We start from the raw sequence: 55,879 nt of genomic DNA on the forward strand, positions 1-55,879 counted from the left end.
TCTCCAGCCCGTCCGACCGTCTCTCCGATCCGTCAGCACCGCCTCAGCAGCGCCGGTGAAGGGGGTTCTAAGGTTTACCCCACAAAGCCGCAAGTGGAAAATTGCATATAGCGCGTTTTTTTTGCAATTCAGTTTTTTATAATTCAATAACAATAACTTACATTACATCCATCTAGATGATTTCACACCTATTTACGATTATTGAATGAAGTACCAAGCAATCGCCACACCGCAGCACCCAAGTTCACCCTATATATAGTGAGATTTACTACTCCACCCACAACGCTGAAACGAGTCGGCCTTCCTGTTTTGAATCACGCCAGACCCAGAATCAGAGATTCGACACTCAGCTTTGAGTAAAATGCCCGGCAACAATGGCCAGAGGCTTGCGCAATCCAACTGAATGCGGTCAGGTCGACCGAAAAGGAACGCCTTAGATTTTCACGTCATGATATCGTCAGACTCATACCCCTTTCCAAGAATTCAACCCGTCGGCTTTGACGGTCTGCTTGTTTCATTTGCGGATACCATGGCGGAGTCATCAAACCGTGCGGCGCTGGCTTTTAGAAATGCTTTGGACCTGGCCCAATGGCACGGCGTTATTGAAACGTCCGCTTCGCTAGCCTCGGCCTATGTCCGCTTTGATCCCGACCAACTCCCTCACGCGGAAATCCGATCCCGTGTTTCCGAGTTACTTGGGCAGCAAAACTGGTTTGACGCCCCGATGCCCTCGGGCCGCAAATATTGGCGCGTCCCCACTGTCTATGGAGGGGACCTCGCGCCGCAACTGAACGAAGCGGCTGCCGCAACCGGGCTGACGCCGGATGAAGCAGTTCGACGGCTCAGCGACTCGCGCGTGCGTGTTTTGACGATCGGATTTGCGCCCGGGCAACCTTACCTTGGGCCTCTGGGGCCCGAGTTCAATATACCACGTCTGCAAGAGCTGACCCCTATGGTGCCCGAAGGGGCGTTAGTTCTGGCCATCTCACAGTTTGTGCTGTTCTCGGGGCCGACGCCAACCGGCTGGCGGCATGTTGGGCAAACCGCGTTTCGCTGCTTTCGGCCCGAGACCCCAAACAGTTTTGCCCTGACGCCCGGTGATGAGATGCAGTTCTATTCTGTTACTCAGGAGGACCTGGAAAATATTCGCGCGAACGACTTTGATGGTTCAGGCGGTGCGACGTATCAGGAAATCGGGTCATGAGCCTTTCCGTTCTGCGCATAGGGCCTGCTTGTACAGTGCAGGATCTGGGGCGTACCGGTTACTTGGATCAGGGTCTGTCCCGCTCGGGGGCTGCAGACATACTGGCCTTGCACGAAGGGGCCGCCTTGCTGGGCCAAGCGCCTGCATTGGCGGCTTTGGAAATGGCAGGCTTGGGCGGTGAATTCGAAGCGACCGAACGCACACGCATTGCGCTGACCGGCGCGCCGATGCAGGCGAGCGTCGACGGAAACCCAGTCATTTGGAATGCGTCGCATGAATTAGATGCGGGACAGCGATTGACCATCGGCGCGGCAATATATGGGACCTATGGGTACTTGCATATCGGCGGCGGAATTGACGGCGACATGTTCCTTGGCTCTCGGTCTGCCCACCTAACGGCCAAGATCGGGCGGAATGTACAAGCTGGTGACCGCTTGTCTGCCGGGGCCGGTTCAGGCGCTGTCGGGTTGAAACTGCAGCCGGACGACCGATTTTCAGGCGGGGTACTGCGGGTCGTCGCCAGCTTTCAAACCCCTTTGTTTGACCAAGATACTCTGGACCGGTTTGCCAATACGCAGTTCCAACGCGGTGGCCGGGCCAACCGAATGGGAATGCAGCTTGGAAGCGCCGGAGAAGGCTTTGCCGCCAAGGGTCAACTCAATATCCTGTCGGAGGTTATCACACCCGGCGACATCCAGATGACTGGCACCGGAAATCCGTTCATCCTGCTGCCGGAGTGCCAGACCACCGGAGGGTATCCGCGCATTGCAACCGTCCTTCCGTGCGATCTGCCGCGCGCGGCGCAAACGCCCGCTGGCGGACAGCTGAGGTTCCAGTTCGTCACCATGGATGAAGCCGTCGCCCTGCACGCGTCTTTCCAAGGCGATCTGTCGCGCCTGCCTACTCAGGTTGAACCTCTGATCCGCGACCCACATGACATCCCTGACCTGTTGTCTTACCAATTGGTCGGCGGAATGATCTCTGCCACAGACTAAGGAGTTTTGCCGATGCCCAGCGTTGATCTGAATGCAGATATGGGAGAGAGCTTTGGCCCGTGGAACATGGGTGATGATGCAAGCCTGCTCAAAATCATCACCTCGGCCAACATCGCTTGCGGCTTTCACGCCGGTGATCCGGACGTAATGGCACAGACGATGATACAGGCGGCAGAAAACAACGTTGGTATTGGCGCGCATCCGGGGTTTCCCGACCTTCAGGGATTTGGCCGCCGCAACATGAAAATCCCACATGACAGCCTGCGCAATCTGGTCCGGTATCAGTTGGGTGCAGCCATAGGGGTTGCCAAGGCCGTTGGCACCAAGGTCCGGCACCTCAAGCTGCACGGTGCACTGGCCAATATGTGTTCGGTTGACATCGACATGGCGCGGGCTTGCTATCAGGGTGCCCTGGATGTGGACCCGGACGTTATCATCATGGTTTTGGCCGTGACCAAACAGGAAGACGCCGTGCGCGAACTGAATTGCAAATGGGTCGGAGAGATTTTTGCAGACCGCGCCTATAACGACGACGGAACTCTGGTCGACCGCGGCAAACCCGGCGCGGTCATCCATGACCCCGAACTGGCCGGTCCGCGCATAGTGAATATGGTTCAGGAAGGGGCCATCATTACCGAATCCGGCAAACGACTGGAAACGTCGATCGACACCATCTGTCTGCATGGCGACGGGCCAACTGCTGTGCAGATTGCCCGCTCGGTTCGGGAAAACCTGATTGCGGGCGGCGTTGACGTGACAAAATTCATCCGTTGATCAGGTTGGCGTAACTCGGCCACCCCATGTCGTGACTGTTGCCCGGTACGGCCCCAGGCCCTAGCATGTGCGTAACTGTATGATCTGAGTACCACAAATTCCGGGAACGATCCGCGCCGATCGAGCGGCGCAACGGCAAGGAGCGCGCTTAATGTCTTTTGATTTGATGTCTTACGAACCCCGCGGCGACAAGAAGAACTCGGACTTCTTCAACGAATATCTGCCTATGATTTACGAGCGCCGCTCAAGCTCGGGTATCGCAGATCAGGTCGGGTCGATGCGGGCCATTGTATTTCAGGTGGAACCGGATGCGCTGTTCGACACGCTGGTCGAACTCTACGTGATGACCCCCTATCGCCACACGGCCAGTTATCTTGGGCGAACGCACAAGTTTTCGGTTCTGCATTCTCATGCAGATTACCCCGCGCTAATCGTCATGGCTCCTCTCAGCCCGACATTCGAGGACTTCATTCCCCGTATCAACCGCATGTACCCGTTGGCCCGCAGCACGCCCCAGACCCGGTATGTCGGCGAGGTATTCGCGGCCTCCGACCTGAAGACGCTGACCAAAACGCTGGAAGATCAAAACATAAGATTTGAATATAGTGGCGATACCGAGAACCCGTTTTACACGCTGGACGGTTTCCGTTTCACGACGCCATCGGATTTCACCTGCAATCGGGTCGGCTATTCCACTCTGGATTTCAACGACACGGACAGCCTTGGCCTGGGGGACCGTGTCTTGCTCAGCGACGCGGAACAAACCCGCCTGGATCAGGCAGCCGGTTTTGGGTCAGACAGCAAGATTGCACCTCTGATGTTGGGGATCGACCACCTTGCCACGCGGGTATTGGCCGGAGAGCGTGAGGATGCGATCCTCGAGTTTCTCACGATGGTACCTTACTATTTCTGGGGTGCGTACAACATCTTTGACATGAATTCGTCCACCAATGTGAACCGCAATCCGAATGTCGACGATGACAAGAAATCACCTGCCAAGGTATTCACGGCGAACAACACGCCCTCATTCGTGAATTCCTTTGCCAAGTTACCGATGCCCACCGAAGACTTCGTGCGCAACTTTGGCCGCCGCCTGCACCATATGGCCGTCGAGATACAGGATGGAGACCACGGCGCTGGTGAAAAGAACGTCGATTTCGTCGTGAACACCCTCAAGGACAAGGGCGTGCCTTTCCTGGCGCATGTAGTTGGCGAATGCAAAGACGACCCAAACCTGAAACAGATTTTCTCAAAACACTCCAAGCACACTCTGCTGATCACCGAGTATATTGAGCGCTGCCATCACTATGACGGCTTCTTCACTAAGGATAACGTCGCCGCGCTGACTGCCGCCGCCGGTCAGGATGAACAATATCAGCACGGCCACGTCTTCGACTAAGAAAAAGGGCTGCGAGTGTTTTCGCAGCCCATGTTCAGTCTGAAGATTGCATGTCGGGTCTTATGACGGCCCAATCATGAAACACGTCACGTTCCGTGCCTGAAGCCTGCGACAGGCCAAATCAGCCTGTTCGCGGGTCATGCCCTGAAACGTCGCATCAAAGCCGCGCGCGCTTTGGTTCACTTTGCGCAGCGTTCCTTCCAGAGTGGTCATTTCCGAAAGGGCTGTTTTCAACAGCACCTTTTCAGCCTCATATCGTGTTGTGTAGCGCCCGACATTCACACCCCAGAGGTGCCCACCCGAGGTGGACAAGCGCGTGACGATCTCCTGCTCGGGCTCGGGCTGTTCGATCGGGCCTGTGGAAGCAAGGACAAGATCTTCGGGACGGGCCGCCGGGCGGGTCGTATCCTCGGACGGGGTATGCATATCTGCGGCGGCAATGGCTGCCGCAATCCCGTTCTGAATGCGCGTGCCGTTCTTCGCCGCGGTCGCCGCGACCGTACCGGCCACCTGAACGGCGGCCCCCGGTCCGGGGCGCAGTACCGGTCGTAAACTGGTGGTCGGCGCGCCGACCAACCGCGCCACTTGTACATTCAGACCCGCATTTCCTGCATATACAGGACGCGACGGTTTGCGAATGGGTGCGCGCGACGGTGCGCGGCGGAAACCCATGTCCAGCAGTTCTGCCACTTTGGCATTTCGCGACGCGCCGGATTTACCGCCGAATACCGTGGCAATGATCCGTTCGTCTTTGCGTTTTGCCGAGGCGACAAGGTTAAAGCCTGCTGCCCGCGTGTATCCGGTCTTGATCCCATCTGCTCCCCGATAAGCGGCCAGTAACCGACGGTTCGTGTTCGGCACCGTCTTGATCCCGGCATGGGTCGATTGACGCGAAAACAGGTTATAATACTGCGGGTAATCATACAGCAGATGCCGGCCCAGTGTGGTCATGTCTCGCGCGGTCGACAGATGACCCGATTCCGTCAATCCATGAGCGTTCTTGAATGTCGTGCGGCTCATGCCCATGGCTTTGGCAGTCCGGGTCATGCGGCGGGCAAATGCTGCCTCGGACCCGCTGATGGCGATGCCAATTGCCGTGGCCGCGTCATTAGCCGATTTCACGGCAGCGGCGCGGATCAGATACCGGAACGCGATCGTCTGACCTGTGCGAAGACCCAGTTTCGAGGGGGGTTCGGACGACGCTTTCTTGGTGATGCGAACTGGGGTGTCCAGCTCGATCTCACCGTTTCGCACGGCCTCAAACGCGATATAGAGCGTCATCATCTTGGTCAGCGATGCGGGGTGAAGCCGGGTGTCGGCGTTGCGCGAATGAAGCACCTCACCAGTGCGCGCGTCGATCACCATGGCCGCATAGGGCGCCGCCAATGACTGGAGTGGTGCAAAAGCAAGCAACCACACGAATGCTATAAGAATAAAGCCCATCCGGGCCGGAACTGTCCGCCGAATCTGCACGATCTTTGCCTCTGTCTACCTCGCGCTGCCGGGTTTTCCCGGTCAGCAAATCAATTATTTTATTATTCTTCAGGCTAACACAGAGACCCCATGAAATAAACCGTAAGCTGACAAATTCGTCGCTTTGTCGGCCACGATAGAAACACCATATGTTGCCCCACCTGGGCCCCAAACCACTAAATCCGGGACACCCAAGAATACAGCCCTTGTAATCGCTCTGTTTTTCCCGAACTGAGACCTATCGGCAACATCATCCAAGTGCCTGAACAAACCCTGTCAGCTCTCCCAGGTGTTGCAACTCTTTGAAGCGCGGATTGCCCGATGGTGTTTCTGCCTTTTCGATCTCCCAGACCAGTCCATGCGGAACATATACACCCCAACACCCTGCCTGAATCGGGGCGACCACGTCTGAGCGCATCGAGTTCCCTACCATCATCGCCCGCTTGGGCCCCTCGCAATATCTGTGGAAAATCTCTCGGTAGGTCTCCGGGGTTTTCTCCGAGACAATCTCGACTTCATCGAACAACTCACCCAACCCTGACTGGGCAAGCTTACGTTCCTGATCAATCAGATCACCCTTGGTGATCAACACGACCTTATGTGTCGCGGCCACGCCCTCGATCGCTTCGCGGGCATGGGGAAGCAACTCAATCGGATGGGCCAGCATGTCCTGCCCTGCTTCGATCAACTGCCGAATGACTGACGCGGGAACGCGGTCTTCGGTTACTTCGATGGCGGTTTCGATCATCGACAGGGTGAAGCCCTTGATTCCGTATCCATAGTGTCGAATGTTGCGCTTTTCAGCTTCCAGCAAACGCTCCAGCAGATGATCGCGCTCGGCGTGATCGGCAAGCAATTCCGCAAAATGGCTCTGCGTCAGTTGGAAGAACCGCTCATTATGCCACAATGTGTCATCCGCATCGAACCCGATTGTGGTCAGCTTATTTTCCATTGCAAATGCGTCCTGCTGGCTCTTTTCTCTGACCCCTTAGACGTTATATAACCGCACAGATAAACCGAAGCCTGAATCGGACAGCCGTGTGATGCTTATTGACCAATGGATGATGTCTGACAATTCCGACGACGATTCTGACTCGTCGGTTCTGGTCCAGACACGCCCCAAGACCAAGCGCCCGCCGCTGTATAAAGTCCTGCTTCTGAACGATGACTACACCCCGATGGAGTTCGTCGTTCATGTGCTTGAACGGTTCTTTGGAATGACACACGCCGAAGCGTTCGAAATCATGCTGACCGTCCACAAAAAGGGCGTTGCCGTGGTAGGTGTATTCAGTCACGAGATTGCGGAAACCAAAGTCGGGCAGGTTATGGATTTTGCCCGTCGGCACCAGCATCCTCTGCAATGCACCATGGAACGCGAAGAGTAACGCCAGCGGCGGCTCTAATCGGATTTGCCCATGTCCCCTCGCCTTGATCTTGCCCTGCAAAGCGGCCTTGTTCTGTCTCAACCGCTGACAGTCATCGGGCCGACACCGGCAAATGATCTGTCATCTTTGTCGCGCGACACGCAGGTCGTTCAGCCCTTCAAACCGTTCCACGACCATTTTGCAGACCAGGGGTTTGCCGTAACGCCGCAGTCTCAGGACCCGTGTCAGGATGCGATCGTGATCCTGCCTCGCGCCAAGGCATTGGCCCGCAGCCATGTGCAGCAAGCCTCCGCACGCGCAAGCGGGGTGATCGTTGTGGACGGCGCCAAAACCGATGGCGTGGACAGTCTGCTGAAAGAGATCCGCAAGCGCACAGATGTTGAGGGGCCAATTTCCAAGGCGCATGGTAAAATCTTCTGGTTCCGCGCTGCGCCTGATGCGTTTGACGACTGGGCCGCGCCACAAACCCAAATGGCGGACGGATATCAAACCGCTCCCGGCGTTTTTTCGGCAGATGGAGTCGATCCGGCGTCAACGCTGCTTGTGAATACGCTGCCGGACAAGATCGGAGCGCGGGTTGCTGATCTGGGGGCGGGTTGGGGATTTCTCTCAGCGTCGCTGATCCAAAAGGCGGGTTTGCGCCATCTGCACCTGGTCGAAGCCGACAATATCGCCCTGACCTGTGCGCAGGCCAATATCACCGATGAACGCGCGCTTTTCCACTGGGCCGATGCTGTAAAGTGGAAGGCGCCCGACGCGCTGGACACCGTCGTCATGAATCCGCCCTTCCACACGTCACGCAGCGCCGAGCCGGAATTGGGCCAAGGATTCATCAAGTCCGCCGCCCGCAATCTGGCCAAACATGGGGACCTGTGGATGGTCGCCAACCGCCACCTGCCATACGAAGCAACTTTGACTGAAAGTTTTGCGCGCGTTGAAGAAGTGTCCGGCGACGCACGTTTCAAAGTGTTCCATGCCTCTCGCCCTCGAAGGTGATCCCGGTTAACCTCCGCCTCAACTCAGGAGATTTGCATGTCCTTTTCCATCGCTGGCAAAACAGCAATCGTGACCGGCAGCGCCAACGGTGTCGGTTTGGCCATCGGTCGTCACTTTGCGGATGCGGGTGCCAATGTCATGTTTGCCGATATGGACGAAAAGCGTCTGGCCGATGAACTGGGCGAACAGGCCGATGACAGCAACATTCGCTTCTTTGCGGGTGATCTGCGGGAAAAGCTAACGATCGCCAATCTGCTTTCGGCCACCATAGACGCGTTTGATCAGGTGGATATTCTAATCAACGGGGCACGGCAGGTGATTCCTTCCGACCCTCTGGATACTGACGATGACTCGGTGCGGACTCTTCTGAACCAGAATCTGATGCCCGCTTTGCGGCTTAGTCAGGTTGTCGCCAAACGGATGATTAAACAGGCGGGTGACAACGAAAACCCCGCAGGGTCGATCATCAACCTGTCGTCGATTGCCGCCCGACGCACGCATCCGGATTTGATGGCCTATTCGGTTTCAACCGCCGCGCTGGATCAGATGACCCGGTCCCTGGCCGTGGCGCTGGCCCCGAGCCGCATCCGCGTCAACTCGATCGCACTGGGATCGGTGATGAGTGCTTCACTGCAATCCACACTGAAAGAGAACCGGGATTTCCGGGATGACATCGAAAAACACACTCCTCTGTCCCGTATCGCAGCCCCGACCGAGCTGACGGAGACTGCTCAGTTCCTTGCCTCGGACGCCGCCGGTTTCATCACCGGCCAAATTCTGACCATTGACGGTGGCCGCACCCTGCTGGACCCCGTCGCAGCCCCGGCGCACTAATCCAATGTTCGAAAAAGAAAAATCAACGGCCTCAGCCTGGTTCCGACACCTGCGTGATGACATCGTCGCGGCGTTTGAAGCGCTGGAAGACAGCCACGACACCGACCCGCTCTCGGACGCCGAACCGGGTAGGTTTGAGGTCAAGGAAACGAAACGCCAAGCTGACGACGGCACGGATGCAGGTGGCGGCTTGATGTCCGTCATGCGCGGAGGCCGTGTGTTTGAAAAGGTCGGCGTCAACATCTCGACCGTTTACGGCACACTGGGTGAACGCGCACAACAGGCCATGGCCGCCCGCAAAGGCATTCCCGGCATGACGGAAGACCCGCGGTTTTGGGCTTCGGGCATCTCATTGGTCGCGCATATGCAGAACCCGCATGTGCCGGCTGTCCACATGAACACGCGTATGTTCTGGACACCGCATGCTTGGTGGTTCGGCGGTGGGTCCGACCTGAACCCCTGCATCGAGTATGATGAAGACACGGCCCATTTTCACGCCACCCAAAAGGCCCATCTGGACCCGCATGGGCCAGGGCACTATCCACGGCTTAAAGACTGGGCAGATGAGTATTTCTATATCCCGCACCGCAAACGCGCCCGTGGCGTCGGAGGCATCTTCATGGATGACTACTGCACCGGCGACTGGTCAGCGGATTTCTCGCTGACGCAGGATATCGGCAAAGCGTTCCTCCCCGCTTTCCTGCCACTGGTCGAAAAGCGCCGGGTTCAGGAATTTGACGCGGCAGACAAGGACGCCCAGCTTGTGCACCGTGGCCTCTATGCGGAATATAACCTTGTATATGACCGTGGCACCAAGTTCGGGCTGGAAACCGGCCATGACCCCGATGCCGTTCTCATGAGCTTGCCGCCGCTGGCGAAATGGGTCTGATCAGCGATCAGAACCCAAAATCCATGAAGTTGTCATAACAATACCCCTGCGCGGATCCGGCGGACATGTTTTCACCGACGCGCTTGACCGTGACCGAGTAACCCGGAGTGGTATCGACCCCGTCGGGCGGGGTCAGCGAGAATTGCACGGTCCTCGTCTGCTTCTCGTAGGCCCGGGTGATGTAGATGCGCTGGGGGGCCTTGGTTCTGAGGGTGCGAATGGCAAAGTCGCCAATACCACACCAATACGCAACCGGCGCCGAAGAACCGGTAGTGGAAACCTGGTAAATACCGTTCTTCATGGGTGTAACCGTGGTTCTGAATGCCGGATACGCGCCGATCCCGAAACCGACTGCCTGCGCGAGTCCCGGCAGGGCAATCAACAAAGTCAAAAATGGCAGCTTCCAATTTCGCATAACAAAAATCCCGTGAAAAACCTGACCAGAACCATAGCAAACAAAGAGACCGAGTAAAGAATCCCGATCACAACGCAAGAAGGGCCGGTGGCCTAATAATTGCCCAGACGCCCGCCTACATCCTGCGGGGCCAGCGCGACAGTTTTGATCACCGCATAACAAACCCGACCGGGCTCCAGCCCCAAGGATGTGACCGAGCGGCGGGTAATCCTTGCCAGAACCGACCCAGCCTTGGTTTTTATGGAAACAATTGCGCCCGGCCCCTCACCTGCCCGGATCGTCTCAACCGTACCCTCAAGCATGTTCAAAGCAGAAAGCCCCTCGGGGCGTTTGCTGGACAGGATGACCTCTTGGGCCGGGATGCGGATACGCAGACTGGCTCCGATCTGATGAGGGATAAGCGGTAGAAACAGACTGGTGCCACCTGCATCCAGTTCGGTCAGCCCGTCTTCATGGTGCTTGGCCACGCGGACTTGCAGCACCGCACCGACGGATCTGACACCTGCTGGCGCAACCGACGGGTCGGCCAACACCTCGGACGCGGGACCATGGCGTACGGCTTTGCCGTCTTGCAAAGCCACCACCGAAGTGGCGAGGCGCGCGACCTCGGCCGCCGAATGTGTGACATAAAGGATCGGTACGGACACTTCATCGCGAAGCCGCTCGAAATACGGAAGAATTTCAGACTTGCGCGCATCGTCCAGCGCGGCCAAAGGCTCATCTGCCAGGATCAGACGCGGGCTGGCCAGCAATGCGCGGCCAATCGCAACACGTTGCTTTTCACCGCCCGAAAGACCCGCTGGTCTGCGATCCAGAAGATGCCCGACCCCCAGCATTTCGATTACCTTCTCCGGGCTTTCCCTGCGGGCCCTTCTGGGCGCAAACCATCGCCCGAAGAATAGGTTCTGACGAACTGTGAGATGCGGAAACAGGCGCCCTTCCTGAAAGATATAGCCAAGCCGTCGTTTATGCGGCGGCAGCCACAGGCCACGCTCGGTGTCGAACAACTCCCAATCATCGATCGCGACGCGACCTGCCGACGGGCGCAACAAACCCGCGACCGCATTTACCACCGTGGTTTTACCCGCCCCGGATCGCCCGAATAACACCGTCACCCCGGGCGGGGCCTCAAAGCTAATGTCCAGTCTGATGTCTGGCAGATCGTGTTGCAGGCGTACAGAAAGACTCATGATCCGGCCACCCGTGCAGCGACCCGACGCCCTATGAATTCTGACAACAGCAAAGCGCCCATCGCGATCACGATCGAGATCACGACCAACCTTGTCGCGGCAGCTTCACCCCCCGGCACTTGCAGGAATGCGTAAACGGCCGAGGGCAGGGTCTGGGTCTGACCCGGAATGTTCGAGACGAACGTGATGGTCGCCCCGAATTCCCCCATCGCTTTGGCAAAGGCCAGTATCGCCCCGGCGATCACGCCCGGCAGGATCATCGGCAACGTTACTGTAGCAAAAACCAGCGGGCGCGACGCACCCAGTGTAGCCCCTGCCTGTTCAAGTTTGGGGTCCACAGCCTCGATCGACAGCCGGATCGCCCGGACCATTAACGGAAACGCCATGATCCCAGCGGCCAGCGCTGCTCCGGTCCAGCGAAAGGCCAAAACGATACCGAATTCCGCCAACAGCCTGCCCAAAGGCCCCTGAATGCCAAATGTAATGAGTAACAGATACCCTGTGACGACTGGCGGCAGGATCAATGGCAGATGCACCAGCCCGTTCAGAACCTGCCGACCTGGAAACCGCCAGCGGGCCAAGGCATAGGCAACAAAGATGCCAAAAGGCAGGGTGACCAGCGTGGCCCAGAAGGACACACGCAAGGATAGCTTCAGCGCCTCAAGCTCTTCCGGCCCTAGCCATCCCATGCGTTATCCACCCGGCAGGGCAAACCCCTGCTCTGCAAACACAAGGCGCGCCGCTCCCGAGTTGAGATGGGCAAGAAAAGCTTTGGCCCCGGCGGATGGTGGCAAGATCGCTGCCGCAGGGTAAATGATCGGCGGATGCAGGTCCGGCGAAAAGGTCGCAACAACTTGGACACGATCTTCGACCGCGGCGTCGGACCGATATACAATTCCCAAAGGCGCCGCCCCGGTTGCAACCAGCGCAAGCGCGGCTCGGACATTGTCTGTTTGCGCGACCTGATTTTGAACGCGGCTCCATTGACCCAGGCTTTGCAGCGCCGCTTTGCCATAGATCCCAGCGGGCACAGCATCCACCAGCGCCATAGCCAGATGCCCCCCATCCAGTGCGGCCTGCAGATCGACATCCGGCCTCATTTCGCCGATTGTGGTTGCGTCACCACCAGCAATCAGGACAAGCCCGTTCCCCAAGAGATCGACACGAGAGGCTTCATCTATCAATCCCTGTTCCTGCAGGACATCCATCCAGTCCGCGTTGGCGGAAATGAATATATCCGCAGGGGCACCAAGCTGTATCTGCCGGGCCAAAACGGACGATGCTGCGTACGAGATGGTAACCTCCTGTCCGGATTGCTGTTCAAACGCGGGCGCGATCTCATCCAGCGCGGTTTTGAGGCTGGCGGCGGCAAATACCAATACGCCTTCCGCTTCCGCCCGCAGCGGACCCTGCAGCGACCCCACTAGAACGAGGGCCGCAATCAATACGCGGCGGGCACGTGACAGGAGCATTTCCTTTTCGTTGGCATCGTTTCAGTCCCTTCGGGGATATCTGAGGCAACCGGGGGCACGCAAGCGCCTTTGCGGAACGCAGCCGCATATCAGGCAGATATTGAAAGAAAAATGCACAGCATCGCCATTTCCGTCAGTTGGATTGCGACCAATGTCGCAAACGATATTGATCCAGACCCTTCACAGATGGATGCTGCAATCAACTCAGGAACAGGACGTCCACCATGCTGCACACTTCACCCGGTCTGATCGACGCCATTCGTTCACGCTTTGCCCATGTCGATGCCTGCCCCTTTCAAGGCCCCCGCATTTTTTTCGAGAACGCAGGTGGGGCTCTTACTCTGAACTCGGTCGTTGAAACCTCGGCCAAATTCGCCGCAATCCCTGACAATCAGGGACGAGTCAACATAGCCAGCCATGCGCTTGTGGGCATCATCAACACCGCCAAGGCCGATTTGTCAGTATTCATGAACGCCTCGACAGGGCAATTCTTTGTCGGTGAAAGCGGAACTGAGTTGTTGTTCCGAATGATCCGAACGGCCTGTGTCAACGCACCCAAGGGCAGCAAAGTGATCGGCAGCTCGATCGAACACCCCGCAAGCCGTAGCGCCGCACGACGCTGGGCCGCGATTGCGGGGTTGGACTACGTCAACGTGCAGCATGATGACGAAACGGGTTTGGTCACAGCCGAAGATTACCGCGCAGCCCTGACGCCGGATGTGCGCGTCGCAACGATCGTTCACGCGTCGCCCGTTACCGGCATGGGCATGGACGTCGCGGCCATCGCGCGGGCTATACGTGACATCTCACCCGACTGTTTCATCATCGTCGATGGCATTCAACACGCGGCGCATGGGCAGTTGGACATCGACAGCTACCGCGTCGATGGCTATGCGATTTCGCCTTACAAAGTGTTTTCTCGCCACGGCTACGGAATTGCATGGATTTCAGACCGTTTGACCGCCCTGCCCCATGATCAATTGATCGACGCCCCATCAGAGGGGTGGGAGTTCGGCACCCGCGACACCGGGTCTTACGCAACGATGTCCGATGTTGTGGCCTATTTTGATTGGCTGGGGACTCAGGTCTCGGAAGAATCAGATCGACGCACCCGGATTGAGGCTGCGGGTCGCGCCATTCACGCCTATGAAACCCACCTGACCGACGCGATGATCAACGGCACCGGCAACCTGCCCGGCCTGCGAGACATGGATCAGATCACGATTCTGGCTGGTGCGGACAACCCTGCGCGGGAAGGGCTGGTCTCAATCGTTGTGCGCGACACACCCTCCGCCCAAGTCGTGACGCGACTGAATCAGGAAGGTATCCGTACCCACATCAGAAAGGCCGATCACTATAGCGGCAATGTACTGACACCACTGGGCTTAAGCGACTGTATCCGCATCTCGCTCTGCCACTACAATACCGAACAGGAAGTGGCGCAGTTGCTGACCGTTTTGAACGAGATGGCGGACTGATCCGAAATCTGAGAAAGAAATTGTGCAAGACCCTCTTGCACCCGCGCGCTGGCTTGGCTACATGCACCGTCACGGGTGATTAGCTCAGTTGGTAGAGCGCTTCGTTTACACCGAAGATGTCGGGAGTTCGAGTCTCTCATCACCCACCATCCTTTCCCCACAATGTATCAAGGTCTTACGCGACTAGCACCTTTTGCTGGACTGCGAATGAAACTGTGCCCGCTGCACCTCCGCTGCACTTAAACGGAAAAGGTGTCTCCAACACAGGAGATATGGGCCATGGCAACAATCGTAAAAAGGCCTAGCGGAAAGTGGCAGGCGACAGTGCGGAAGGACGGACAATCCCGATCCAAGTCTTTTCTAAAGCGTTCTGATGCGACGAAGTGGGCGCGAGAGACCGAGTTGAGCGCGGACAGAGGATTGCTAACTCCAACCCTCGGTGCGAGCACGTCCGAGATGAACCTTGGTGAGGTGCTGCGCAAGTACCGGGATAACGTCACGAGCGAGAAACGGTGCGCGGACAATGAAAGTTATGCAATCAACGGGTTCCTGCGCAAGTGCTCCAAGTTAGCCAGCAGGAAGGTCAGCAAGCTGCGATCCTCAGATTTTGTCCACTATCGTGACCAGCGCGTTAAATCCATGAAGGCGGCGACTGTGGTGAGGGAACTAGGTTGGTTGCAACACGCCCTTGATGTCGCCTGTGAGGATTGGGGGCAGAACCTGCCACAGGGGAACCCGGTCAAGCTCGTTCGGCGACCCAAGATCGACAACCGCCGCGAGAGACGATTGCAACAAGGAGAATGGCAGGCTTTGTTGGAAGCCGTGAACCAAGCTCGGTCTCCATTGATGCAGCCGTTGCTGAAGCTGGCTTTGGCGACCGGGATGCGACGCGGGGAATTGCTGTCAATGCAATGGAAGCACGTCGACCTTGAGCGTCGGACAGTTTTCTTGCCTAAAACCAAAAACGGTTGCGCACGTACAGTGCCTCTCAGCCCAAATGCAGTTGCCGTGTTGATGGAACTGCCATGCGGTGACGACCGGTGTTTGCCCCTGTCTGGTAACTCTGTGCGATTAGCCTTTGAACGTCTAAGGCAACGGGCGGGCGTGGTTGACCTTACATTTCATGACATTCGGCACGAGGCGGTGTCGCGCTTTGTGGAAAGTGGGCTTTCGCTAGCACAGGTGCAAATGATCAGCGGGCATCGGGATTTGCGGATGTTGATGCGTTACACCCACCTGCAGACCGATGACATCGTGGCAAAGCTGGCATCCGCAGAACTTACTTAGATCGCCTTGATACGTTGCAGGGTGGTCGTAGTCTCCAGATATGCAGGCTTGTACCACCCTAAGCCCTATCTAGCGAAAAAATTGCCCTTCGGCGTCTTAACTGTCCGGTGGTTGACCTAACGTCCGTCGCATATTTGGCAATGACAGCAGTCATTCCTCTAATGAACTCGCAGACGTTTTCTCCCTCAATTAAGCGAAACCCCTCCGTCTATAGAGAAAACTGGTTTCGATTGGTCCGTGCTGAACGGGTAGCTTTAACGTCGTGAACTTCCTTCAGTCCAGTGCGAGTGGAGCAATCGGTCGCTAAGCATCTATAAATAACAACAAAATAAAGCCGACCTGTAAGCAAAGGTACTGAAAAGAGGGAACTAAAAGCCCTTCTATTCAGCCATTGCGAGTTCGCCAGGATTCTCTCCGCGTCGCCCCAATCGGGCAAATTCATCCGCTTGGCGTCCGCTAGAGCACTATTCCCAAAATGGGTCCAATGGACCAAACACAGGAGACGTTCATGTCCCAAATTCGTATCGTCGACATGCCATGTGGCTACGGCAAATCAACACAGATCAACCGCAGCTTCAAAAAACAGGAAAAGTACATCGCCGTTGTCCCTTACCTGAGTGAGGTGGAGAGGTTCATCAAAGGTGCCCGAACAGGTTCCGATTTCACCCTCACGCAGCCTGTTAGCAACGGAGGGAACAAAAGCGATCACTGCGAGAAGTTGATCCGGGCTGGGAAATCAATCGCTTGTACGCACGCACTGTTCTACCGGCTTGGAACTCTGGCAACCCAAAGCACAGGAATTGCGAGATGTATTGATTTCACCAAAGGTAACAAACCGAAAATTGAAGTCGATCACTTAATTGATGGATACAATCTCATCATCGACGAGGTCGTAAACCCCTTCGAGGTGGAACAGACAGTCCGAAAGGTTGACTTTGACACAGCTTACCTAGGCCTTGGCATGGCAAAAGAGGAGCCTGACGGGCGTATTGTTCCGACAGAAATGTGGGATGAGCTATACCACAAAGGGAACAAGACATTTGACCGATCACTCTATGACAAGGCCAAATCGGGCGCACTGTATCGCATAAGCGAGAAGCTGTTCGTCCTCTCCATTCCCAAAGAACTCTTGCTCAAGCCCAAATCTGTGACAATTTACACGTACCTTTCGGAAGGATCGGTGCTGCTGCAATATCTGCAAAAACTGCAGAAAGACCACCCCGGCTCCTTCACTTTGGACGTGCAGCGTCTGGACAAGGAAGTCGAGGCGGCATGGCGAGAAGATGTTGCTAACGCGCTGACGGTTCTACCCATACTGGAACTAGAGAACCAAAAGTGGTCACATTGCGCCCAACTAAACACGATCAAAACGCACCAGCAGTGCTCCTCGATTGGACACAAGCTACGCAAGTTCAAGGCAAGAGAACTGCATGGCGTAGACCCCAAAACGGTCATGCTGACGTGTGCACGTCGCCTGTGAATTGATACGAATAACTCGCGCGAAGCCCCGCCATGCGGTTGGGCTGCCAGTTGGGAAAGTCTTACGCGATTGGCACTTATTTCTGCGCTGCGCAAAAACGGAAAAGATGCCTTCAACACAGGAGGCACGGGCCGGTCCCTTACCCTCTGAGGCAATAAGGGTCGCAGCTTAATTCCCACCGCAAATTGCCAGCCCACGGGATTTATTTGGCGATCTGTGATAGAGTGTCGTCCAGTTTATGGGTACCAGGATGTTACAATGTTTGAATACGGAATAGCGACGGACACTTTTACGGGCTCGGGTTCACGAAGTGGCGGCAGTAGCACAAACCTGTCTTATTGGGTCGGATATTTCGAACAAAACCCCGAAATATTAATTGCCTCGATTGTCGGAATTTTGCTGATCGCAAGGTACATTTTGGCCCGATAATATATGCTCGGCACAACAGACGGACATACGCAGGCTGACCGTTTTCAGTGGCTTTTCAGAGGGTGCTAAAAATGGCGATTCCGGAAGGACTCGAACCCTCAACCTGCTGATGGGCTAACAGCGCGCCATCTGGCCGTAACTTATTGATACTGTTTACTAAACAAGCCACCGAGAATCGCAGGATTCCACGGATGTTCCACGATTAGCCCCCGTTTTGGGCGTTATGGTCCTGCCAGCTTTGAAGCGGCGGCTGCCCGTTTGGGCTTCCAGCGCTGCCGGTCCAGCATGCGCGCATAGCTTTCCATGCGGATGAATGTGGCGCGGCCTATTTTGACGGCCTCCAGTTCATCACGTGCCAGTAGGTCATAGACAGTTGAGGGAGGGATTCCGGTTGACGCGCTGAACTTTGCCAGCTTCATCAGGTCGGGTTCGATGGCATCGAATTCGACGGAATCGCCCTGCGTTTGGTCGGGCTGTTGTTCCATGTCTTACTCCAAGTTTTCCGCCGACAAACGCCGACGGTCGCTATTCGGTGTAGACATGGAAACCTCCGCTGTGCTGGCTTTGCCGCAATGCCCGGACTTTGCCGCAAAGATGACTTTGCGGCAGGGCTGGCTTTGCGGTGTCGCTATTGCAGGCATCGGGGGGCGCAATAACGAAAACCCCCCGATTTCGGGAGGTTTATGGGAGGTTTTTTAGGGGTTTCTAGAAATTTACCGTTTTATTACAAAGCGATGGGAGGTTGGGAGGTATTTTTTCACTTATATGTATATGGGAGACGATCTAGCGGTTGTATCGCCTCCCCCTCAGTTCGCTTCACTTCGGTTTGCCCTTCGGTTTGTGCGCGGACATGTTGGCCTCCGTCATGAACTTATTCGCCGTTGGCCGTGTTATGCTGCGCAGATCATCGTTCGCCTCCGCTAAGGCCCGGTACTGATCAAACGCTGCTTCCTGCGCTTCGTTGTGATCCATGCCATCTGCAACGGCTTTCCAGTAGAACAGGGTCATCAGCCGCTGCCACTCCTTCGCCTTCTGCTGGTTGGCTGCACCTGCCCGAACTGCGAATTCCTCCCGCAGTTCCTCCTTCATCCGCTCCTTATCAACCCACTTCCGCAACTCCCGGATATCGTCGGCGTCATATTTCACGCCATCGGCGGTGTAGTAGAAATCTTCGCCACTCCAAATTTCATAGACTTCGGATTCGGGGCACTGATCGACAATCTGGGCGGCCTCCTGCCATGTTTCGCAGTTTGTCCGGGTGATCGGGGTGCGTGTCATGATGATATGGGGCACCTGCGGGGCAACGTGATCGTATACCGTCTTAGCGATCCTCCGCCCATCCTGCAGCAGATAGTGATCCTCAACCCCATCCAGACCCTGAACCAGTTCCCCGTCATCGCAGGCGGCTTTCAGGTCCAGAAATTCATCCTCAGTCCTAACAGCGGGTGTTTCGATATTCATGCCCAACCCTCCGAAATATGCGTGATGTTGTCGGCAGTCAGGCTGTCCAGATGATCTGCCCATAGTTGCGAATACCGCAGGGCCACATCATCCAGCGTTTCCCCGGCTGAATACAGGGCATCAACTCCGCCCTTCACGTGGTTAAGGAGACGGTCGCGAATATCTTCGTTTCCGCCTGCCTGCTTCACAAACGCTGCCCCTGCCCGGCGCAATCCATGCGAACCGAACCGCTCACTTACTTCAGGGTGTTCCGTCCGCTGCTGCCTCCAGAACTTTTGCACCAGACTTTCTAAGATTGGTTTGCGGGGGTCGGTTGCCGATGGGAACACATAGGGCGAACCCTTCCGCTCCTGTGCCAGTTCCCGCAGCAGTGCCAGTGCCTGCCGGGACAACATCACCGTATGCGGATGCCGGTTTTTCGACTTCGCTTCGGGAATTGTCCACGTGCCAGCTTCCAGATCGAGATCGGCCCACTCAATCTGGCAGGCTTCGTTGATGCGGGTAAACGTCAAAGCCTGCAGCCGCAGCACCTTCCGTGCCGTTGAATCCGTCACGCTTTCATCGGCAGAAGCCCCTGCCGTGATAGTGCAGAAAGTCCGCAGTTCTGCCAGCTTAGGGGAGTGGCGCTTTGCTTTGTATCCCGGCTTCTGCGTCATCGTCACCGGGTTCGCCGTTCCTGCTGGCAACCATGACTGCCGGTTGATGGGCTGGCCTTCGGCGGCCTCCTTCGTCAGCGGAACAGCCAGTGCATAGTTATAAACCTTCGACAACACGGCCCGAAGCATCTGACTCCGCCGCATCGTTTTGCCCCGCTTCTGCAGGTCACGTTCCAGCCCCTGCAGGATTGAGTCGATGGTTTCCTTCGTGATCTCATGGGCCGGGATATCGCCATAGGGTTCGACAAAATACGTCAGCAGAAGGGTTTGATCTTCCTTCCACGAGCGTTTGAAGGGTTTGGCGTATTCCTCCAGATAGCGATCAACCATCTGGGCAACGCTCATAGTCGCCACGGGCATCGCTGCTGGCATCGCAGGGATTTTGCCCTGATGCCGCTGTTCCCTCAGGTCAGAACAGATCGAACGAATATCGCCCAGCGCAATCGCCGGATAACCACCGATGCGGATTTCCTTCTGCTGGTCAGTGACAGGGTGACGGAAGCGGAAATACGCAACAACGCCATCCTTACCGCAGCGATAAAGCAGGCCAGTGTGATCAGGGTCGGTCAGTTTGTCGCCGCCCTTCATCGCATCCAGCGTTTTGTTGTTAACGGCAGTGGGACGGGATTCGCCTGTCTCGAATACTTCGATTGCATGCAGGATCGCTTTGCGGCGATCCCCCCGCACCCCGGTTGCCAGTGCTTCCTGAAGATACTTCAAAGCCAGATCAGCTTTGGTTAAGTTTGGTTCGGTCATCGTTTTACTCCACTGTTTACGATGGCTATCGCCGGGGGCGGAGTTCCCACACTCCTCCCCGGCACCTTCCCCATATAGCACCGGATGCGGAAATATTCCACGGATGTTCCACGGATTCACTAACCACCCCCGTTCCTCCCCGTTTATCGGCGGAAGTCTGGAAGGCCGAGTTTGTCAGCGGGTGCAAACGGGAAAGCGAAGGAAATAAGGGGGTTATGTAGTTTTTTCGGGGGTTTGTGATTGGCGATCCCGGAAGGACTCGAACCCTCAACCTGCTGATTAGAAGTCAGCTGCTCTATCCAGTTGAGCTACGGGACCGCTGCGCCCTTCTTGCGGTTTTTATGACCGGGGTTCAAGAGCCAAGCGCATGAAGGCGCTGTTCGGATCCTCTTTGTAGCCAAAGATTGGCCCGCAATAGGAATAACCCAACGACTCATAGAGTTTTCGCGCCGCGTCATATTCAGGAAGAATGTCTGCTCCGGTCTCCAGAACCAACGCAGTCACGCCCTCGGCCCGAGCGATTTCTGCCAAACGGGTCATCATAATGCGCGCCAGTCCCCGCCCCCGTGCCTCTGCCAGGACATGAACAGATTTGACTTCGGCCGTCCCATCCGGAAGCTCCTTTAACGCACCGCAGCCTACGGCCTGACCCCCGTCAAACATCGCCCAAAACCGAATTCCCGGCCCTGCCAGCCCTTCGGCATCCATCGTGTGATTGCTTTCAGCAGGACCTGCTGTTTCACTGTGGGCAAAATGAGCCTGAACCACCGGACGCAGCGCCGGTGAAGTCGGGTCGGACAGCCGAATGTCGATCACTCAGTGTGTCCAGGGAGTGCGCCGGTCGGTGGCAAAATTCTCACCATAGCCGCGCGAGCGCAGGTTTGCTTTACGCTTGTGCGGCTCGCTGACCTGCGCGTCGATGCCGTTATCCTTGGCATAGTCCAACGCCTCTTCTTTGGTGTCGAACTTCAAACGCACCTGTGTCTGCGTGTCACTGGATGACGTCCAACCCATCAGCGGATCAACCTCACGCGCGGATGCCGGAGCGTACTCCAGTACCCACTTGCGGGTCTTGGCCATTCCCGAAGTCATTGCATTCCTTGCAGGCTGGTAAATCCGTGCGCGCATGTCGCCTCTCCGTACTCGCTTGGCTGAGGACGTTTATGCGTCAGAGCGCGCTCCGGGACAAGGTGGCAATTGTCGCGCCCATTCCCCTGCCTCTGATGACAACTATTGTCATCAGATTGGGCTAGAAAGAGCTGAGGTGCAGACGGAAAAAACGCAACGCTTTGCCCAGAGCGCAACCGGGACATCACCGCCGAAACACTCAGCCCAGCCTCAAGCCGCGTAATGAGACTAGAATCTGGATCAGGTCTTGCAGTTGGACAAAATAAGAACAAATGTAAGGACCTGATCCGGAGCCCGCCCATGCCTTATGCCCATTCCGACAAGACCCAACTGACCGCCGAAGACGTCCGCGCGCGCCTGAAACTGGAAGGCGGCAAACAGTTCGTTATGCACACTGAATTCAATGCGGCAGGGGACCAACCCACAGCCATCAAAGAGCTGGCGGGCGGCGTTATGGACGGCGAGCGCGATCAGGTTCTGCTGGGCGCGACCGGAACGGGCAAGACCTTCACCATGGCCAAGGTGATCGAGGAAACCCAGCGCCCCGCCATCATCCTGGCGCCCAACAAGACGCTGGCCGCTCAGCTATATGGGGAATTCAAGGGATTCTTCCCGGAAAACTCGGTCGAGTATTTCGTCAGTTACTATGATTACTACCAGCCCGAGGCCTACGTGCCGCGCAGCGACACCTATATCGAGAAAGAATCGCAGATCAACGAACAGATCGACCGGATGCGCCACTCGGCCACCCGCGCGCTGCTGGAACGCGATGACGTTATCATCGTGGCCTCGGTTTCTTGTATCTACGGCATCGGTTCAGTCGAGACCTATGGGGCAATGACGCAGGATCTGAAAGTCGGCCACGAGTATGACCAGCGTCAGGTGATGGCCGACTTGGTCGCCCAGCAATACCGCCGCAATGACCAGGCGTTTCAGCGTGGGTCCTTTCGGGTACGAGGCGACTCGCTAGAGATTTGGCCTGCTCATCTTGAGGACCGTGCGTGGAAACTGTCGTTCTTCGGCGAGGAATTGGAACAGATCACCGAGTTTGATCCCCTGACCGGCGAACGCGCTGCAACGATGGAACAGGTGCGGGTCTATGCAAGCTCGCACTACGTGACGCCGAAACCAACGATGCAACAGGCGATCATCGGCATCAAAAAGGAACTCCGCATCCGGCTGGACCAACTGGTGGGCGAAGGCAAATTGCTCGAAGCTCAACGTCTGGAACAGCGCACCAATTTCGACCTGGAAATGCTCGAAGCCACCGGCGTCTGCAACGGGATCGAGAACTATTCGCGCTACCTGACCGGTCGCGCGCCGGGCGAGCCGCCCCCGACCCTATTCGAATTCATCCCCGACAACGCCATCGTCTTCGCCGACGAATCCCACGTCTCGGTCCCGCAGATCGGTGGCATGTACCGGGGCGACTATCGCCGCAAATTCACACTGGCCGAACACGGATTCCGCCTGCCGTCCTGCATGGACAACCGACCCCTCAAGTTCGAGGAGTGGGACGCCATGCGCCCGCAATCCGTCTTCGTCTCGGCCACTCCGGCGAAATGGGAGATCGAGCAAACCGGCGGCGTCTTCACCGAACAGGTGATCCGCCCCACCGGCCTTCTGGATCCAGAGGTTGAAATCCGCCCGGTCTCGATGCAGGTGGACGACCTGCTGGACGAGGTGCGCAAAGTGGCCGCCAACGGGTTCCGCACGCTGGTCACAACACTGACCAAACGCATGGCCGAGGATCTGACCGAATATCTGCACGAACAGGGCATCAAAGTCCGCTACATGCACTCGGATATCGACACACTGGAACGCATCGAAATCCTGCGCGACCTGCGTCTGGGGGCGTTCGACGTGTTGGTCGGCATCAACCTGCTGCGCGAGGGCTTGGACATTCCCGAATGCGGGCTGGTCGCCATTCTGGATGCGGATAAAGAGGGCTTCCTGCGTTCGGAAACATCCCTGATCCAGACCATCGGCCGCGCCGCGCGAAACGCCGATGGCCGCGTCATCATGTATGCCGACAAGATCACCGGTTCGATGGAGCGCGCGCTGGAGGAAACCAACCGCCGCCGCGCCAAACAGCTCGCCTATAATCAGGAACACGGCATCACCCCCGAGACGGTGAAGAAAAACGTCGAGGATGTTTTGGCCGGGCTTTATGACGGCGACGTGGACATGAACCGCGTCACCGCCACCATCGACAAACCGATGCACGGCGCCAACCTCGAGGCCCATCTGGACGGGTTGCGTGAGCAAATGCGCAAAGCCGCCGAGAACCTGGAATTCGAAGAGGCCGCCAATATCCGGGATGAGATCAAACGTCTGGAGGCGGTCGATCTGGCCGTCGCCGACGACCCCATGGCGCGGCAGTGGGCGGTCGAGAAAGCGTCCGAGGATGCGGTGAAATCGCGTGGTCGGTCAACGGCTGGACGTCCGGGGCAACGCGGTGGGAATGTGAAGCGACGGAAGCGTTAGACTGTTGGCGACGCTTACAAAGTTGCAGCACATGGCGTTGTTTGCTTCAGCCGCCTTGCCTAACCGCATTCCGTGGCTAGGTTCAAAGTATGCGAGCCATTCTGATATCACTGATCCTTAGCACGCCTGCCTATGCGTGGGATGCAACAGTTGGTCCAATTTGCACGCTTTCGCACGAGACCGGCGCGGCGAAAATATTTCTCACATACGATCCATCGAAACCACTTTATTCAATCACCGTGACCCAAACGAACTCTGTTTGGAAACAGGCCCCTTGGTTCGCAATGCGTTTTGAAGGCTCGTCCCCGATCGAGATTGCTACATCGCGCCATGTTCTATCCGACGGCGCAACTTCTTTGACCGTCACGAATACGGGTTTCGGAAACGTGCTTGATGGGTTGGAGTACAACCGCATAGCCTACGCATTCACGCAGGATCATGTGGCCACATTCTCGCTGGACGGCGCTGCTGACCCCGTGCGGGTTTTTCGTGAATGTGCTGGAGCGCACCTATCTTAAAGCGTCCGGAACGCAACCATTCCTGACATAGTTCTCATTGCGTTTTCACAGCAATATGAATTAAGAGAGTAAGCCTCGAACGGTCTGAACCCGAGCGAGTGTTCCTCGCTCAGGTCAGTGTTCAGCCCTTATCCCAGTGGGCAACCACATCATACCCAACAGGCGTTGGCGGGCCTTCCATGAATTCGGCGAATTGGCCCCACAGCTCTGCCACTTTCGGGGCATTCGCGTTCGAGGTCGCCTCGCTCTCGACCACGGAGATCACATAGCCCGAGCCGTCTTCATTCATCACATTCGTAAAGCTATGCATGCCGGGCATGCCCATGATTTCTGACTTCAACGCGTTCATTTTCGCCGTCGCGGCCTCGCGTGTGCCTGGCTTCATTTTGAATTGAGTAATACGTGCAAACATGACTTTCCTCCCTCGTCTGGCGAAATTGCCGTAGGGCGCGACCAAAACGATCCCGCCGCGCGCAAGGTAGCATGGCGGCGTCAAATCCCGTATTGATACTTGTGGATTCAGAGTGTTTTCAACCGCGCGCCGTACCCGAGTATGCAGCCTAACACTCCAAGGTTGCAGCCCAGCGCGTAGAGCCGACATGTTGCAGGACTGCCGCGCAGCTTAAACCCCCAACTCCGCCCGCGCCTTCTTGGTCAGTTTCGTCACCACAAGATCATAAGAGGTCACGATATGCTCGCACAGGGAGGCATCGCTCATCCCGCGTGCCTCGTAGACCTGAAGCCACTTCATCCCGCGCGAGGCCAGATAGGGCGCGGGGCGGATGCCGGGTTGATCACTTAGCACCTCAAAGGCCAGATCGGTGGCTTTGAAAGTAAAGGCGTCGCGCCCCTCGTTCCAGCCACAGATCGCAAACACCTTGCCGCCCACTTTCCACACATCCGCATTGCCCCATTGCACAACATGGGTGGTCGCCGTGAGGCCCGCGCAAAAAGCGTTGAAGTCGTCTCGTGTCATGTCAGAACCTTAGGGCCGAAGGAATTTTGCATTTCCAACCGCGCGACCAGCGGGGTCCGGTTGTGCTGTCTGCGGGTCCTGGGGCGGTGCCGCCTGCAATTGCGGGTCACATGCAATTCCGTCGCCATCGGGGTCATTGCGCCGGTGATAGCCCGGCAACCCTTCAAAGAACGGTCCGGGTATGATGGCTTCGGCCACTGGGCAACCAGCCATAGCGATGAGGTGAAACAGGGCTTCCTCCCGGCCGAATTCAGAGGTCCGCGTATAAACGGTTACCGCGATTGCCGCAGTCGTCACCGGCAGCATCAAAATCATGATCGCAATGCGCACGGGCGACAACGCGCGTCGTCGCACGGTATCGGCGCGCATGCGACGGGCCGGTGTATTCGGGTCTGTAAACAACTGTCGCGGGTGGGGGTCACGGGGCGGCATAGCTTATGATACATCGAATTTGCGGCGAATCCGAGGCCCCCTCGCCGATACTTCAAATTAGGTGGATTCGTTCTGTAGCACGTCATACCAAGTTCCCGCGGCCATAGATGTCGCAAAACCTGACGCACCCTGCCAAAGGCGCAAGAATTGACATGTCGAACACCGATCCATTCCGCCCTGTTGACGAAACGGCCCGTCAGTTGGCCCGCGATCTTATTGCCAGAGCAACCTATGGCGCTCTGGCGGTTTTGCGGCCAGATATGCCGGCTCCGTCAGTGTCGCGTATCGCTATTGCCGCAGACGAAGACGGAACGCCGTTTACCCTGATCTCGACACTGGCGGATCATACCCGTGCGTTGCAGGCCAACCCCGTTTGCGCAGTTTTACTGGGTGCACCGGGACCAACCGGAGACCCTTTGACCCATCCGCGGCTTACGCTGCACGCAAATGCGGTATTTGTTGCGCGTGGTACGGATGAACATGATCGCCTGCGCGCGCATTACCTAAAGCTGCGGCCCAAGTCGAAGCTCTATGTTGATTTTACCGATTTCGGCTTTGTGCGGTTTCGCATTTCAGACGGTCTGCTGAACGGCGGGTTCGGCAAGGCTTGGCGCCTTGCCCCATCGGACATATTGCCCGATCACCGCACCACGTGAACCGCGCAGGCCGCGTGGCGTACAACGTGGTTCGCCGTTGAACCAAGTAGCAAGTCCTGCATTCCTGGTCGGTGGGAGGCCATGATTATCAGATCGGGCTTATGCTCTTCGGCCCAGTCAAGAATGGTCCGCCCTGAATGCCCTTCGACCAATACACCATTGGCATTTGGCAGCTTCGCGGCCAGATCGTCCAATTCCGACTGCAGGGCCTTTCGTGCCTCGGCCAAATATTCGGGCGGCATGTATGAGATCGCATAACTGGGAATATGCTCGACCACATGCAGCAGGGTCACCTGCGCATCCGGCGTCGCCAGCACCTCGGCCAGTTTCAGGGGGCCGGATATATCCCGTTCTGCATCAAACGAAATCGGGACAAGAATATTGTGATACATGGTGCGCACCTCCGTTCAATTTACGATAAAGATGCGTCGCAACAGAACGTGCTGCTTTGATTTAAGTCACGATCCGCCAAATGTTTCGGCGACATCATACATAACCGGCTCAAAGCTTCTGCACAATTCGTTGATCTTCCGGTTGCGCTCCCGCATTTCCGGGGTGCGCAGCATGGCCAGAAAATCCTCGCGACGCGCCCATTGCGAGTAATTGGCGATTCTGGTCTGCGCGTCATTCACATGCAAACCCGCAGCAACAAAACCAGGTTGTTTCGAGATGAAATCCGCATAGGCGTCGGTCAAAGCCTCCAGCAGATCGTGACAGGTACCCGGGGTCATTTCAAAAGTGGTAATGACAGTCTGGACGCTTGCGTTCTTTGCAATCTTCGGCATCTGGATTCTCCCTTTTCCAATTGAACTTAACATAGGTTTCGGAAAGATCGCGGGTTTCCTTTGGCTTTTGCCCAAAGCTGCAATCATTGAAAATCAATACATCCTAACGATCCGTTAACAATGCTAACGGATGCTGCGCGAATGTGGCGGTTTGTTTCCCTTCTTCTGCTTATGTTGTCGGCTTCCCCCGCGTTGCCCGGCCCGTGGCTTCGCAAGAAGGACAGTGCCTTTACCGCCGCATCTGTCACGGCTTTCAAAGATGGGGACTATGGTTATGACTATAAGTCCGCGCTGTACGCTGAGTGGGGGTACAAAGATAACCTCACCCTTGGATTCGACTTTGAGGAAAACCGAGACCTTTACGGCCACGCAACCGTATTTGCGCGCCTGCCCTTGGCCAGCTTGGGCGAAAAGGGAAGGTTCGCGGCGGAATTTGGCGTGGGCGTGCACCACCGCCATAAGGGGGCGTGGGCATTGTACAAGGCAACTTTGTCCTACGGCAAAGGCTTTCAGACCGGCTGGGGCAATGGGTGGGTCGCGGTCGATACCACGTTGGAATACCGAACCCACAATGCCCTGATCCGAAAACTAGATCTGACTGCAGGCCTTAAATCGCGACGCTGGGTTGACCCCTTGCTGCAGGTCGAAACCGCATATCGTTCCGGCGACGACCTATATTGGCGGGTGCGTCCGTCGGTCATGGTCCGCAATCCTGACAGTTCCACAACGTGGGTGCTGGGATTTGAACGCAATGATGCCCGTGATAACACAGGCATCAAGGTTGCGATCTGGGGAGAGTTCTGAGTGCACTGCGAACCACATGTGGAATTGCGGTTCAGTACTCCATGCGCACTATTGCCGACACTTGGCCTCGGACACCTTGCGCCCATCGCAGTTGGATTTGGTCCCCGTCAGAGCCCTGCTCCAAGTTGACATACGGTGTCGTGTAGACCGTCGACCCGAACGTGTTCTTCAGTTGCCCAATAATTGTAACGGCATCGCACCCGCGCGCCCGGCCACCAAAAGGCAGACGCCCTTGGGTTCCAATCGTCCAGACCTGCGAGGTCGAGCTTTTTGAGTATCGAAGCCGCAAAGGGTTTTCGACTTTTGCCGAAACGCCGTGGAACGTGTTGTCCTGAAACTTGACGTTAAGATGGGCATTTCGGTTCAGATCGGCAAAGGTCGTGTCCACTTGCTCCGCCCGGTTGATATTGCCGTTGGTCGAGCGGAACTTGTTGCCTGTCACTACGACGCCGTTCAGAAAATGACCCGAACCATGGGGGCGAATAACGATTGGACTAAACCACGGGGCGACGTGGCTGGAATAAAAGATATTGTCCGTGATGGTCATGGCGCTGAAAGAGAACCCACCACTGTAGACCGGATTGGCGTCCCTTTCATTCGTCCATTGGACAAAGCAGTTGTCGACGTAATTCTCGGAAATTGTCGAGCTGTTATAAGTGCCGATCATCACGAGGCCAGCCGTGCGGACGCCCTGCGGAATACTGTCGCCCTGAAAGAAATGGTTTCCCAGAACAAGGTTGTTCGTACCCGCAAGAACTGCAAAGTGCAAAAAACGTACCGCCCGATTGTGGCGCAGCTTGATGTCGTTTGCTGTCGCGTTCAACGCGATGGATTTGCGGTCCGAAACATTGAAGGATTCCTCGGATGACAGGAATTGGCAATTGTCGATCAGCATGCCCTGACACCCGGTTCCGATAGACGTGATCCCACGGTCCTTTGGACGGCTGATAAAGCAATTGGTGATGGCGAATGTGCTGCCAGACGGCGCAAGGCGAATTGCACTGCAACGACCGTTGCACTGGAATTCAATCTCTTCCACTCCAAACTTGCGCAATGTGCTGAAGCCACTGAAATCGAGAAGGTACTTAAAGTCGACAAAGGTGAATGTCTGCGTGCCTGAGGTGTCATAAATCGGAGCGTTCAGCGTGATCTCGCCCGCGCCGACGTTTTTGGATCGCACCTAGATTTCACGCCCGACACCGCTGCCCTGAACCAGCGCGCCCACCGGGATATTGGCCACATTGGCGACATTTCTCAGGCGTGTCGGATCCGATGGATTGTAGGTCGCCACTGACGTGAAAGTCTCGGTATCCCAGGCAGAGCTGTTTCTGACATCAAATTGGCCATTGCGGATCACCCGGCGCGTTGAAAACCCGGCTTGTTTGTTTGGAACTGCCGCCGCCCTATCAATTGGCCCGGTGATCGCGACTTTTCTGCCGCCAAGATCAAGGGACTCGTGGTCGGAATTGTTCAACAAGGCTTGAAACGCCTTTTTGAAAGCAAGCTCTTCATCACCAAACGCCAAGATGTAGGCGGGCAGATTGTAGTTCTTGGTCAAAAGCAACATCTTGTCGTCAGGCATGGTGACGGTGCCCTCGAATTCCACCTCCGACGACAAGGTCACGCTCTGCGCCAAAAAGTACGTACCTTCGGAGACAAAAACACGTCGCCCGCTTGCAGCCTGGTTGGCCGCCTCGAATGCGTCAGTGTCGTCAGCAACACCATCTCCTACGGCGCCAAAATCCCGCACATCGACTAGGCTGATCATGTCGCGCAGGAATACACCCGTGACATCCTCGATCTCGATGTCGTCGACTCGGATAACCGAACCGTTCGCGCCTTCGATATCCAGCCCGAAATGCCCGTAGATCGCCTGAATTCCCCAAGGCATGTCCACACCGGCGCGCTGACCAGTGCCCACAATGGCCGTGACCTCGTGCACGGTGCCGTAGCCCGAAAGCTGCGTTGCCGAACCTTGTTCGACCACTCCGGTCACATGGGCATCCCCCGCGCCGCCTGCCCAGGCCGCGATGCGGACTTCGGGCAAAGGACCACTGATTGCTTTGACCCGCGCCTTGATCTGCAAGTAACAGCCCGGCAGCAGCGGGGTTTGCCCCATATATCGCAGCTTTTGCCTCGGGCTTACCTTCAGGATTTCAAGACAGCCGCCAAAATCTGCATCGGCGGGGACAAACGCGCCCGTGCCTGAACCGTCATATGTCGGCGATCCGGGCGTTCCGTCGCCGCTGGACCAAACATTGAGGCCATTTGCGAAAGCAGGCGGCATGAATACGATGCCGTCGGTGATTGCCTTGTTCATAGAAATCCCTTTCCCATTAGCGCTACGGCAGGTCACCGTGCGCATAAACCCAGTGCCCGAGAGCCATGCCCAAGCGCGAAATCCTGAGTATCGAAAAGGAATTAATCGCCCATCACGCCTCCGTAACGGAGGCGTTGCATCAGGCGGACGGGTCGGAATTTCCAAGCAATTGGACGCCGTTGATCTTCCACCCGCTTTCAAGCTGGATCATTTGATAATCAAGGATATGGGCACGCCCGTCCCCATCCACGATCATCACCTTCTGCCACAATGCCCCGGCAACTTCGCGCAACTCCAGAAACCTTACTTCGGACGGTCGCCAGACCATCGGATAGCCATTTCGCACCATCGCCCCGAAATTCTCGGGCGTGCGAAATATGTTCTGAATATTCGGGCTGGCAAAGGTAAAGGCGGTGACGAAATCATCCGCTTTGAACGCCTGAATCTGGGCTGCGATATTGGCCTCGATCTCGGCATCCTGAGCGGCACCGCTCGTGACCAGCCCAACACTGAAGGCTACGGCAAGAATAATACGGCGCATGGGGCCACCTCCTGATCCAAGAGTAGCCCCATGCGGTATTAGGTCAAATCAGACCAGTTCTCCGGCCAGCGCCTTGTCGATCAAGGCAATCGTTTCCGGCACGCCATACAGCGCAATAAATCCACCAAAACGCGGCCCTTGAGAGGCCCCCAAGAGGACTTCGTACAGGGCGGTAAACCATCCCCGCAGCGGGTCGAACCGATCCCGCCCGATGGCATAGACCACGGATTGCAACGCCTCATCTTCGATCGGACCGTCATAGTCTGCAAGCGCAGCTTTAAGCGCTTCCAACGCCTCGCGCTCTTGATCTGTAGGTGCACGATGTTGGCGGGTTGGCTTGACGAAATCGTTGAAGTAGCGAACCGCAAAACCTGCCGCCTGATCAAGGTCAGGATGCGTTTCGGCCGTGGCTTCAGGCGCGTAGCGACGGATAAAGCCCCACAACGCCTCTTTGTCCTCGGCGCCGGACACAGACGCAAGATTCAACAACATCGCAAACGAAACCATCAGCGTTGAATCAGGAACGTCGCCGCCGTGGATATGCCAAACGGGGTTGTTCAACTGCGCCTTCAATTCTTGCCCCGGATAGGCCCGCAACTGCTGGTGATACTCATCCACCGCTTTGGGAATGACATCAAAGTACAGACGCTTGGCCGTCTTGGGCTTTTGGTACATGAAATACGAAAGGCTTTCGGGCGCGGCGTAGGTCAGCCACTCCTCCATCGACAAGCCATTGCCTTTCGATTTCGAGATCTTCTGCCCCTGCTCATCATTGAACAACTCATAGCTCAGCGACTCGGGCGGCTGTTTGCCCAGGGCCCGGCAGATTTTCGACGACTGCGTGACCGAGTCTATCAGGTCCTTGCCCGACATCTCATAGTCCACGCCCAGCGCGGCCCAACGCATCGCCCAATCCGGCTTCCACTGCATCTTGACGTTGCCACCAGTGACCGGGATTTCGACCTTTTCACCGTCGGGCTCCTGATAGACGATCGTCCCCTTGGCCACGTTACGCTCGAGCGTGGGAACCTGCAGAACGTGACCGGTTTTCGGGCTGATCGGCAGGAAGCAGGAATAGGTCTCGCGCCGCTCTGCCCCTAGGGTCGGCAGCATGATTTCCTGAATCTTCTCGAACCGGTCCAAGGCCGTCAGAAGCATCTCATCAAACTTGCCGCTGGTATAGTAATCGGTGGCCGAAGCGAATTCATACTGGAACCCGAAGCTATCCAAAAAATCACACAGCATCGCGTTGTTGTGCTGCGCGAACCCTTCATGCGTCCCAAACGGATCGCGCACTTTGGTCAGCGGCAAGTGCAGGTCTTCTTTCAACTCTTCCTGCATTGGTACGTTGGTCGGCACTTTGCGGAAACCATCCATATCGTCCGAGAAACAAATCAGCTTGGTGGGAATATCGCTGATCTGCTCAAACGCGTGACGCACCATCGAAGTCCGGGCAACCTCGCCAAATGTTCCGATATGCGGCAGGCCCGACGGACCATACCCTGTCTGAAACAGCACATACCCCTTTTCCGGAGCGCCTTTCTGATAGCGTTTGAGCACCCGGCGCGCCTCTTCAAAAGGCCAGGCCTTGGACGACATCGCGGTTTCACGCAGTTCAGACATTATTCGACAAGCTCCATCGGGAAAAACAGCGCCGGTCACCGCATGCAACCGACCGGCCCCTCCTATTGTGCCGGTGCAGCATGAGTCAATAAAGGCTGGGGTTTTTCCTGACGGGAAAGCCTGGAAACGCGGGATCAGGCGGTCAATTGATCCAGTTTCGCCGCCCAAATGAAATCGTTCTCGCTGAGCCCGCCAATTTCGTGCGTCGTCAATTTGACATCCACATAACCCCAGCCAAACGCAATATCCGGATGGTGGCCCTGTTGATCCGCAAGCCACGCACAAAGATTGGCCAAATACGTTGCCTTGGCAAACCCCTTGAACGCATAGTGGCGGCTCAGCGTTATTGCGTCCGCGTCCAGTTTCCAATCAGAGGCAAGCTCGGCCATATGTGTATTGGCCCCATCAGACGTCAAAGGTGGGATTCCTCCAGAACAGGGCACACAGGTCCGGTCTGATAGGCTGCACGTCTCTCCAGATAGGGTCATTTTCATTCACTCCGCTGCAGTTACTTTTTTCGGAAATTTGTTCGGCAGCAGCCCAAGGGTCTGCGCTTGCCGTACATCAGCCAACAGGTCTCGGTCGGCGGCCTCAAACAGGTTTTCGGGCGAGTTTAGCACGAAATAGCCCATTTGATGCATGTCGATCCGATAAGGGGTACGCAGGATCGTAAGAACGTCGAACGGATCCCGGTCAGGTATGTCGCTTTCCACGGCGTAGACCAGCTCTGTCGGCGACGAGGCAAGACCCGATCCAAGCGCCTTGATCCGGCCGTTCTGACGGCGCAGACCAAATTCGATCGAGAACCAGTAAAGGCGGATCAGCCACGAATAGTCCTTTGCACCGGCCTGAACACCGGCCTTCCCAATGGCATGGCTAAAGGCGGCGAAGCGCGGATCACTCAGCAAGGGAGTATGGCCAAAGATCTCATGAAAAATATCGGGCTCTTCGATGTAATCAAAATCCTCGCGCGAGCGGATAAAGGATGCGGCTGGGAAAACGCGGTCGGCCAACATACCAAAAAAGGTTTTGAACCCGATCAGGGCAGGTACCGGCTGCACCCGCCAACCGGTAAGGTCCAAGAGCCGCTCTGAGATTGCGGCGCAAGAAGGTACGGACGTTTTCGGCATATCCAGACGAGCCAACCCGTCCAGGTAATCCTGAGCCATATAACGTTGAACATTTGCCTCTTGAGCTGCGTAGAGATCGGCCCAAACGGCGTCCTCTTCTGGCGTATAGGCAATATGTCCGCGCGCATCGGCGACTTTGGCGATGTATTTGGTCGACTTCGGCATCACGTTTCCTCCTCAAGAGAATTTTAGCTACGTCGACAGAGGGAATTGGTTTGGATTCATCCGAAAATTTCGATATTTTGGCAGATATATGTCGAAAAAATGAAAAATATGACACAAAATCTTCAAACCGCCGATATCGCCATTCTGCAAGAGCTTCAGGCCGATGGTCGCTTGTCCATGCAGGAGCTTTCTGATCGAACAGGATTATCCGCGTCACAATGCTGGCGGCGCGTGCGCGATCTAGAGGCCGTCGGTATTATCGCGGGCTATACGGCTCAGATACGCGCCAAGTCCGTTGGGCTGAACGCAATCGCCTATGTCCATGTAGCCCTGCGCGAACATCAGGAAGACAGCATCAACGCCTTCCTGCGCCTGATCGAAACCGAACCGCAAATTGTCGAGTGCGCCTCAATTACCGGGGATCACGACTTTATCCTCAAGGTCTATGCCAAAACCCCCGAAGAGCTTGAGCATTTCATCATGCAACGCCTTTTAAAATCCGGTTTGGTTCGCGACACGCGCAGCAATTTTGTGCTGCGCCAGACAAAAACACGCGGGCCTTTGCCCATTCTCTAACAGCGGCAAAGCAAAATCCGTTGAACCTGCCTGCCAGCCCTCCTATCGTGCGGATGCAGAAAGCCTAATCAGGACGACACCATGACCGATCAAGTACCTCATCCTATGTCCCCCCAAGATTGCCTTGTCGCGATCATGGTTGCGATCTCTGCCTCTGACGAAACCATACGCACTGCTGAACTGGTCAAAATCGAAGGCGCGGTGAACATGCTGCCGGTCTTTGCCGAATACGACATCGACCGGACACGGCGTGTTTCGCAAATCGTATTTGACCTGTTCGAACAAGAAGACGGGCTGGATGCGCTGTTCGGCCTGATCCGGGACAACTTGCCCGAACGCCTGCACGAAACGGCCTACGCTCTGGCTTGCGATGTTGCCGCGGCTGATGGATCTCTTGCGGAAACCGAGCTACGCCTGTTGGAAGAAATCCGGTACGAACTGAACATCGACAGGCTGCACGCCGCCGCAATCGAACGGGGCGCACGGGCGCGTCACACTACCTGATTTCAACTGCCGTTCAGGGTTCCCCAACGCTCGATCAAGGCGCGCTGTAATCTGCGAGAACGACTGTTCCAACTGCGCGCGCCCTGCGGACGCTCGCGCTGGGCCCGTGGGATCGTGGCCCGATGATCAACATCAGCCGTGAAGATGGCGAACGCTAGCTCGGACCCATCCGGCGTCGTAATGAACCCGCCCAACCCGGACACAAAATTCAACGTCCCGGTTTTGGCGTCCACCTTGATCGGGTGGTCCTTGACTGGGCGCCCCTGGCTGTCTGCCAAAGTGAACTTTTTCAACAAGGGCCGTAGGGCACCGGTTTTTTGTGCTTCGATCAGCGCCGTGACCAAATCTTCGGGGGCGACACGGGACGCATCACCAAGGCCCGAGTGATCAACCATGGCGATCCCGTTTACGCCATATGTCTCGGCAGCCCAGCGATTCATCTCTGCCGCTGAGTCCGGTAAGGTCTGAAGGTCTGCGCCCCGTGCTTTCGACGCTGTCATTCCAACCAATTCAGCGGTCAAGTTGGTCGAATACTTCAGCATCCCACGAAGAATACCGTCAAGCGGATCACTTAAATGAACAACCAGGTCCGTACCCTGAGGCATCTCGCGCGTGACCTGAACGCGGTCCAGTACGATCCCATTAGACCGGGCCAGTGTTCGGAATACATCACCCGCGTAAAGGGCGGGCTTGCGAACAGGTAACCAACGCGCCCCCCCATTGCCCAGTGCGGCCTTAGCGACAGTCCAGCGATCCTGCCGCGCGCTTGGCTCATAGGTATAGATCGGAGTCTTGCGCCCCTCGACCCGCATAGTCGCCATATCGACCGCTGGATTATACCGCGCGCTTCGTGCGTCCATCGCAATGTCGTAGTCCGTCCCCTCGCGCTTCCATTCAAAATGTACCCGGTTGAAGTTAAGAGATATTCCACTGACGGCCGGGCTATAACCCAAGTGATCCGGCTGACCGGGGTCAATGCTGAACACGTAGGGCAAGGCTCCGTCATACACCTTGAACGCGCCGCGCACTTCGATGACACCCGCCTCACGCAGATTAGCCGCCATCGTCGCCAGCGCATCAGTGTCCAACAGCGGATCACCACCGCCAACAAGAACCAAATCGCCTTTCAGGACACCATTTTCAACCGGCCCGTCCGCAACCAGTTTTGTTTCGAACCGATAGTCAGGACCCAACACATCCAATGCATAAAGGGCCGTCAAAGCTTTGCCCACGCTGGCCGGGGGCAAACCCAGATTACCCCCAACCGCTTCCAACTCGGCCCCGGTTTCCACATCGGCAACGGCAAAGGCAACTTCACCTTTCAGACCGGCTGCTTTGATCAGGCGCTCGGCCCCGTTGGGCTGCGCTCCGCGAAGCTGCGGTCTCAGCGATACTTTGGGCGGATTACCGAAGGCCGCAACGGGGACAAAGGCGGCGCCAAGCCCTCCTAAAAACTTACGACGTGAAAAACGATCAGCCATGGGTCAATTAAAATCCCAGAGATCACAGGCGCACAACCGGTCACAGATCATTATGCGCCCTCTGGGGCTATTCGGGCAACACCTCATTCGCCCAAGCGCCCCGAGACCGCAGATCGGTTGAACTGACATGGACCATCGGCACGTTCACGAAACACCACGCCGGGGCCTCAGCCCGCCCAAGCAAATGCCGAGCCTGCCCGTCGATCCGATACTTGGAATAAATCCGCGCCGCAGGCGACATTCGGGCAGATATCCGGTCACCCGGGCGCGCGACAACGCCAACGGGCACACTGTCCATGATCAACCGCCAATCTTTCCACCGATGGAACTGAGCCAGATTATCAGCCCCCATCAACCATACGAACCGGACCCCAGGATAAAGCTTCTGCAATTTCATCAGGGTATCTGATGTCGCCCGCGTACCAGTAAGGGTCTCGATACCCGTAACCGCAACGCGAGGGTGCTGCATAACTTCACCCGCAGCCGCAAGCCGGCGCTCCAACGGTGCGGGCCCTTGATCTTTCAACGGGTTTCCCGGCGTCACCAGCCACCAGACCTGATCCAAACCAAAGGCTTTCATCGCTTCAAGCGTCACATGCACGTGTCCCTGATGTGGTGGATCAAATGACCCGCCAAACAGCCCAACGACCCGCCCGGGTCGCGCAAATGGAATATCGTGTCGAAACATCCCTTGCTGTTGTTCAGAACTGTGGCAGCTTGTCAATCAACAGGTTTCACTGCATCCCCCAGCTTGACCCGCCCGGGCCGGACCACTTCTGCACACCAACCGCCGTGTCCACGCACGGCAGAGTATCCGCCCTTGCCCAGCGCCTCTTCCATCCGGCTGCACGGCGCACAGATCACGGTAAAGCGCAAGATGGCCTCGCCCACCTGCACCTCACGCCCCTTGAGCGCGGCCAGATTGATCCCCGAAACCACCAGATTGCGCCGCAGGATTTTCGGCGTAACCGGCCCGCGCCCCAAATACGAGCCAATCGCGGCCAGATGTTCCTGCTGAATTAGCGTGACCGCCCGCTTGCCCGCGCGACTGCGATCACCTGAAAGCCCTTCGTCAGAAATAAAGACTTCATTTTTCTGAATCATTTCTGAACGGCGATCAGGACGCAATCCGATCCATTCGATCCGGCCGGGAATTGCCCAACCCGCAATTAATTCCGCCAATCCGCTCAATACACAGCCCTCGGTCGCTCCTGTTCATTTACCCCGCGACATTTCCAAATGAAATTCACAAAGTCACCAGCTTGCCCCGCCCGCCTTGCTTGGATATCTAGCGGTCTAACCTGATTTCCCCGACCCAGAGGACGCGACATGGCCGCCTATCAATATGTCTACCACATGCAGGGTGTCTCCAAGACCTATCCCGGTGGCAAGAAGTGCTTTGAAAACATCCACCTCAGTTTTCTGCCCGGCGTAAAAATCGGTGTCGTCGGCGTCAACGGCGCGGGTAAATCGACGCTGATGAAAATCATGGCCGGCCTCGATACGGACTTTACTGGCGAGGCTTGGGCCGCCGAGGGTGCAAAGGTCGGTTACCTGCCGCAGGAGCCACAGCTCGATGAATCGCTGTCCGTGCGTGAAAACGTCATGCTGGGTGTAGCCGCGAAAAAGGCCAAGGTTGACCGGTTTAACGAGATCGCCATGGAGATCGCCGAGAATTACTCGGACGAGCTGATGGAGGAAATGACCACCCTGCAGGACGCGATCGACGCGGAAAACCTCTGGGACCTCGACAGCCAGATCGACGTCTCGATGGAGGCGCTGCGCTGCCCGCCGGACGATGCCAATATTGCCAACCTCTCGGGCGGTGAGAAGCGCCGCGTGGCGCTCTGCAAACTGCTGCTGGAAGCACCCGACATGCTGCTGCTGGACGAACCGACCAACCACCTGGACGCCGAGACCATCGCCTGGCTGCAACAGCACCTGATCGACTACAAGGGCACCATCCTGATCGTCACCCACGACCGCTATTTCCTGGATGACATCACCGGCTGGATCCTCGAACTCGACCGCGGCCGCGGCATTCCCTACGAAGGCAACTACTCAGCATGGCTGGAACAAAAAGCCAAACGGCTGGAGCAGGAAGCCCGCGAGGACAAGTCCAAGCAGAAGACGCTCCAACGGGAACTGGAATGGATGCGTCAGGGCCAAAAGGCCCGTCAAGCCAAGTCCAAGGCCCGGATCAACGCCTATAACGAGCTCGCCGAGCAGTCCGAACGCGAAAAGCTGACCCGCGCCCAGATCGTCATCCCCAACGGCCAGCGCCTTGGCGGCAAGGTGATTGAGGTCGAAGGTCTGTCGAAACACATGGGCGACAAGCAACTGATCGAAGGGCTGGACTTCGCCCTGCCTCCCGGCGGCATTGTCGGCGTCATCGGCCCCAACGGCGCGGGTAAATCGACGCTCTTCAAGATGCTCACCGGCCAGGAACAACCCGACAGCGGCACCATTACGCTGGGCGACACGGTCGAGCTGTCTTATGTCGACCAGTCCCGCGATGACCTTGCCGACAACGACACCGTGTGGGAGGCGATCACCGGCGGAGCCGAGATCATCCAACTGGGCGACGCGCAGGTCAATTCCCGCGCCTATTGCTCGTCCTTCAACTTCAAGGGTGGCGACCAGCAAAAAAAGGTTTCTCTTCTATCCGGCGGTGAGCGCAACCGCGTCCACATGGCCCGCCTGCTGAAAGAGGGCGGCAACGTCCTGCTGCTCGACGAACCGACCAACGATCTGGACGTCGAAACCCTGCGCGCACTGGAAGATGCCTTGGTCGATTTCGCCGGTTGCGCCGTGGTCATCAGCCACGACCGCTTTTTCCTCGACCGGATTTGCACGCATATTCTGGCGTTTGAAGGCGACGCACATGTTGAGTGGTTCGAGGGCAACTTCGAGGATTACGAAGAGGACAAAAAGCGCCGCCTGGGACCGGACGCGCTGGAGCCCAAGCGGTTGAAACATAAGAAGTTTGCTAGATAATCGGGCGCTCCATTAAAACCCAACCACAAATAAGGGTCGACCAATCTTGGTCGACCCTATTTTAGTCAAATGAGAATGTAGTTATGATTTTCGCGGGTTGAGTGGATTTATCAAAGCGATCTGCGGGCAGTAACTTACGGTCGATTAATCCGGGTAAAGCCTTGTCAATTTGGCCAAGATGTTTTGGCTTTATACGATTTTTCTTTCAGGCGCCTTTTTCATTCCAGAGGCGGTAGGAAATGCCACTGGAAATCGCCGCAGCGATGACTCTTGGTGCTATAGGATTGGCGGTGACCGTTCCTTTGTCCTCCAGGCCTTTTATTGCTTCAACCGCAATCCGCACACTTTCTTTGAATGTCACGCTCTCCATCTTTTGCTCTTCTGCGGTCGCGTCATTGTCATTCAAGCATTTACGAGCGACAAAAAGCCAATCATGGAGCATATAAGCCGGCGCGTAACCCCACGGCGAAAACCCTTTCAGCGCTTGGGCGGCTTTGGGAATTGATCCGCCATCGGTGTACATGATTTGCGGCCGAATCTCGGGAACCGTAGCACGGGGATCATGGCGCTCCATAAGCAAAGGGTCTTTGTTCGGCACGAAAACGAAGGTACCGTCGCCTGATCCTCTTTGGGTTTCATCGACCCACAGAAGAGTTAGGGAACCTTTAATTTCACCTGCCGCGATGTCATCGTAGTTCACATGCGTGCAAGCTGACGTAACAAATAGAATTGTCGACAAATACCTAAACAACCTGCTCTCCAATCACGTTTTGATTTCCACCTAGCAAACAGTGAGGCCGCTAATTTTTGTCAGGAAAAATACTGTGGAATGTTAATACCAGAGCTCCGACCATCATTAAGCTTTTTCTGAACAAACCAAACTCGACGAGTTTTTCGACGTACTCAGAAATCATACACCCTTGCCACACGCCCACCCCAATGCCATATCCAAAGGGCTTACGTTTTTCTATTTCGACCTACTGTCTCCTTCTACGGCGCTCAGTCACTCGATCCAGACCGACGACGCCAGGCTGCCGCATCCACGTGGGCAGCACTAAACAGGAGACACGGATATGCCTGCAGGCACCGTTAAATGGTTCAACACCACCAAAGGCTACGGCTTTATCGCACCCGAAGATGGCGGCAAAGACATCTTTGTGCACATCTCGGCCGTCGAACGCTCGGGCCTCACCGGTCTGGCCGACAATCAGAAAGTCACCTACGAGCTGCGCTCGGGTCGTGACGGCCGCGAAAGCGCTGACAATATCGAACTGGCGTAAGCCGTTCCAAGGGCAGGGATAATCCCCTGCCCTTTTTCTTTTTCGACTTGTTTTTTCGACCGGCGGCACCACGGCGATACTGTGTCCGCAGGAATACATCACTTTTCGGTTACTCTGTCCCGGTGATTGACCGGATCGGATATCATTCAACATTATCGTTATGATTTCCGTGTTAATTTGAAGAGAACCACCATGTTCACACGTCGCACATTCGTTACCACAGCCGCAGCCACCTGCTTGATCCCCGGAATGGCCACGGCAAAGAAAAAAGCCGTCGAATACGATCCCACGCCACAATATGTGCGGATCAAGAAAGAATTTCTGCCGGGCCAGTTGTTGGTGGTTCCGCGCTCTTTCTACCTCTACTACGTCACCGAACCGCGCAAGGCCATTCGCTATGGCTGCGGTGTCGGCAAGGCCGGGCTGGAATTCACCGGAACCGCTACGATCGACGTCAAGAAAGAATGGCCCACCTGGCGGCCGACCGAAGAGATGATTGAACGGGAACCAAGGACATATGCCCGCTTCAAGGACAACGACTATGTCCAACCGGGTGGGGGCGACAATCCATTGGGTGCCCGCGCTCTTTATCTGTTCCAGAACGGAGTCGACACCTATTTCCGAATTCACGGAACGACGCAGCCGCAGACGATCGGAACAGCGGCCTCGAACGGGTGCATCAGAATGCTGAACGCGCACGTCATCGACCTGTACGAGCGTGTTCCGGTCGGAACCGTTGTGACGGTGGTCTGATCAGTCGTTGATCTGGTTCACCAGGTCCAGAACACTTGGGCCGATCGCCTCGACAATCAGAGAAACACCCTTGGCGTTCGGGTGGATGCCGTCGGGCTGGAGGTAAGCGCGGACGGCATTCGGATCGCCCTCTGCCACCAATCCCGCGAAAAAATCCGGAGCGTATCCGGTCTGAAACTGTGCGGCCAGATCGGGGTAAATTGCGTCAAATTCTGACTTATATGCCGCGCCGTAATTTCCCGGCGCTTGCATGCCGACCAGCAGGACCTCGACCATTGCGGCATCCGTGGCCTGCAAGATCGCTTCGAGGTTAGAGCGTGACACGGCCGGGTCGATCCCCCGCAACAGGTCATTCCCACCCAATGCGACGATCATTCCGTCCACCTCGGGCGTCAGGGTCCAACCGACACGCGACGCCCCACCCGCAGTGGTATCGCCGGACACTCCGGCGTTAATCAGCCGCACGTCGGCCCCTTTGTCCCGAAGCCAGCTTGATAGCTGCGGAACAAATCCCTCCTGTTCGGGTAACCCATAGCCTTGGGTCAACGAGTCGCCCAAAGCCGCGATCACAACGGTTTCGGCTGTGACCGCAAAGCCGCAGCACGCAAACGCGCCCGACATCAAAGCCTTGCGCAAAATCCCAACCGCTCCATATCCCAATTGACCGCCTCCGATTGGATTGACCTATGACATCACCAGTACTCTCGCTTCAAAATGCTGCTTTGTCGCTGGATGGCAATGCCGGTCGGGTGGATATTCTGCACGACATCAATTTATCGGTAAACAAGGGGGAAACGCTGGGTCTGGTTGGCCCGTCCGGGTCGGGCAAGTCGTCATTGCTGACGCTGATGGGCGGGTTGGAGCAGGCAACAGGCGGCAGGATTACCGTGCTGGATCACGATCTGACCGACATGGACGAAGACGCACTGGCCCGTTTCAGGCGCAGCGCGATGGGTGTTGTTTTCCAGAACTTCCACCTCATCCCCTCGATGACGGCCTTAGAGAACGTCGCCACGCCGTTGGAACTGGCCGGACATCGCGATGCCTTCTCGCGGGCAGAAACGGAACTAGAGGCCGTCGGGCTGGCGCATCGTCGGGATCACTACCCCGCGCAACTATCGGGCGGTGAGCAACAGCGCGTCGCCCTTGCACGCGCCGTCGCGCCGCGCCCTCAGATATTGCTGGCCGACGAACCCACCGGAAATCTGGATGAAGCAAACGGTACTGCGATTGTTGACTTGCTGCTCGACCTACGGGATCGACATGGCGCCACCCTCATACTGGTCACACACAGCCACAGCTTGGCCCAGAAATGTGACCGGGTGATCCGGTTGCGCGACGGGCGCATAACCGAAGACACGCTGCAAGAGGCCGCAGAATGAGCCTGCGCCTTGCCGCGCGTTTGGCGCGTCGCGAACTGCGCGGTGGGCTGCGGGGGTTTCAAGTATTCCTCGCTTGTCTGGCGTTAGGGGTCGCGGCAATCGCCGCAGTCGGATCCGTTCGCCACGCCATCCAGACTGGACTGTCCAAAGAAGGCGCGTCCCTTTTGGGTGGCGATGCCCAGTTGGAGTTCACCTACCGCTTTGCCAATGACGACGAACGCGCCTGGATGCAGAATACGGCAGAAGCTCTGTCCGAAGTCGTAGATTTCCGCTCAATGGCCGTTGTCCAGTTGAACGGCAAAACGCAACGCGCCCTGACACAGGTGAAATCTATTGATGACGCCTATCCGCTTTTGGGGTCGCCCGTGTTGGAACCCGAGATGCCGCTCTCTGTCGCGATGGATGGGCAAGGGGCGCTGCCCGGTGCCGTCATGGATCGAATTCTGATCGACAGGTTAGGTTTGTCGACAGGCGACCAGGTTACGCTTGGAACTCAGGACTTTGTATTGATGGCAGCCCTGCTGCATGAGCCGGACGGGGCCGCAGATGGGTTTGGGTTGGGGCCGCGAACGATGGTCCGCACAAAGGATCTTCAGTCGTCTGGACTGCTGGCACCGGGAACGCTGTTTTCAACAAAATACCGGTTGGAGCTGCCGCAAGACGCTGATCTCGGAACGCTATCGGCAAGTGCACAGACGTTCTTTGACGGAACTGGCATGCGCTGGACCGACGCACGAAACGGAGCACCGGGAATTTCCGAATTCGTCGCCCGACTAAGCGCCTTTCTGGTTTTGGTCGGGTTGTCCGGTCTGGCAGTCGGCGGCATCGGTGTTTCCGCCGCAGTGCGCGCTTATCTCGCCCAGAAAACCGAAACAATCGCAACCCTACGGACATTGGGCGCAGATAAAGCAACCATCTTTCAAACCTATATGATCCAGATCGGTATCCTGTCCGGCATTGGCATCGTGATGGGCCTGATATTGGGCGGAGTTGCGCCTCTGGTCTTGGCGCCTTTGATCGAAGCCCGCCTGCCTGTACCCGCTGTTTTTTCACTCTACCCGCAGCCCTTGGCAGAGGCCGCGCTCTACGGGCTTTTGACTGCCTTTTTATTCACACTTTGGCCACTGGCCCGAACAGAAGAAGTCCGCGCCGCAACCTTGTTTCGCGATGCCCTGACCTCGGCAAGGGTTCTGCCCCGCCCAGTGTATGTGATTGCGACTGGCATTGGTCTGGTGCTGCTGATTTCAGCCGCAGCGTGGTTCAGCGGGTCCGCGCGCCTGACGCTGTGGACCAGCGGAGGGTTGATTGCCGCGCTACTTCTTTTGTCGCTTTCTGCACTGGGTATCCGTAGGCTTTCGCGCCTCGCGGCGAAACCGGCCCGTGGTCGCCCCGCCCTACGCTGGGCGCTGGCCGCGATTTCCAACCCCCGCGAAGGCGCAGCTTCGGTAGTGTTGTCCTTGGGATTGGGTCTTTCTGTATTGGCGGCAGTCGGACAAATCGACGGGACATTGCGCAATGCAATCTCAGGAAACCTGCCGGACGTGGCACCATCCTACTTTTTCGTCGACATTCAGAAAGACCAGATGCCCGGCTTTTCTGACCGATTGTCAAAAGATTCAGCCGTCACCCGCGTAGAGAGCGCACCGATGCTGCGGGGTATCATCACTCAGATCAACGGACGCCCGGCGCGGGACACAGCTGGTGATCATTGGGTTCTGGATGGCGATCGCGGCGTGACGTATTCGGCGCTGCCCCCAAAAAACACACGGATTACCGCAGGCCAATGGTGGCCAGAAGATTACTCGGGCGGCCCCCAAGTCAGCTTTGCAGCCGAAGAAGCCGAGGAAATGGGCCTAAAGCTCGGTGATGAACTGACGGTCAACATTCTGGGGCGTGATATTACGGCCAAATTAACCTCACTGCGTGAAGTAGATTTCTCGACCGCAGGAATAGGTTTCATCATGTCCATGAACCCGTCAGCCCTTGCCGGTGCACCGCATAGTTTCATCGCCACCGTCTATGCCGAAGAACAGGCCGAAGCCGCCATTCTGCGCGATCTGGCCGGGCAGTTTCCAAATATCACCGCGATCCGCGTGCGCGATGCGATCGACCGAGTGTCGGGCCTCTTGGCAGGTCTGGCGGCGGCAACGTCTTACGGGGCAGCTGTTTCGCTACTGACAGGCTTTTTGGTGTTGATCGGCGCAGCCGCCGCAGGCGAACCCGCCCGCAGGTATGAGGCCGCAATCCTTAAGACACTGGGCGCCGACAGACGCCGCATTTTGCTGAGCTTTGCCCTGCGCGCAGTACTTCTGGGGGCTGCGGCAGGCTCCGTCGCATTGCTGGCCGGTGTTCTGGGGGGCTGGGCCGTGGCGACATTCATCTTTGACGCGGATTTTACCGTTATTTGGCCTTCGGCCATCGGCATCGTACTGGCCGGTATCTTCGTGACCCTGGGCGCGGGCCTTGTCTTTGCCCTGCGCCCCCTTGCGGTGCGCCCGGCCCGCATACTGCGAGCCAGCGATTAAACTTACCTTGCACAGGCCACCGGTTGCAGAATTTTCAACAACTGGTCGTTGTCACACACCAGCGCGTCCAAAGTGATCTCATCCAGCGAGGCATAGAATACTTCGGCCGCATCCTGCAGCGCCAGTCGCAACCGGCAGGCATCTGTCAACGGACAGGTATTATCGGCATCCGCAAAACACTCTGCCAGCGGCAGGTTGCCCTCCACATGGCGGAAAACCGACCCGATACGGATCTGATCGGCCGGACGCGCAAGCGCCAGACCACCGTTCCGCCCGCGTTGCGTGCTGAGATAATTCAGTTGACTAAGTTGATTGATCACCTGCGCCAGATGGTTTTCCGAGATATTGCAGGCTTCGGCGATCTCGGACTTGGTCACCAACCTGTCTTGATGCGCCGCACAATACATCAACAGGCGCACTGCTATGTTCGTCCTTTTGGTGATGCGCATGATGGCCTCCCAAATTTCAAGATGGGATCTTATTGCATGTCTGGCAAAAAGGCGGTTTGACATACATCAATTGCCCCAGCAGAACACAGGAAGACATGGCAGATCCCTATTTCTTTGGCTACGGCAGCCTCGTGAACCTCGCCACCCACGACTTTCCCGATCCCCGCCCCGCCCGGCTAAAGGGGTGGCGACGCGCATGGAAGCATACGGACCTGCGACCAGTCGCTTTTCTGACTGCGGTTCCGGACGCAGACTCTGAAATCGATGGCATGATCGCCCATGTTCCCAAAAACGATTGGGCCGCACTGGATGAACGGGAATGGGCCTACGACCGCGTACCCGCGACGCATTCCATCTCGCATCCCCTGACCCACGATGTTGAGATCGCCGTATATGCCGTTCCGCATGAACGGCACGGCGAGCCGACGGACCAACACCCGCTATTGCTCAGCTATATTGACGTCGTCGTTCAGGGGTATCTGCGCGCCTTTGGCGAAGAAGGGGCCGAACGTTTCTTTACCACCACTGACGGGTGGGACGCGCCGATCCTGAACGATCGGGTCGAACCACGTTACCCGCGCCACCAACAGCTCAAACCCGACGAAACGCGCTTTGTCGACGACCGCCTACAGCATCTCTCTGCAACCATCGTTAACGCCCAATAAAAAAGCCGAGGTCAAACCCCGGCCCTTCTTCTGTTCAAAAATACTTCCGTCGGAGACACGCGCCACAAGGCGCGTTCATCACCCCCGCGCGCGGATCACTTGCAGCAATGGCAACAAGGCGGCCATCTCGGGACCCCGTTCCATACCCGTCAGCGCCTTGCGCAAGGGCATGAACAGACCTTTGCCTTTGCGGCCTGTGGCCTCCTTCACGGCGCTCGTCCATTGGCCCCAGGTTTCCCCATCGAACGGACCTTCGGGCAGCAGCGCAACAGCCTCGGCGATGAACTCGCGGTCTTCGTCAGCGATCAATGGCTCGGCCCCATCGCGGCACAGCTCCCACCAGCCTTTCAGATCGGCCAGCGTGGTGATGTTCTCGCGCGCCATGGCCCAGAAGGGTTCAGCCAGTTCCGTCGGTACACCAGCGTCCGCCACGGCGTCGGCAACATCCGCCAGCGGCAAAGACTGTAGGTGCCTTGCAGTCAGAGGGAACAGGTCCTGCACGTCGAACTTGGTCGGCGCCGCACCGAAGCGGGTAATATCAAACCCGTCAATCAGATCGGCCATGTCCGGGCGCAATTCGACCGGGTCGGACGAGCCCAGACGCGCCATCAGGCTCAACAGAGCCATCGGCTGCACACCCTGTTCGCGCAGATCGCGCAACGCCAGCGTGCCCAGACGTTTCGACAGCGCCTCACCCTGCGGGCCGGTTAACAGCGAATGATGTGCAAAGCGCGGGCATGTGCCGCCCAGTGCCTCAATGATCTGAATCTGCGTCGCGGTGTTGGTCACGTGATCCGAGCCACGCACCACGTCCGTCACGCCCATCTCGGTGTCATCCACCACGGACGCGATGGTATAAAGAACCTGCCCGTCGCCACGGATCAGCACCGGATCAGATACTGATGCCGCATCAATCGAGATGTCGCCCAGAATGCCGTCATTCCACTCGATCCGCTCGTGATCAAGCTTGAAGCGCCAGACGCCGTTGCCACGCTCGGCGCGCAGGGCCTCTTTTTCAACATCGCTAAGGTTCAACGCCGCGCGGTCATAGACCGGAGGCTTGCCCATATTCAGTTGTTTCTTGCGCTTCAGATCCAGCTCGGTCGGGGTCTCGAACGCCTCATAGAACCGGCCCATCTCACGCAGCTTGTCGGCAGCCTCGGCATAGCGGTCCAGCCTGTCAGACTGACGCTCAACCCGGTCCCAATGCAGGCCCAGCCACTCCAGATCCTGTTTGATCGCGTCGACATATTCTTCCTTCGAACGCTCGGGGTCGGTGTCGTCGATGCGCAAGATGAACGTGCCGCCAGCCTTGCGGGCGATCAGATAGTTCATCAGGGCGGTGCGCAGGTTGCCCACATGGATGTAACCGGTGGGCGACGGGGCGAAACGGGTGGTTGTCATAGGTGTCTCCTGTTGGCGCGGCTCTTGTCACAGGATGGGCGTTTTGTCCAGCCACGGCCCCGTTCACGGTAACTTCAAGTGGCAAGTTGATATCGACGACCTATCTTTCACCTGCTGGGATACACAGGGAGATCAAAAATGACCGTTAAACTTACCCGCCGGGCCGCTCTGGGCGCTGCGGCGGCTTTGCCGTTTGCATCAGCAGCAACCCCGCTTCTGGCTGCGGGAACTGAAACCAAGGCCAACTCGACCATCGCCAAATCCTTTCAACTAGGTGATTTTACCGTCACAACCCTGCTGGATGGCAGTCTGCCCCGCGATGGCGCCAAGGAAATCTTTGGCGGAGGCGCCTCGGATGAGGATTTCGCCAAGGTCTCGGCCGATAATTTCATCTCACCCGACGTAGCACAGTTCTTCTTCACCCCGACGCTTGTCAATACAGGGTCCGAGCTGGTTCTGTTCGACGCAGGGCTGGGCCAAGGCGGCATTCAGGCCGCGCTGGCGGATGCGGGGGTGTCTACAGATCAGATCGACGTCGTTGTGATCACCCATATGCACCCCGACCATATCGGCGGCATGACCACAAACGATGCGCCCACCTTTGCAAATGCGCGCTTCGTGACCGCATCGCCGGAATATGATTTCTGGGCCGCGCAAGACGCCGGGAACCGCGTTGGCGATCTGGTGGCCGCCAAAGTCACCCCGCAGGCCGAGAAAATGTCGTTCCTCGAGGACGGGGGCGAGGTCACCTCGGGCATTACCGCCGTGGCCGCATATGGACATACACCGGGCCACACGGTCTATCATCTGGAAAGCAACGGCCAGCGTCTGGTGCTGACCGCTGATCTGGCGAACCACTATGTCTGGTCTTTCGCGCATCCGGAATGGGAGGTCCGTTTTGACATGGACAAAGCCGCAGCGACGCAGTCACGGCGCAACGTGCTGGGAATGCTGGCCGCAGACAAAGTACCGATGATCGGGTATCACATGCCCTTCCCGTCAGCAGGGTTTGTCGAAACCCGCGGCGACGGATTCCGCTTTGTCCCGGTCAGCTATCAGATGATGGGCTAACCCCTAATATCCAGGATCCGGCCGCACCTTCGAGCCGTCTGTAAACCGAGACAGACGAAACGCGGCCGGGTCCACGCATGGGGCGGCTCCGGTCACAAGATCGGCCATAAACCGCCCTGCCCCGGGCCCGATACCGAACCCGTGGCCCGAAAATCCCGTGGCGATGAACATTCCGGGCATCTCGTCGACGCTCGACATGACCGGAATTGCATCTGGGGTCACATCAATCATGCCCGCCCAGCTTTGAACAATCTCTGCCTGCTTCAATGCAGGTACGCTTTTGCTGGCCCGTGACCAAACCTGTCTCAGAACTTTGCGTGACGGTTCCGGGTCCAGAACGCGGCAATGTTCAAACGGCGTGACATCCGTGGGCAGCCACCTCCGGCCCTGTTGTGCCTCAGCCGCCCATCGTTTGGAAAAGCGGAACCGCAGCGACCGCCACTCTTGCCTGTAGGCCGGCAGAAATCGCCGCGCCAACCTAAAACTGTCAGGAACGATATCGACCGTGTTTTCGTGCCCCGAGGCAATGGAATAGCCCCCGTCCGCGCGTTTTCTTATGGCAAAGTCATCAGACCACAATGCCGTTTCAGGTCCGTCAGCGGGCGAAGTGCGCAGCACCGTGTTCAACACCTTGAGTTGCGGCAAGTCGATCCCCGCATTTCCAGCAAAAAGACGCGACCAGGCACCGCCGGCCAGCACGACCTGTGTGCAGGCCACGCGCCCCCTTTCGGTGAAGACACCTGCGACGCGACCGCCTTGCACATCCACGCTGCGTACCGCGCAGTTGGTCATCACCGAGGCACCTCGGTCGCGCGCAGCTTCGGCCATGGCAGGCGCGGCCCATTGCGGCTCGGCACGGCCGTCCTGCGGCATATACAAGGCCCACTCCAACTCTGTGGAACACCCCGGCAAAAGCTCTTTCAGGTCTGCCCCGGACACCATTCTTGCACCTGTCTGCAGCCCGTCTACATGGGTCAGCCAGCGCTCTAGGTTGTTGCGGTCGCGGGGGCCCGATGCACCAAACAAAATTCCCGAGCGGACAAAACCTGTTCTTCGACCGGTCCTACGGTCCAGGTCATCCCACAGACGCTGAGATTCGATCATCAGCGGAATTTCCCGGGGATCCCGCAGCCCTAATCGAACCCACCCCCAATTACGAGAGCTCTGTTCGCCAGCGATATGACCCTTTTCGCAAAGCAACACCGACAAGCCGCGTTCTGACAGCTCCAAAGCGGTAGCACAGCCGATGATCCCGCCCCCGATGACAACGACGTCCACGGCTTTGGGTAAGCTCAGATCAGGTTCGACAGGAATAGGTTTCGGGCCGGGCATTTACCGCTCATTATTCATTGCTCCGACAGCAATGAATGCCCTTCAATCGTGCCGAAGCAATACGACCGAAGTCGCGTTTGACACTATTTTGATGATATGTGGCCGCTGCGCACGCTTCGCTTCTAGTCGCGACCGAAACGTTCAGGCAGCGCCGACCAATTCAGCCCATTTCTGGCGCAGGGCAGACGTGAAACCGATGACCGTTTCCGAGGGATCGTCAACCTTTTCGTCTTCGGCGTCCAACTCTGCGGTTTCAGTGGGCCGCGCGAATTCGGGTTGGACCGCCCGAAAAGAGGTCTCCTCGCTCAGGAGGTCGGCTATGACAGTGTCAATCTTCGCCTCGTCCAGCGTTTGCCCTTCGGATTCCATCGACTTCCACGGCAAAGGCGAGTGGAGAGGTTTATCGTATTCCTCACGCATAATCGTACCAGACCATTACAACCAAAACCCATATCAGTGTTCCGCATTTGGCCAGATAGCTGTCAAAGGCTCGTGGCCCAGTGCAATGCGTCACACCCGCCCCACATGAGGCGATAATTCAACAAAACTATGGCGAAAAGATGTCAGATCATCAAGCAGCCACCCCTGCTCCCAAGGGAAGCGGCCACAAACCCATGGGATTTGGAAACAGTTCGATGAATGGGGGTAGTTTGTATCCGAAAATAGACGTTTTGCGGCCCGCGATACCTTTAGGATCGGTCGCGCCAGCGGTTCACAATTGGGTATCTGCGATCCAACCAAAAGGCACGGCTGGTCAAACGTGTCCCCGGCGCGGACTGAAAGCGTTTGTATTCGCTGACATAGATCAGATGCTCGACCCGGCGCGCCACGTCGCCATCGAAACCAGCCGCGACGCAATCCGCAATAGACCCCTCCTGATCCACCAGAATATCCAAAATCGCGTCCAAAACAGGATAATCCGGCAAACTATCGCTATCTTTCTGATCCTTGCGCAGTTCCGCACTTGGGGGTTTGTCAATCACGGAAGGCCGGATCACCTCGCCCGATGGACCGGACATCCAGTCACGATGATTGGCGTTGCGCCAGCGACATGTCTCGAACACACGCGTTTTGTACAGGTCCTTGATGGGGTTATAGCCCCCATTCATGTCGCCATAGATCGTGGCATACCCAACGGCAACTTCGGACTTGTTGCCAGTGGTCAGCAGCATCTCGCCAAATTTGTTCGAGATCGCCATCAACAACAACCCACGCAACCGGGATTGGATGTTCTCTTCCGTCAGGTCCGCATCTCGACCAGCAAATAGCGGCGTCAGCGTTTCTGTCACCGCAGCCCGGCTGTCCGAGATAGGGACAAAGTCATAGTGAACACCCAGCGCCTTGGCGACGGCCTCGGCATCATCCAATGACTCCTGGCTGGTATATTCCGACGGCAACATCACACAGCGGACATTCTCGGCTCCAATCGCGTCCACGGCGATTGCCGCAACAAGGGCCGAGTCGACGCCCCCCGACAATCCCAACAGCGCTTTCGGGAAGCCTGTTTTTCTCATATAGTCACGCAACGATTGAACCATCGCTCGATAGTCCTGCTCCCATTCATCAGGCTGCGGCGCAACGTCAGCGGGCGCGATCCGCCACCCCTCATCACCACGCTCAAGATCAACATGGCGCAGGGCTTCGTCAAAGACCGGCATTCTGAAGGCAAGTGTGCCGTCAGGGTTCAGGCCAAATGTGCCACCGTCAAAAACCTGATCATCCTGTCCACCGACCATATTGAGATAGATCAGCGGCAAGCCCGTTTCGACAACCCGCGCAACCATATGATTCAGGCGCACATCGTACTTGTTGCGAAAATATGGGGAACCATTCGGAACAAGCAGAAATTCGGCACCTGTTTCCTCGAGCGTTTCGGCAACATCCGGGTGCCAACTGTCTTCACAGATAGGGCTGCCTATTCGCGTATTGCCGACAGAATAAGGGCCGCCTAGCGGGCCTGAGTCATACAACCGGACTTCGTCAAATACTGTCTCGTTGGGCAGGTGGTGCTTCAGCACTTTGCTGCCAATCTTGCCATTCTTGAGGATCAGGTAGGCGTTATGAAGGTTTTCATCCTCGACCCAAGGCCCACCGATGGCCATTGCCGGTCCGTCAGCGCATTTGGCAGCCAGCTCTTCGATTGCAGCCATGGCAGCCCGATGAAACGCAGGCTTCATCACCAGATCCTGCGTATTGTAGCCGGTAATGAACATCTCAGGCAGCGCAACCATGTCGGCCCCGGCCTCGCGCGCGTCTTCCCATGCGGCGATAGCCTTGGCGGCATTGCCGTCAATATCCCCCACAATAGGGTTGAGTTGCGCCAGAGTGATGCGGAATCGGTCGGCCATGCTGCCCTCTTGCCCTCGTCTGTTCTAATGCCATTTAACAGATCGCACCGCGAGGAAAAGACAAATGCGGCAAAAGCCGTTGCCCTGCCCCCATCGGTATCTTAGTTTTGCGCAAAAGGACGATAACCGGGCAGGCTGAACAACCATGAACGCATTCCGCACTTCGATTGCCGCAACTGCGATGGCCTTGATGACACTGTCCGCCTCCGCGCAGGATGGTCAGGTGATTGTCGCGGATGACGAAGTTGGCGGTGTTTACGAAGGCACTTTCCTGAATGGTTTGCGCCACGGCACCGGAACCTATCGCCTGCCAAACGGATTCGAATATTCCGGCGAATGGGCCGAGGGCGAGATTCAGGGCAAAGGTGTTGCGCGATATGTGAATGGCTCGGTCTATGAAGGCATGTTTGCGAAAGGCCAGCCGGAAGGTCAGGGAAAGATTATCTATCCCGACGGCGGCAGCTATGTGGGCGCGTGGGCTAACGGATCAATCAACGGCGACGGCATTGCGACTTATGCAAATGGTGTGATCTACGAGGGCGCATTCAAAGACGCGCGTTATCACGGCAAGGGTGTTCTGACTGACCCAAGCGGTTACGTATATGACGGCGATTGGGTGGACGGAACCAAACAGGGCAAGGCAAAGATCACGTCGGCACAGGGCAGCGTGTATGAGGGGGACGTCCAGAACGGCCAACGCCACGGTCAGGGCACGCTGACCATTCCCGATGGCATGACATATACAGGCGCATGGACCGAAGATCGCATGACCGGTAAGGGGCGTTTGCTTCAGGCGAACGGCGACCTCTACGAGGGTGATCTTGTGGATGGCCAGCGTCAGGGCAAGGGCAAGGCAACCTATGCCAATGGCGCGACGTACGACGGCGATTACCTTGACGACCGGCGCCACGGAAAAGGGCGTTTTCTGGGAACAGACGGGTTCGAATACAACGGTGACTGGGCGGACGGGCAGATCCAAGGGTTTGGCGAACTGACCTACCCCGACGGCTCGACCTACGTGGGTGACTTCAGCGCGGACCTGCCGCATGGCAAAGGGATGCATACGTATTCCGATGGAATCATCTACGAAGGCGACTGGATTGCCGGTGTGTTTGAAGGAACCGGCAAGGCAACCTATCCAAACGGCGCTGTCTATTCCGGACAGTTCAAAAATGGTCTCAGTCACGGGACGGGTGTTCTGACATTTGCCAACGGATACCGGTACGAGGGCGACTGGGCAGAAGGCGCGCGGCAGGGAAAAGGAAAAGCCAGCTTTCCTGACGGAACCGTGTATGACGGCGAGTTTTCTGACGGAAAACGCCACGGACAGGGCACCATCACAACACCGCGCGGCTTCACCTATACCGGTGGATGGGTCGATGGCAAAATAAGCGGCACCGGGGTCGCGACCTATGCCACGGGGGATGTGTACGAAGGTGGATTTCTGGACAACAAGCGCCACGGTGACGGCACCATACGCTACGCCAATGGTCAGGAAGAATCCGGTGTCTGGGAAAACGGAGTGCTTCCAGAAGAAAACGTGGCAGAGCCTGCAGTAACACCTTCGACAGAGACCCCCGAAGAGGACACGCCCACGGCTGACTGAGCATCGCTCACCACGGCACGGTCTCACCTTTCCAATCAAAAAATCCGCCTGTCTGGGCCGGAGTAAGACGGTCTATAACGCCCAGCAAATTCTTGGCGGCCTCTTCTGGCGCGACAGTTGGATTGCGTCCGGAATATTTTTGGGTAAAGCTGGTGCGAACTGTCCCTGGATGCAAGGCGACGCAAATGGATTGCGGATGCGTGCGCGCCAATTCTATCGCCGATGTGCGCACGATCTGGTTCAGGGCAGCCTTGGCTGCGCGATAGCTGATCCACCCACCCAGACGGTTATCGCCGATCGACCCGACGCGAGCAGACAGGATCGCGACGACGCATTGCCTGTCGCGCGGCAACAACTTATGTGCGTGCCCAAGTACCAGCGCCGGCCCGACCGCGTTGAGTGCAAATTGATCCATCATGGCAGGTGCCGAGATTGACTTGATCGTCTTTTCTGGCTCGGCCCCGTTCACCTCCAGCGCGCCAGAGGCGATCAAGATCATGTCAAACGGGCCATTCAGCTTATCCAACCCCCGGTCCACGCTTTCAGGGCCTGTCAGGTCAAAACTATCCACGGACCGAGACAAGGTCGTTACAGCGGCAGAGTGATGGCGCAGTTGTTGCGACAAAGCGCTGCCAATTCCGCCTGATGCACCGATGACAAGAGCTGACTTCATCATCAGTGACCTAGCTGCCAGGTCGCATGGATCAACCGGGTCGAAAATGAAAACCTTCTGACGGCTATACGCAAATTCCTTCTTTTCATTCCCGGCATGGGTTGTATAACCTCAATCCTATGATCAACCGCGCAGATATCCTTGTTGCCGACACCGCCACCCGCGGTGCGTCACTGCGTGGCCTACTGATCCTAATCCGCCTCTGAGCGTGCCATCCGGCGCGCCCGCTCAGAGGAGGACGCCCGCGCGCCATAGGCTTTAGGACAGAAGAAGAAAGAGATTCCCATGACCAACGTGACCGACCAAGACCGCGTCTTGATCTTTGACACCACTTTGCGCGACGGCGAACAAAGCCCCGGCGCGACCATGACCCACAACGAAAAGCTGGAGATTGCCGAGCTGTTGGACGAAATGGGTGTCGACATCATCGAGGCCGGTTTTCCGATCGCCTCCGAAGGTGACTTCAAAGCTGTCAGCGAGATCGCCGAGCGGTCGAAAAACAGCCGCATCTGTGGTCTGGCCCGCGCCAATTTCGCAGACATTGACCGCTGCTGGGAGGCGGTGAAACACGCCGAGAAGAACCGGATTCACACCTTCATCGGCACCTCGCCCCTGCATCGCGCCATACCGAACCTGACCATGGACGAGATGGCCGACAAGATCCACGAAACGGTTAGCCATGCCCGCAACCTGTG

General features: G+C 57.0%; 57 protein-coding genes, 2 tRNA genes and 1 pseudogene (1 of these 60 cut by a window edge). 27 read left to right on the plus strand and 33 right to left on the minus strand.

Going from position 1 to position 55,879, the window contains the following annotated elements:
* The first annotated feature begins 448 nt into the window (after positions 1-448).
* The 4 genes from GOX75_RS09165 (at position 449) to GOX75_RS09180 (ending at position 4,372) form a co-directional block, all read left to right on the plus strand.
* Positions 449-1,204 (plus strand): allophanate hydrolase subunit 1, encoded by a 756-nt coding sequence (locus tag GOX75_RS09165; protein WP_171122372.1) that lies wholly within the window; start codon positions 449-451, stop codon positions 1,202-1,204.
* On the plus strand, positions 1,201-2,199 hold the full coding sequence (locus GOX75_RS09170) for a biotin-dependent carboxyltransferase family protein (protein WP_171122374.1): 999 nt from the start codon (positions 1,201-1,203) through the stop codon (positions 2,197-2,199). Before GOX75_RS09165 ends, GOX75_RS09170 begins: the two co-directional genes overlap by 4 nt.
* Before the next feature lie 12 nt (positions 2,200-2,211).
* Complete coding sequence (locus tag GOX75_RS09175) at positions 2,212-2,973, plus strand: LamB/YcsF family protein (protein WP_171122376.1); 762 nt, start codon at positions 2,212-2,214, stop codon at positions 2,971-2,973.
* A gap of 151 nt (positions 2,974-3,124) precedes the next feature.
* Entirely contained in the window at positions 3,125-4,372 is a 1,248-nt protein-coding gene (locus tag GOX75_RS09180) for a hypothetical protein (protein WP_171122378.1), read from the plus strand.
* Between the two features lie 60 nt (positions 4,373-4,432).
* Here GOX75_RS09180 and GOX75_RS09185 read toward each other — a convergent pair whose 3' ends face one another.
* Positions 4,433-5,815, minus strand: coding sequence for a D-alanyl-D-alanine carboxypeptidase family protein (locus GOX75_RS09185; RefSeq protein ID WP_171123196.1), 1,383 nt, complete (start codon positions 5,813-5,815; stop codon positions 4,433-4,435).
* A 280-nt stretch (positions 5,816-6,095) separates the two neighbouring features.
* The gene (locus GOX75_RS09190; protein WP_171122380.1) at positions 6,096-6,797 is read right to left on the minus strand and encodes an HAD family hydrolase; all 702 of its coding nucleotides are present in this window, start codon (positions 6,795-6,797) and stop codon (positions 6,096-6,098) included.
* A gap of 91 nt (positions 6,798-6,888) precedes the next feature.
* On the opposite strand from GOX75_RS09190, the gene clpS reads away from it, so the two are divergent.
* From clpS to hemF, 4 genes are read left to right on the plus strand one after another with little or no spacing between them, the layout of a single operon-like run.
* Complete coding sequence (gene clpS / locus GOX75_RS09195; protein ID WP_171123198.1) at positions 6,889-7,230, plus strand: ATP-dependent Clp protease adapter ClpS; 342 nt, start codon at positions 6,889-6,891, stop codon at positions 7,228-7,230.
* Positions 7,231-7,260: 30 nt separating this feature from the next.
* Positions 7,261-8,226, plus strand: a complete 966-nt coding sequence (locus GOX75_RS09200) for a class I SAM-dependent methyltransferase (protein WP_171122382.1) — start codon at positions 7,261-7,263, stop codon at positions 8,224-8,226.
* Positions 8,227-8,262: 36 nt separating this feature from the next.
* A complete protein-coding gene (locus tag GOX75_RS09205) occupies positions 8,263-9,060 on the plus strand; it encodes an SDR family NAD(P)-dependent oxidoreductase (protein WP_171122384.1) in 798 nt (265 codons plus the stop codon).
* A gap of 4 nt (positions 9,061-9,064) precedes the next feature.
* Positions 9,065-9,949, plus strand: a complete 885-nt coding sequence (hemF, locus tag GOX75_RS09210) for an oxygen-dependent coproporphyrinogen oxidase (protein ID WP_171122386.1) — start codon at positions 9,065-9,067, stop codon at positions 9,947-9,949.
* 7 nt (positions 9,950-9,956) lie between these two features.
* Here hemF and GOX75_RS09215 read toward each other — a convergent pair whose 3' ends face one another.
* The 4 genes from GOX75_RS09215 to modA form a co-directional block, all read right to left on the minus strand.
* On the minus strand, positions 9,957-10,364 hold the full coding sequence (locus GOX75_RS09215; RefSeq protein WP_171122388.1) for a hypothetical protein: 408 nt from the start codon (positions 10,362-10,364) through the stop codon (positions 9,957-9,959).
* Positions 10,365-10,456: 92 nt separating this feature from the next.
* On the minus strand, positions 10,457-11,554 hold the full coding sequence (gene modC / locus GOX75_RS09220; protein WP_171122389.1) for a molybdenum ABC transporter ATP-binding protein: 1,098 nt from the start codon (positions 11,552-11,554) through the stop codon (positions 10,457-10,459).
* A complete protein-coding gene (modB, locus tag GOX75_RS09225) occupies positions 11,551-12,243 on the minus strand; it encodes a molybdate ABC transporter permease subunit (RefSeq protein ID WP_171122391.1) in 693 nt (230 codons plus the stop codon). Before modB ends, modC begins: the two co-directional genes overlap by 4 nt.
* 3 nt (positions 12,244-12,246) lie before the next feature.
* Complete coding sequence (modA, locus tag GOX75_RS09230) at positions 12,247-13,026, minus strand: molybdate ABC transporter substrate-binding protein (RefSeq protein ID WP_171122394.1); 780 nt, start codon at positions 13,024-13,026, stop codon at positions 12,247-12,249.
* Between the two features lie 224 nt (positions 13,027-13,250).
* Between modA and GOX75_RS09235 the strand changes: the two genes are divergently transcribed.
* From GOX75_RS09235 to GOX75_RS09250, 4 genes are all read left to right on the plus strand, one after another.
* Positions 13,251-14,504 carry an aminotransferase class V-fold PLP-dependent enzyme gene (locus GOX75_RS09235; RefSeq protein WP_171122396.1) on the plus strand — a complete coding sequence of 418 codons (1,254 nt, stop codon included), beginning with the start codon at positions 13,251-13,253 and terminating at the stop codon, positions 14,502-14,504.
* 73 nt (positions 14,505-14,577) lie between these two features.
* Positions 14,578-14,653, plus strand: a tRNA-Val gene (locus GOX75_RS09240).
* Positions 14,654-14,924: 271 nt separating this feature from the next.
* A complete protein-coding gene (locus tag GOX75_RS09245) occupies positions 14,925-15,791 on the plus strand; it encodes a site-specific integrase (protein WP_217354424.1) in 867 nt (288 codons plus the stop codon).
* Positions 15,792-16,299: 508 nt separating this feature from the next.
* Entirely contained in the window at positions 16,300-17,271 is a 972-nt protein-coding gene (locus GOX75_RS09250; protein ID WP_171122399.1) for a hypothetical protein, read from the plus strand.
* A gap of 650 nt (positions 17,272-17,921) precedes the next feature.
* Here GOX75_RS09250 and GOX75_RS09255 read toward each other — a convergent pair.
* From GOX75_RS09255 to GOX75_RS09280, 6 genes are all read right to left on the minus strand, one after another.
* Complete coding sequence (locus GOX75_RS09255) at positions 17,922-18,185, minus strand: helix-turn-helix domain-containing protein (protein WP_170794259.1); 264 nt, start codon at positions 18,183-18,185, stop codon at positions 17,922-17,924.
* A gap of 331 nt (positions 18,186-18,516) precedes the next feature.
* On the minus strand, positions 18,517-19,161 hold the full coding sequence (locus GOX75_RS09260) for a hypothetical protein (protein WP_170794261.1): 645 nt from the start codon (positions 19,159-19,161) through the stop codon (positions 18,517-18,519).
* On the minus strand, positions 19,158-20,573 hold the full coding sequence (locus GOX75_RS09265; protein WP_170794263.1) for a site-specific integrase: 1,416 nt from the start codon (positions 20,571-20,573) through the stop codon (positions 19,158-19,160). Before GOX75_RS09265 ends, GOX75_RS09260 begins: the two co-directional genes overlap by 4 nt.
* Before the next feature lie 241 nt (positions 20,574-20,814).
* A tRNA-Arg gene (locus tag GOX75_RS09270) sits at positions 20,815-20,891 on the minus strand.
* 21 nt (positions 20,892-20,912) lie between these two features.
* Positions 20,913-21,389 (minus strand): GNAT family N-acetyltransferase, encoded by a 477-nt coding sequence (locus GOX75_RS09275; protein WP_171122401.1) that lies wholly within the window; start codon positions 21,387-21,389, stop codon positions 20,913-20,915.
* Entirely contained in the window at positions 21,390-21,701 is a 312-nt protein-coding gene (locus GOX75_RS09280; protein ID WP_171122403.1) for an ETC complex I subunit, read from the minus strand.
* Between the two features lie 300 nt (positions 21,702-22,001).
* Between GOX75_RS09280 and uvrB the strand changes: the two genes are divergently transcribed.
* Complete coding sequence (uvrB, locus tag GOX75_RS09285) at positions 22,002-24,188, plus strand: excinuclease ABC subunit UvrB (RefSeq protein ID WP_171122405.1); 2,187 nt, start codon at positions 22,002-22,004, stop codon at positions 24,186-24,188.
* A gap of 89 nt (positions 24,189-24,277) precedes the next feature.
* Complete coding sequence (locus GOX75_RS09290; protein WP_171122407.1) at positions 24,278-24,706, plus strand: hypothetical protein; 429 nt, start codon at positions 24,278-24,280, stop codon at positions 24,704-24,706.
* 121 nt (positions 24,707-24,827) lie between these two features.
* Here the strand turns inward: GOX75_RS09290 and GOX75_RS09295 are convergent, their stop codons facing one another.
* The 3 genes from GOX75_RS09295 to GOX75_RS09305 form a co-directional block, all read right to left on the minus strand.
* Positions 24,828-25,118 (minus strand): antibiotic biosynthesis monooxygenase, encoded by a 291-nt coding sequence (locus GOX75_RS09295; RefSeq protein ID WP_171122409.1) that lies wholly within the window; start codon positions 25,116-25,118, stop codon positions 24,828-24,830.
* Between the two features lie 210 nt (positions 25,119-25,328).
* Positions 25,329-25,682, minus strand: a complete 354-nt coding sequence (locus GOX75_RS09300; protein ID WP_171122411.1) for an MmcQ/YjbR family DNA-binding protein — start codon at positions 25,680-25,682, stop codon at positions 25,329-25,331.
* 9 nt (positions 25,683-25,691) lie between these two features.
* Complete coding sequence (locus GOX75_RS09305; RefSeq protein ID WP_371808147.1) at positions 25,692-25,997, minus strand: excalibur calcium-binding domain-containing protein; 306 nt, start codon at positions 25,995-25,997, stop codon at positions 25,692-25,694.
* A 269-nt stretch (positions 25,998-26,266) separates the two neighbouring features.
* Between GOX75_RS09305 and GOX75_RS09310 the strand changes: the two genes are divergently transcribed.
* Positions 26,267-26,770 (plus strand): HugZ family protein, encoded by a 504-nt coding sequence (locus GOX75_RS09310; protein ID WP_171122415.1) that lies wholly within the window; start codon positions 26,267-26,269, stop codon positions 26,768-26,770.
* Here GOX75_RS09310 and GOX75_RS09315 read toward each other — a convergent pair.
* Positions 26,755-27,162: a universal stress protein gene (locus tag GOX75_RS09315; protein WP_171122417.1), complete on the minus strand. Its 408-nt coding sequence runs from the start codon at positions 27,160-27,162 to the stop codon at positions 26,755-26,757. The two genes, GOX75_RS09310 and GOX75_RS09315, sit on opposite strands and share 16 nt — an antisense overlap.
* Before the next feature lie 66 nt (positions 27,163-27,228).
* Positions 27,229-27,555, minus strand: coding sequence for an antibiotic biosynthesis monooxygenase (locus GOX75_RS09320; protein WP_171122419.1), 327 nt, complete (start codon positions 27,553-27,555; stop codon positions 27,229-27,231).
* Between the two features lie 141 nt (positions 27,556-27,696).
* On the opposite strand from GOX75_RS09320, the gene GOX75_RS09325 reads away from it, so the two are divergent.
* Positions 27,697-28,359, plus strand: coding sequence for a hypothetical protein (locus GOX75_RS09325; protein WP_171122421.1), 663 nt, complete (start codon positions 27,697-27,699; stop codon positions 28,357-28,359).
* Between the two features lie 31 nt (positions 28,360-28,390).
* Here the strand turns inward: GOX75_RS09325 and GOX75_RS09330 are convergent.
* The 5 genes and pseudogenes from GOX75_RS09330 to GOX75_RS09350 all read right to left on the minus strand — a co-directional run bounded on the left by GOX75_RS09330 (position 28,391) and on the right by GOX75_RS09350 (position 34,138).
* Positions 28,391-30,679: pseudogene (locus tag GOX75_RS09330) on the minus strand (glycosyl hydrolase family 28-related protein).
* A 139-nt stretch (positions 30,680-30,818) separates the two neighbouring features.
* Complete coding sequence (locus GOX75_RS09335) at positions 30,819-31,220, minus strand: DUF4864 domain-containing protein (protein ID WP_171122423.1); 402 nt, start codon at positions 31,218-31,220, stop codon at positions 30,819-30,821.
* Between the two features lie 48 nt (positions 31,221-31,268).
* Positions 31,269-32,843 (minus strand): lysine--tRNA ligase, encoded by a 1,575-nt coding sequence (locus GOX75_RS09340; RefSeq protein ID WP_171122425.1) that lies wholly within the window; start codon positions 32,841-32,843, stop codon positions 31,269-31,271.
* 134 nt (positions 32,844-32,977) lie between these two features.
* Entirely contained in the window at positions 32,978-33,259 is a 282-nt protein-coding gene (locus GOX75_RS09345) for a 4a-hydroxytetrahydrobiopterin dehydratase (protein WP_217354425.1), read from the minus strand.
* 78 nt (positions 33,260-33,337) lie between these two features.
* Positions 33,338-34,138 (minus strand): phenylalanine 4-monooxygenase, encoded by an 801-nt coding sequence (locus GOX75_RS09350; protein ID WP_171122429.1) that lies wholly within the window; start codon positions 34,136-34,138, stop codon positions 33,338-33,340.
* Positions 34,139-34,246: 108 nt separating this feature from the next.
* Between GOX75_RS09350 and GOX75_RS09355 the strand changes: the two genes are divergently transcribed.
* Both GOX75_RS09355 and GOX75_RS09360 read left to right on the plus strand, forming a co-directional pair.
* The gene (locus tag GOX75_RS09355) at positions 34,247-34,714 is read left to right on the plus strand and encodes an Lrp/AsnC family transcriptional regulator (RefSeq protein ID WP_171122431.1); all 468 of its coding nucleotides are present in this window, start codon (positions 34,247-34,249) and stop codon (positions 34,712-34,714) included.
* An 81-nt stretch (positions 34,715-34,795) separates the two neighbouring features.
* Positions 34,796-35,218 (plus strand): tellurite resistance TerB family protein, encoded by a 423-nt coding sequence (locus tag GOX75_RS09360; protein ID WP_170427104.1) that lies wholly within the window; start codon positions 34,796-34,798, stop codon positions 35,216-35,218.
* Positions 35,219-35,220: 2 nt separating this feature from the next.
* Here GOX75_RS09360 and dacB read toward each other — a convergent pair whose 3' ends face one another.
* From dacB to GOX75_RS09375, 3 genes are all read right to left on the minus strand, one after another.
* Entirely contained in the window at positions 35,221-36,699 is a 1,479-nt protein-coding gene (gene dacB, locus GOX75_RS09365; protein ID WP_171122433.1) for a D-alanyl-D-alanine carboxypeptidase/D-alanyl-D-alanine-endopeptidase, read from the minus strand.
* Between the two features lie 67 nt (positions 36,700-36,766).
* Positions 36,767-37,387: a nicotinate-nucleotide adenylyltransferase gene (locus GOX75_RS09370; RefSeq protein ID WP_171122435.1), complete on the minus strand. Its 621-nt coding sequence runs from the start codon at positions 37,385-37,387 to the stop codon at positions 36,767-36,769.
* 32 nt (positions 37,388-37,419) lie between these two features.
* Positions 37,420-37,890, minus strand: a complete 471-nt coding sequence (locus tag GOX75_RS09375) for an MOSC domain-containing protein (RefSeq protein WP_171122437.1) — start codon at positions 37,888-37,890, stop codon at positions 37,420-37,422.
* 138 nt (positions 37,891-38,028) lie between these two features.
* Here GOX75_RS09375 and ettA point away from each other — a divergent pair, with 138 nt between their 5' ends.
* Positions 38,029-39,696: an energy-dependent translational throttle protein EttA gene (ettA, locus tag GOX75_RS09380; protein WP_171122439.1), complete on the plus strand. Its 1,668-nt coding sequence runs from the start codon at positions 38,029-38,031 to the stop codon at positions 39,694-39,696.
* 205 nt (positions 39,697-39,901) lie between these two features.
* Here the strand turns inward: ettA and GOX75_RS09385 are convergent, their stop codons facing one another.
* Positions 39,902-40,396, minus strand: coding sequence for a hypothetical protein (locus GOX75_RS09385; RefSeq protein ID WP_171122441.1), 495 nt, complete (start codon positions 40,394-40,396; stop codon positions 39,902-39,904).
* 373 nt (positions 40,397-40,769) lie between these two features.
* On the opposite strand from GOX75_RS09385, the gene GOX75_RS09390 reads away from it, so the two are divergent.
* Both GOX75_RS09390 and GOX75_RS09395 read left to right on the plus strand, forming a co-directional pair.
* Positions 40,770-40,976 carry a cold-shock protein gene (locus GOX75_RS09390; RefSeq protein WP_170378838.1) on the plus strand — a complete coding sequence of 69 codons (207 nt, stop codon included), beginning with the start codon at positions 40,770-40,772 and terminating at the stop codon, positions 40,974-40,976.
* Between the two features lie 192 nt (positions 40,977-41,168).
* A complete protein-coding gene (locus tag GOX75_RS09395) occupies positions 41,169-41,729 on the plus strand; it encodes a L,D-transpeptidase (protein ID WP_171122443.1) in 561 nt (186 codons plus the stop codon).
* Here GOX75_RS09395 and GOX75_RS09400 read toward each other — a convergent pair whose 3' ends face one another.
* The gene (locus GOX75_RS09400; RefSeq protein WP_171123199.1) at positions 41,730-42,350 is read right to left on the minus strand and encodes an arylesterase; all 621 of its coding nucleotides are present in this window, start codon (positions 42,348-42,350) and stop codon (positions 41,730-41,732) included.
* Between the two features lie 65 nt (positions 42,351-42,415).
* Here GOX75_RS09400 and GOX75_RS09405 point away from each other — a divergent pair, with 65 nt between their 5' ends.
* A complete protein-coding gene (locus tag GOX75_RS09405; RefSeq protein ID WP_171122445.1) occupies positions 42,416-43,111 on the plus strand; it encodes an ABC transporter ATP-binding protein in 696 nt (231 codons plus the stop codon).
* Positions 43,108-45,636: an ABC transporter permease gene (locus tag GOX75_RS09410; protein WP_171122447.1), complete on the plus strand. Its 2,529-nt coding sequence runs from the start codon at positions 43,108-43,110 to the stop codon at positions 45,634-45,636. Before GOX75_RS09405 ends, GOX75_RS09410 begins: the two co-directional genes overlap by 4 nt.
* A 2-nt stretch (positions 45,637-45,638) precedes the next feature.
* On the opposite strand, the gene GOX75_RS09415 is transcribed toward GOX75_RS09410, so the two are convergent.
* Positions 45,639-46,085 carry an Rrf2 family transcriptional regulator gene (locus tag GOX75_RS09415; RefSeq protein WP_171122449.1) on the minus strand — a complete coding sequence of 149 codons (447 nt, stop codon included), beginning with the start codon at positions 46,083-46,085 and terminating at the stop codon, positions 45,639-45,641.
* A 95-nt stretch (positions 46,086-46,180) separates the two neighbouring features.
* On the opposite strand from GOX75_RS09415, the gene GOX75_RS09420 reads away from it, so the two are divergent.
* A complete protein-coding gene (locus GOX75_RS09420) occupies positions 46,181-46,750 on the plus strand; it encodes a gamma-glutamylcyclotransferase family protein (RefSeq protein WP_171122451.1) in 570 nt (189 codons plus the stop codon).
* Between the two features lie 78 nt (positions 46,751-46,828).
* Here the strand turns inward: GOX75_RS09420 and gltX are convergent, their stop codons facing one another.
* Positions 46,829-48,154, minus strand: a complete 1,326-nt coding sequence (gene gltX, locus GOX75_RS09425) for a glutamate--tRNA ligase (RefSeq protein WP_171122453.1) — start codon at positions 48,152-48,154, stop codon at positions 46,829-46,831.
* A gap of 138 nt (positions 48,155-48,292) precedes the next feature.
* On the opposite strand from gltX, the gene GOX75_RS09430 reads away from it, so the two are divergent.
* Positions 48,293-49,225, plus strand: coding sequence for an MBL fold metallo-hydrolase (locus GOX75_RS09430; protein WP_171122455.1), 933 nt, complete (start codon positions 48,293-48,295; stop codon positions 49,223-49,225).
* Positions 49,226-49,228: 3 nt separating this feature from the next.
* On the opposite strand, the gene GOX75_RS09435 is transcribed toward GOX75_RS09430, so the two are convergent.
* From GOX75_RS09435 to GOX75_RS09445, 3 genes are all read right to left on the minus strand, one after another.
* Complete coding sequence (locus GOX75_RS09435; protein ID WP_171122457.1) at positions 49,229-50,557, minus strand: FAD-binding oxidoreductase; 1,329 nt, start codon at positions 50,555-50,557, stop codon at positions 49,229-49,231.
* A 141-nt stretch (positions 50,558-50,698) separates the two neighbouring features.
* Positions 50,699-50,977 (minus strand): hypothetical protein, encoded by a 279-nt coding sequence (locus tag GOX75_RS09440; protein ID WP_171122459.1) that lies wholly within the window; start codon positions 50,975-50,977, stop codon positions 50,699-50,701.
* Positions 50,978-51,246: 269 nt separating this feature from the next.
* Complete coding sequence (locus GOX75_RS09445; protein ID WP_171122461.1) at positions 51,247-52,905, minus strand: NAD+ synthase; 1,659 nt, start codon at positions 52,903-52,905, stop codon at positions 51,247-51,249.
* 145 nt (positions 52,906-53,050) lie between these two features.
* On the opposite strand from GOX75_RS09445, the gene GOX75_RS09450 reads away from it, so the two are divergent.
* Positions 53,051-54,511: an MORN repeat-containing protein gene (locus tag GOX75_RS09450; RefSeq protein WP_171122464.1), complete on the plus strand. Its 1,461-nt coding sequence runs from the start codon at positions 53,051-53,053 to the stop codon at positions 54,509-54,511.
* A gap of 7 nt (positions 54,512-54,518) precedes the next feature.
* On the opposite strand, the gene GOX75_RS09455 is transcribed toward GOX75_RS09450, so the two are convergent.
* Entirely contained in the window at positions 54,519-55,184 is a 666-nt protein-coding gene (locus GOX75_RS09455) for an SDR family NAD(P)-dependent oxidoreductase (protein ID WP_171122466.1), read from the minus strand.
* A 285-nt stretch (positions 55,185-55,469) separates the two neighbouring features.
* Between GOX75_RS09455 and GOX75_RS09460 the strand changes: the two genes are divergently transcribed.
* Positions 55,470-55,879, plus strand: the 5' portion of a protein-coding gene (locus GOX75_RS09460) for a 2-isopropylmalate synthase (RefSeq protein WP_171122468.1). 1,159 nt of this gene lie beyond the right edge of the window; 410 of the gene's 1,569 nt are visible here — the first part of the coding sequence; its start codon is at positions 55,470-55,472; its stop codon lies beyond the right edge, outside the window.

The organism is Ruegeria sp. HKCCD7251 (genome assembly GCF_013031165.1).
In the GTDB taxonomy this organism is placed as follows: domain Bacteria; phylum Pseudomonadota; class Alphaproteobacteria; order Rhodobacterales; family Rhodobacteraceae; genus Ruegeria.

Excerpts from the sequence above, each read along its gene's own strand:
- clpS (WP_171123198.1), top strand. The coding sequence starts at position 6,889 with ATGCTTATTGACCAATGGATGATGTCTGACAATTCCGACGACGATTCT.
- GOX75_RS09340 (WP_171122425.1), bottom strand. The coding sequence starts at position 32,843 with ATGTCTGAACTGCGTGAAACCGCGATGTCGTCCAAGGCCTGGCCTTTT.
- GOX75_RS09335 (WP_171122423.1), bottom strand. The coding sequence starts at position 31,220 with ATGCGCCGTATTATTCTTGCCGTAGCCTTCAGTGTTGGGCTGGTCACG.
- GOX75_RS09280 (WP_171122403.1), bottom strand. The coding sequence starts at position 21,701 with ATGCGCGCACGGATTTACCAGCCTGCAAGGAATGCAATGACTTCGGGA.
- dacB (WP_171122433.1), bottom strand. The coding sequence starts at position 36,699 with ATGGCTGATCGTTTTTCACGTCGTAAGTTTTTAGGAGGGCTTGGCGCC.
- GOX75_RS09415 (WP_171122449.1), bottom strand. The coding sequence starts at position 46,085 with ATGCGCATCACCAAAAGGACGAACATAGCAGTGCGCCTGTTGATGTAT.
- GOX75_RS09235 (WP_171122396.1), top strand. The coding sequence starts at position 13,251 with ATGCTGCACACTTCACCCGGTCTGATCGACGCCATTCGTTCACGCTTT.
- GOX75_RS09360 (WP_170427104.1), top strand. The coding sequence starts at position 34,796 with ATGACCGATCAAGTACCTCATCCTATGTCCCCCCAAGATTGCCTTGTC.
- GOX75_RS09450 (WP_171122464.1), top strand. The coding sequence starts at position 53,051 with ATGAACGCATTCCGCACTTCGATTGCCGCAACTGCGATGGCCTTGATG.
- GOX75_RS09165 (WP_171122372.1), top strand. The coding sequence starts at position 449 with ATGATATCGTCAGACTCATACCCCTTTCCAAGAATTCAACCCGTCGGC.
- modB (WP_171122391.1), bottom strand. The coding sequence starts at position 12,243 with ATGGGATGGCTAGGGCCGGAAGAGCTTGAGGCGCTGAAGCTATCCTTG.
- GOX75_RS09215 (WP_171122388.1), bottom strand. The coding sequence starts at position 10,364 with ATGCGAAATTGGAAGCTGCCATTTTTGACTTTGTTGATTGCCCTGCCG.
- GOX75_RS09320 (WP_171122419.1), bottom strand. The coding sequence starts at position 27,555 with ATGCCGAAGATTGCAAAGAACGCAAGCGTCCAGACTGTCATTACCACT.
- GOX75_RS09350 (WP_171122429.1), bottom strand. The coding sequence starts at position 34,138 with ATGCCGAAGTCGACCAAATACATCGCCAAAGTCGCCGATGCGCGCGGA.
- GOX75_RS09205 (WP_171122384.1), top strand. The coding sequence starts at position 8,263 with ATGTCCTTTTCCATCGCTGGCAAAACAGCAATCGTGACCGGCAGCGCC.
- GOX75_RS09455 (WP_171122466.1), bottom strand. The coding sequence starts at position 55,184 with ATGAAGTCAGCTCTTGTCATCGGTGCATCAGGCGGAATTGGCAGCGCT.
- GOX75_RS09395 (WP_171122443.1), top strand. The coding sequence starts at position 41,169 with ATGTTCACACGTCGCACATTCGTTACCACAGCCGCAGCCACCTGCTTG.
- GOX75_RS09445 (WP_171122461.1), bottom strand. The coding sequence starts at position 52,905 with ATGGCCGACCGATTCCGCATCACTCTGGCGCAACTCAACCCTATTGTG.
- GOX75_RS09170 (WP_171122374.1), top strand. The coding sequence starts at position 1,201 with ATGAGCCTTTCCGTTCTGCGCATAGGGCCTGCTTGTACAGTGCAGGAT.
- ettA (WP_171122439.1), top strand. The coding sequence starts at position 38,029 with ATGGCCGCCTATCAATATGTCTACCACATGCAGGGTGTCTCCAAGACC.
- GOX75_RS09405 (WP_171122445.1), top strand. The coding sequence starts at position 42,416 with ATGACATCACCAGTACTCTCGCTTCAAAATGCTGCTTTGTCGCTGGAT.
- GOX75_RS09430 (WP_171122455.1), top strand. The coding sequence starts at position 48,293 with ATGACCGTTAAACTTACCCGCCGGGCCGCTCTGGGCGCTGCGGCGGCT.
- GOX75_RS09265 (WP_170794263.1), bottom strand. The coding sequence starts at position 20,573 with ATGACCGAACCAAACTTAACCAAAGCTGATCTGGCTTTGAAGTATCTT.
- GOX75_RS09175 (WP_171122376.1), top strand. The coding sequence starts at position 2,212 with ATGCCCAGCGTTGATCTGAATGCAGATATGGGAGAGAGCTTTGGCCCG.
- GOX75_RS09190 (WP_171122380.1), bottom strand. The coding sequence starts at position 6,797 with ATGGAAAATAAGCTGACCACAATCGGGTTCGATGCGGATGACACATTG.
- GOX75_RS09310 (WP_171122415.1), top strand. The coding sequence starts at position 26,267 with ATGTCGAACACCGATCCATTCCGCCCTGTTGACGAAACGGCCCGTCAG.
- GOX75_RS09325 (WP_171122421.1), top strand. The coding sequence starts at position 27,697 with ATGTGGCGGTTTGTTTCCCTTCTTCTGCTTATGTTGTCGGCTTCCCCC.
- GOX75_RS09300 (WP_171122411.1), bottom strand. The coding sequence starts at position 25,682 with ATGACACGAGACGACTTCAACGCTTTTTGCGCGGGCCTCACGGCGACC.
- modC (WP_171122389.1), bottom strand. The coding sequence starts at position 11,554 with ATGAGTCTTTCTGTACGCCTGCAACACGATCTGCCAGACATCAGACTG.
- GOX75_RS09260 (WP_170794261.1), bottom strand. The coding sequence starts at position 19,161 with ATGAATATCGAAACACCCGCTGTTAGGACTGAGGATGAATTTCTGGAC.
- GOX75_RS09255 (WP_170794259.1), bottom strand. The coding sequence starts at position 18,185 with ATGGAACAACAGCCCGACCAAACGCAGGGCGATTCCGTCGAATTCGAT.
- GOX75_RS09440 (WP_171122459.1), bottom strand. The coding sequence starts at position 50,977 with ATGCGTGAGGAATACGATAAACCTCTCCACTCGCCTTTGCCGTGGAAG.
- GOX75_RS09305 (WP_371808147.1), bottom strand. The coding sequence starts at position 25,997 with ATGATTTTGATGCTGCCGGTGACGACTGCGGCAATCGCGGTAACCGTT.
- GOX75_RS09250 (WP_171122399.1), top strand. The coding sequence starts at position 16,300 with ATGTCCCAAATTCGTATCGTCGACATGCCATGTGGCTACGGCAAATCA.
- GOX75_RS09435 (WP_171122457.1), bottom strand. The coding sequence starts at position 50,557 with ATGCCCGGCCCGAAACCTATTCCTGTCGAACCTGATCTGAGCTTACCC.
- hemF (WP_171122386.1), top strand. The coding sequence starts at position 9,065 with ATGTTCGAAAAAGAAAAATCAACGGCCTCAGCCTGGTTCCGACACCTG.
- GOX75_RS09410 (WP_171122447.1), top strand. The coding sequence starts at position 43,108 with ATGAGCCTGCGCCTTGCCGCGCGTTTGGCGCGTCGCGAACTGCGCGGT.
- GOX75_RS09390 (WP_170378838.1), top strand. The coding sequence starts at position 40,770 with ATGCCTGCAGGCACCGTTAAATGGTTCAACACCACCAAAGGCTACGGC.
- GOX75_RS09290 (WP_171122407.1), top strand. The coding sequence starts at position 24,278 with ATGCGAGCCATTCTGATATCACTGATCCTTAGCACGCCTGCCTATGCG.
- GOX75_RS09185 (WP_171123196.1), bottom strand. The coding sequence starts at position 5,815 with ATGGGCTTTATTCTTATAGCATTCGTGTGGTTGCTTGCTTTTGCACCA.
- gltX (WP_171122453.1), bottom strand. The coding sequence starts at position 48,154 with ATGACAACCACCCGTTTCGCCCCGTCGCCCACCGGTTACATCCATGTG.
- GOX75_RS09420 (WP_171122451.1), top strand. The coding sequence starts at position 46,181 with ATGGCAGATCCCTATTTCTTTGGCTACGGCAGCCTCGTGAACCTCGCC.
- GOX75_RS09355 (WP_171122431.1), top strand. The coding sequence starts at position 34,247 with ATGACACAAAATCTTCAAACCGCCGATATCGCCATTCTGCAAGAGCTT.
- GOX75_RS09370 (WP_171122435.1), bottom strand. The coding sequence starts at position 37,387 with ATGTTTCGACACGATATTCCATTTGCGCGACCCGGGCGGGTCGTTGGG.
- modA (WP_171122394.1), bottom strand. The coding sequence starts at position 13,026 with ATGCTCCTGTCACGTGCCCGCCGCGTATTGATTGCGGCCCTCGTTCTA.
- GOX75_RS09295 (WP_171122409.1), bottom strand. The coding sequence starts at position 25,118 with ATGTTTGCACGTATTACTCAATTCAAAATGAAGCCAGGCACACGCGAG.
- GOX75_RS09180 (WP_171122378.1), top strand. The coding sequence starts at position 3,125 with ATGTCTTTTGATTTGATGTCTTACGAACCCCGCGGCGACAAGAAGAAC.
- uvrB (WP_171122405.1), top strand. The coding sequence starts at position 22,002 with ATGCCTTATGCCCATTCCGACAAGACCCAACTGACCGCCGAAGACGTC.
- GOX75_RS09200 (WP_171122382.1), top strand. The coding sequence starts at position 7,261 with ATGTCCCCTCGCCTTGATCTTGCCCTGCAAAGCGGCCTTGTTCTGTCT.
- GOX75_RS09400 (WP_171123199.1), bottom strand. The coding sequence starts at position 42,350 with ATGTCGGGCGCGTTTGCGTGCTGCGGCTTTGCGGTCACAGCCGAAACC.
- GOX75_RS09315 (WP_171122417.1), bottom strand. The coding sequence starts at position 27,162 with ATGTATCACAATATTCTTGTCCCGATTTCGTTTGATGCAGAACGGGAT.